General features: G+C 48.8%; 62 protein-coding genes, 1 riboswitch and 1 other annotated feature (1 of these 64 only partly in view). Of the genes, 54 read left to right on the top strand and 8 right to left on the bottom strand.

The window, feature by feature from the left end; translation table 11 throughout:
• Positions 1 to 446 (top strand): group II intron maturase-specific domain-containing protein (locus tag HMPREF0980_RS16465; RefSeq protein WP_304437666.1); only part of this gene is annotated, 446 nt, incomplete at its 5' end.
• Between the two features lie 84 nt (positions 447 to 530).
• Here HMPREF0980_RS16465 and HMPREF0980_RS16470 read toward each other — a convergent pair.
• From HMPREF0980_RS16470 to HMPREF0980_RS16480, 3 genes are all read right to left on the bottom strand, one after another.
• Complete coding sequence (locus HMPREF0980_RS16470; RefSeq protein ID WP_049730159.1) at positions 531 to 1,427, bottom strand: bifunctional enoyl-CoA hydratase/phosphate acetyltransferase; 897 nt, start codon at positions 1,425 to 1,427, stop codon at positions 531 to 533.
• Positions 1,428 to 1,439: 12 nt separating this feature from the next.
• Positions 1,440 to 2,522, bottom strand: a complete 1,083-nt coding sequence (gene buk / locus HMPREF0980_RS16475) for a butyrate kinase (RefSeq protein WP_049730160.1) — start codon at positions 2,520 to 2,522, stop codon at positions 1,440 to 1,442.
• 160 nt (positions 2,523 to 2,682) lie between these two features.
• A complete protein-coding gene (locus HMPREF0980_RS16480; protein WP_049730161.1) occupies positions 2,683 to 3,471 on the bottom strand; it encodes an IclR family transcriptional regulator in 789 nt (262 codons plus the stop codon).
• Between the two features lie 291 nt (positions 3,472 to 3,762).
• Between HMPREF0980_RS16480 and HMPREF0980_RS16485 the strand changes: the two genes are divergently transcribed.
• From HMPREF0980_RS16485 to HMPREF0980_RS16570, 18 genes are all read left to right on the top strand, one after another.
• On the top strand, positions 3,763 to 4,302 hold the full coding sequence (locus HMPREF0980_RS16485; RefSeq protein ID WP_049730162.1) for a 2-oxoacid:acceptor oxidoreductase family protein: 540 nt from the start codon (positions 3,763 to 3,765) through the stop codon (positions 4,300 to 4,302).
• Between the two features lie 11 nt (positions 4,303 to 4,313).
• A complete protein-coding gene (locus HMPREF0980_RS16490) occupies positions 4,314 to 4,583 on the top strand; it encodes a 4Fe-4S binding protein (RefSeq protein WP_084002909.1) in 270 nt (89 codons plus the stop codon).
• On the top strand, positions 4,583 to 5,761 hold the full coding sequence (locus HMPREF0980_RS16495) for a transketolase C-terminal domain-containing protein (protein ID WP_049730163.1): 1,179 nt from the start codon (positions 4,583 to 4,585) through the stop codon (positions 5,759 to 5,761). Before HMPREF0980_RS16490 ends, HMPREF0980_RS16495 begins: the two co-directional genes overlap by 1 nt.
• Before the next feature lie 15 nt (positions 5,762 to 5,776).
• Complete coding sequence (locus HMPREF0980_RS16500; protein WP_049730164.1) at positions 5,777 to 6,688, top strand: thiamine pyrophosphate-dependent enzyme; 912 nt, start codon at positions 5,777 to 5,779, stop codon at positions 6,686 to 6,688.
• A gap of 24 nt (positions 6,689 to 6,712) precedes the next feature.
• On the top strand, positions 6,713 to 7,675 hold the full coding sequence (locus HMPREF0980_RS16505; RefSeq protein ID WP_049730165.1) for a malate dehydrogenase: 963 nt from the start codon (positions 6,713 to 6,715) through the stop codon (positions 7,673 to 7,675).
• A gap of 44 nt (positions 7,676 to 7,719) precedes the next feature.
• On the top strand, positions 7,720 to 8,748 hold the full coding sequence (locus HMPREF0980_RS16510; RefSeq protein ID WP_049730166.1) for a carbon-nitrogen hydrolase family protein: 1,029 nt from the start codon (positions 7,720 to 7,722) through the stop codon (positions 8,746 to 8,748).
• 207 nt (positions 8,749 to 8,955) lie between these two features.
• Positions 8,956 to 9,255, top strand: a complete 300-nt coding sequence (locus HMPREF0980_RS16515) for a YciI family protein (RefSeq protein WP_049730167.1) — start codon at positions 8,956 to 8,958, stop codon at positions 9,253 to 9,255.
• Positions 9,256 to 9,429: 174 nt separating this feature from the next.
• The gene (locus HMPREF0980_RS16520; RefSeq protein WP_049730168.1) at positions 9,430 to 10,158 is read left to right on the top strand and encodes a phosphatase PAP2 family protein; all 729 of its coding nucleotides are present in this window, start codon (positions 9,430 to 9,432) and stop codon (positions 10,156 to 10,158) included.
• Positions 10,142 to 11,176, top strand: a complete 1,035-nt coding sequence (locus HMPREF0980_RS16525) for a lysylphosphatidylglycerol synthase transmembrane domain-containing protein (protein ID WP_049730169.1) — start codon at positions 10,142 to 10,144, stop codon at positions 11,174 to 11,176. Before HMPREF0980_RS16520 ends, HMPREF0980_RS16525 begins: the two co-directional genes overlap by 17 nt.
• A gap of 21 nt (positions 11,177 to 11,197) precedes the next feature.
• Positions 11,198 to 11,869 carry a CDP-alcohol phosphatidyltransferase family protein gene (locus HMPREF0980_RS16530; protein ID WP_049730170.1) on the top strand — a complete coding sequence of 224 codons (672 nt, stop codon included), beginning with the start codon at positions 11,198 to 11,200 and terminating at the stop codon, positions 11,867 to 11,869.
• Positions 11,870 to 11,879: 10 nt separating this feature from the next.
• The gene (locus tag HMPREF0980_RS16535; protein WP_049730171.1) at positions 11,880 to 12,761 is read left to right on the top strand and encodes a phosphatidylserine decarboxylase; all 882 of its coding nucleotides are present in this window, start codon (positions 11,880 to 11,882) and stop codon (positions 12,759 to 12,761) included.
• A 33-nt stretch (positions 12,762 to 12,794) separates the two neighbouring features.
• A riboswitch (TPP riboswitch) is annotated at positions 12,795 to 12,902 on the top strand.
• A 240-nt stretch (positions 12,903 to 13,142) separates the two neighbouring features.
• Positions 13,143 to 13,340, top strand: coding sequence for a sulfur carrier protein ThiS (thiS, locus tag HMPREF0980_RS16540; protein ID WP_049730172.1), 198 nt, complete (start codon positions 13,143 to 13,145; stop codon positions 13,338 to 13,340).
• Between the two features lie 2 nt (positions 13,341 to 13,342).
• Complete coding sequence (thiF, locus tag HMPREF0980_RS16545) at positions 13,343 to 13,975, top strand: sulfur carrier protein ThiS adenylyltransferase ThiF (protein ID WP_198146321.1); 633 nt, start codon at positions 13,343 to 13,345, stop codon at positions 13,973 to 13,975.
• A 12-nt stretch (positions 13,976 to 13,987) separates the two neighbouring features.
• The gene (locus HMPREF0980_RS16550; RefSeq protein ID WP_049730173.1) at positions 13,988 to 14,767 is read left to right on the top strand and encodes a thiazole synthase; all 780 of its coding nucleotides are present in this window, start codon (positions 13,988 to 13,990) and stop codon (positions 14,765 to 14,767) included.
• Positions 14,768 to 14,782: 15 nt separating this feature from the next.
• Entirely contained in the window at positions 14,783 to 16,000 is a 1,218-nt protein-coding gene (thiH, locus tag HMPREF0980_RS16555; RefSeq protein ID WP_049730174.1) for a 2-iminoacetate synthase ThiH, read from the top strand.
• Positions 16,001 to 16,014: 14 nt separating this feature from the next.
• Entirely contained in the window at positions 16,015 to 16,623 is a 609-nt protein-coding gene (locus HMPREF0980_RS16560; protein WP_049730175.1) for a thiamine phosphate synthase, read from the top strand.
• Positions 16,624 to 16,678: 55 nt separating this feature from the next.
• Positions 16,679 to 17,605, top strand: a complete 927-nt coding sequence (gene cysK / locus HMPREF0980_RS16565; RefSeq protein ID WP_049730176.1) for a cysteine synthase A — start codon at positions 16,679 to 16,681, stop codon at positions 17,603 to 17,605.
• Positions 17,606 to 17,635: 30 nt separating this feature from the next.
• A complete protein-coding gene (locus HMPREF0980_RS16570; protein ID WP_084002911.1) occupies positions 17,636 to 17,992 on the top strand; it encodes an arsenate reductase family protein in 357 nt (118 codons plus the stop codon).
• Positions 17,993 to 18,070: 78 nt separating this feature from the next.
• Here the strand turns inward: HMPREF0980_RS16570 and HMPREF0980_RS16575 are convergent, their stop codons facing one another.
• Positions 18,071 to 18,490 (bottom strand): metal-dependent transcriptional regulator, encoded by a 420-nt coding sequence (locus HMPREF0980_RS16575; protein ID WP_049730177.1) that lies wholly within the window; start codon positions 18,488 to 18,490, stop codon positions 18,071 to 18,073.
• A 109-nt stretch (positions 18,491 to 18,599) separates the two neighbouring features.
• Between HMPREF0980_RS16575 and HMPREF0980_RS16580 the strand changes: the two genes are divergently transcribed.
• The 7 genes from HMPREF0980_RS16580 (at position 18,600) to HMPREF0980_RS16610 (ending at position 25,760) form a co-directional block, all read left to right on the top strand.
• A complete protein-coding gene (locus HMPREF0980_RS16580) occupies positions 18,600 to 18,839 on the top strand; it encodes a FeoA family protein (RefSeq protein WP_049730349.1) in 240 nt (79 codons plus the stop codon).
• Positions 18,840 to 18,847: 8 nt separating this feature from the next.
• Positions 18,848 to 21,007: a ferrous iron transport protein B gene (feoB, locus tag HMPREF0980_RS16585; protein WP_049730178.1), complete on the top strand. Its 2,160-nt coding sequence runs from the start codon at positions 18,848 to 18,850 to the stop codon at positions 21,005 to 21,007.
• A 205-nt stretch (positions 21,008 to 21,212) separates the two neighbouring features.
• On the top strand, positions 21,213 to 21,722 hold the full coding sequence (locus HMPREF0980_RS16590) for a CarD family transcriptional regulator (protein WP_049730179.1): 510 nt from the start codon (positions 21,213 to 21,215) through the stop codon (positions 21,720 to 21,722).
• 96 nt (positions 21,723 to 21,818) lie between these two features.
• Positions 21,819 to 22,442, top strand: coding sequence for a cytidylate kinase-like family protein (locus tag HMPREF0980_RS16595; RefSeq protein WP_049730180.1), 624 nt, complete (start codon positions 21,819 to 21,821; stop codon positions 22,440 to 22,442).
• A 139-nt stretch (positions 22,443 to 22,581) separates the two neighbouring features.
• Positions 22,582 to 23,421: an NAD(+) diphosphatase gene (gene nudC / locus HMPREF0980_RS16600; RefSeq protein ID WP_049730181.1), complete on the top strand. Its 840-nt coding sequence runs from the start codon at positions 22,582 to 22,584 to the stop codon at positions 23,419 to 23,421.
• Between the two features lie 48 nt (positions 23,422 to 23,469).
• A complete protein-coding gene (locus HMPREF0980_RS16605) occupies positions 23,470 to 24,747 on the top strand; it encodes an L-cysteine desulfidase family protein (RefSeq protein WP_049730182.1) in 1,278 nt (425 codons plus the stop codon).
• Positions 24,748 to 24,905: 158 nt separating this feature from the next.
• Positions 24,906 to 25,760, top strand: a complete 855-nt coding sequence (locus HMPREF0980_RS16610) for a putative manganese transporter (RefSeq protein ID WP_049730183.1) — start codon at positions 24,906 to 24,908, stop codon at positions 25,758 to 25,760.
• 136 nt (positions 25,761 to 25,896) lie between these two features.
• On the opposite strand, the gene HMPREF0980_RS16615 is transcribed toward HMPREF0980_RS16610, so the two are convergent.
• On the bottom strand, positions 25,897 to 26,400 hold the full coding sequence (locus tag HMPREF0980_RS16615; protein WP_049730184.1) for a hypothetical protein: 504 nt from the start codon (positions 26,398 to 26,400) through the stop codon (positions 25,897 to 25,899).
• 172 nt (positions 26,401 to 26,572) lie between these two features.
• Here HMPREF0980_RS16615 and HMPREF0980_RS16620 point away from each other — a divergent pair, with 172 nt between their 5' ends.
• The 15 genes from HMPREF0980_RS16620 to HMPREF0980_RS16690 all read left to right on the top strand — a co-directional run bounded on the left by HMPREF0980_RS16620 (position 26,573) and on the right by HMPREF0980_RS16690 (position 40,080).
• The gene (locus tag HMPREF0980_RS16620; RefSeq protein WP_049730185.1) at positions 26,573 to 26,989 is read left to right on the top strand and encodes a secondary thiamine-phosphate synthase enzyme YjbQ; all 417 of its coding nucleotides are present in this window, start codon (positions 26,573 to 26,575) and stop codon (positions 26,987 to 26,989) included.
• A 111-nt stretch (positions 26,990 to 27,100) separates the two neighbouring features.
• A complete protein-coding gene (locus HMPREF0980_RS16625) occupies positions 27,101 to 27,706 on the top strand; it encodes a hypothetical protein (RefSeq protein ID WP_049730186.1) in 606 nt (201 codons plus the stop codon).
• 115 nt (positions 27,707 to 27,821) lie between these two features.
• The gene (locus HMPREF0980_RS16630) at positions 27,822 to 28,253 is read left to right on the top strand and encodes a DUF6465 family protein (RefSeq protein ID WP_049730187.1); all 432 of its coding nucleotides are present in this window, start codon (positions 27,822 to 27,824) and stop codon (positions 28,251 to 28,253) included.
• Positions 28,254 to 28,480: 227 nt separating this feature from the next.
• Positions 28,481 to 29,092, top strand: coding sequence for a hypothetical protein (locus tag HMPREF0980_RS16635; protein ID WP_049730188.1), 612 nt, complete (start codon positions 28,481 to 28,483; stop codon positions 29,090 to 29,092).
• Between the two features lie 145 nt (positions 29,093 to 29,237).
• Positions 29,238 to 29,756: a peptidylprolyl isomerase gene (locus tag HMPREF0980_RS16640; protein ID WP_049730189.1), complete on the top strand. Its 519-nt coding sequence runs from the start codon at positions 29,238 to 29,240 to the stop codon at positions 29,754 to 29,756.
• A gap of 11 nt (positions 29,757 to 29,767) precedes the next feature.
• The gene (locus HMPREF0980_RS16645; RefSeq protein WP_049730190.1) at positions 29,768 to 30,706 is read left to right on the top strand and encodes a DMT family transporter; all 939 of its coding nucleotides are present in this window, start codon (positions 29,768 to 29,770) and stop codon (positions 30,704 to 30,706) included.
• Positions 30,707 to 30,834: 128 nt separating this feature from the next.
• A complete protein-coding gene (locus HMPREF0980_RS16650; protein WP_049730191.1) occupies positions 30,835 to 31,686 on the top strand; it encodes an energy-coupling factor transporter ATPase in 852 nt (283 codons plus the stop codon).
• Complete coding sequence (locus HMPREF0980_RS16655; protein ID WP_049730192.1) at positions 31,671 to 32,525, top strand: energy-coupling factor transporter ATPase; 855 nt, start codon at positions 31,671 to 31,673, stop codon at positions 32,523 to 32,525. Before HMPREF0980_RS16650 ends, HMPREF0980_RS16655 begins: the two co-directional genes overlap by 16 nt.
• Positions 32,522 to 33,346, top strand: coding sequence for an energy-coupling factor transporter transmembrane component T family protein (locus tag HMPREF0980_RS16660; RefSeq protein WP_049730193.1), 825 nt, complete (start codon positions 32,522 to 32,524; stop codon positions 33,344 to 33,346). The genes HMPREF0980_RS16655 and HMPREF0980_RS16660 overlap by 4 nt, the downstream gene beginning before the upstream one ends.
• 125 nt (positions 33,347 to 33,471) lie before the next feature.
• On the top strand, positions 33,472 to 34,296 hold the full coding sequence (gene truA / locus HMPREF0980_RS16665) for a tRNA pseudouridine(38-40) synthase TruA (protein WP_084002913.1): 825 nt from the start codon (positions 33,472 to 33,474) through the stop codon (positions 34,294 to 34,296).
• Entirely contained in the window at positions 34,286 to 35,440 is a 1,155-nt protein-coding gene (locus HMPREF0980_RS16670; RefSeq protein ID WP_049730194.1) for an aminotransferase class V-fold PLP-dependent enzyme, read from the top strand. Before truA ends, HMPREF0980_RS16670 begins: the two co-directional genes overlap by 11 nt.
• 163 nt (positions 35,441 to 35,603) lie before the next feature.
• Positions 35,604 to 36,881 carry a double-cubane-cluster-containing anaerobic reductase gene (locus HMPREF0980_RS16675; RefSeq protein WP_049730195.1) on the top strand — a complete coding sequence of 426 codons (1,278 nt, stop codon included), beginning with the start codon at positions 35,604 to 35,606 and terminating at the stop codon, positions 36,879 to 36,881.
• 25 nt (positions 36,882 to 36,906) lie between these two features.
• Positions 36,907 to 37,167 carry a putative Se/S carrier protein gene (locus tag HMPREF0980_RS16680; RefSeq protein WP_049730196.1) on the top strand — a complete coding sequence of 87 codons (261 nt, stop codon included), beginning with the start codon at positions 36,907 to 36,909 and terminating at the stop codon, positions 37,165 to 37,167.
• Between the two features lie 14 nt (positions 37,168 to 37,181).
• Entirely contained in the window at positions 37,182 to 37,943 is a 762-nt protein-coding gene (locus HMPREF0980_RS16685) for an acyl-CoA dehydratase activase (protein ID WP_049730197.1), read from the top strand.
• 154 nt (positions 37,944 to 38,097) lie between these two features.
• Positions 38,098 to 40,080: a sodium-translocating pyrophosphatase gene (locus HMPREF0980_RS16690; RefSeq protein ID WP_049730198.1), complete on the top strand. Its 1,983-nt coding sequence runs from the start codon at positions 38,098 to 38,100 to the stop codon at positions 40,078 to 40,080.
• A gap of 269 nt (positions 40,081 to 40,349) precedes the next feature.
• Here the strand turns inward: HMPREF0980_RS16690 and HMPREF0980_RS16695 are convergent, their stop codons facing one another.
• A complete protein-coding gene (locus tag HMPREF0980_RS16695; RefSeq protein ID WP_049730199.1) occupies positions 40,350 to 40,934 on the bottom strand; it encodes a class I SAM-dependent methyltransferase in 585 nt (194 codons plus the stop codon).
• Between the two features lie 252 nt (positions 40,935 to 41,186).
• The gene (gene nagB / locus HMPREF0980_RS16700) at positions 41,187 to 41,912 is read right to left on the bottom strand and encodes a glucosamine-6-phosphate deaminase (protein WP_049730200.1); all 726 of its coding nucleotides are present in this window, start codon (positions 41,910 to 41,912) and stop codon (positions 41,187 to 41,189) included.
• A gap of 299 nt (positions 41,913 to 42,211) precedes the next feature.
• Between nagB and HMPREF0980_RS16705 the strand changes: the two genes are divergently transcribed.
• The 12 genes from HMPREF0980_RS16705 to HMPREF0980_RS16760 all read left to right on the top strand — a co-directional run bounded on the left by HMPREF0980_RS16705 (position 42,212) and on the right by HMPREF0980_RS16760 (position 53,728).
• Entirely contained in the window at positions 42,212 to 42,898 is a 687-nt protein-coding gene (locus HMPREF0980_RS16705; protein WP_049730201.1) for an N-acetylmannosamine-6-phosphate 2-epimerase, read from the top strand.
• Positions 42,899 to 42,946: 48 nt separating this feature from the next.
• Positions 42,947 to 43,864, top strand: coding sequence for a dihydrodipicolinate synthase family protein (locus HMPREF0980_RS16710; RefSeq protein ID WP_049730202.1), 918 nt, complete (start codon positions 42,947 to 42,949; stop codon positions 43,862 to 43,864).
• Between the two features lie 25 nt (positions 43,865 to 43,889).
• Positions 43,890 to 45,395, top strand: a complete 1,506-nt coding sequence (locus HMPREF0980_RS16715) for a sodium:solute symporter family protein (RefSeq protein WP_049730203.1) — start codon at positions 43,890 to 43,892, stop codon at positions 45,393 to 45,395.
• A gap of 26 nt (positions 45,396 to 45,421) precedes the next feature.
• Positions 45,422 to 45,874 (top strand): NanQ anomerase/TabA/YiaL family protein, encoded by a 453-nt coding sequence (locus HMPREF0980_RS16720; RefSeq protein WP_049730204.1) that lies wholly within the window; start codon positions 45,422 to 45,424, stop codon positions 45,872 to 45,874.
• 166 nt (positions 45,875 to 46,040) lie between these two features.
• On the top strand, positions 46,041 to 46,949 hold the full coding sequence (locus HMPREF0980_RS16725; protein WP_049730205.1) for an ROK family protein: 909 nt from the start codon (positions 46,041 to 46,043) through the stop codon (positions 46,947 to 46,949).
• 22 nt (positions 46,950 to 46,971) lie between these two features.
• Complete coding sequence (locus tag HMPREF0980_RS16730) at positions 46,972 to 47,805, top strand: MurR/RpiR family transcriptional regulator (protein ID WP_049730206.1); 834 nt, start codon at positions 46,972 to 46,974, stop codon at positions 47,803 to 47,805.
• A 35-nt stretch (positions 47,806 to 47,840) separates the two neighbouring features.
• Positions 47,841 to 48,965, top strand: coding sequence for an N-acetylglucosamine-6-phosphate deacetylase (gene nagA, locus HMPREF0980_RS16735; protein ID WP_049730207.1), 1,125 nt, complete (start codon positions 47,841 to 47,843; stop codon positions 48,963 to 48,965).
• A gap of 5 nt (positions 48,966 to 48,970) precedes the next feature.
• A complete protein-coding gene (locus HMPREF0980_RS16740) occupies positions 48,971 to 49,681 on the top strand; it encodes a DUF5714 domain-containing protein (RefSeq protein WP_049730208.1) in 711 nt (236 codons plus the stop codon).
• 74 nt (positions 49,682 to 49,755) lie between these two features.
• Positions 49,756 to 50,015 (top strand) — a binding site (T-box leader).
• Between the two features lie 125 nt (positions 50,016 to 50,140).
• Positions 50,141 to 51,364, top strand: coding sequence for a tyrosine--tRNA ligase (gene tyrS / locus HMPREF0980_RS16745; protein ID WP_049730209.1), 1,224 nt, complete (start codon positions 50,141 to 50,143; stop codon positions 51,362 to 51,364).
• A gap of 38 nt (positions 51,365 to 51,402) precedes the next feature.
• Entirely contained in the window at positions 51,403 to 51,909 is a 507-nt protein-coding gene (locus HMPREF0980_RS16750; protein ID WP_049730210.1) for a flavin reductase family protein, read from the top strand.
• 118 nt (positions 51,910 to 52,027) lie between these two features.
• Positions 52,028 to 52,576: a sigma-70 family RNA polymerase sigma factor gene (locus tag HMPREF0980_RS16755; protein ID WP_049730211.1), complete on the top strand. Its 549-nt coding sequence runs from the start codon at positions 52,028 to 52,030 to the stop codon at positions 52,574 to 52,576.
• A 3-nt stretch (positions 52,577 to 52,579) separates the two neighbouring features.
• Positions 52,580 to 53,728, top strand: a complete 1,149-nt coding sequence (locus tag HMPREF0980_RS16760) for a DUF4179 domain-containing protein (protein ID WP_049730212.1) — start codon at positions 52,580 to 52,582, stop codon at positions 53,726 to 53,728.
• 68 nt (positions 53,729 to 53,796) lie between these two features.
• Here the strand turns inward: HMPREF0980_RS16760 and HMPREF0980_RS16765 are convergent, their stop codons facing one another.
• Positions 53,797 to 55,110, bottom strand: coding sequence for an alpha-amylase family glycosyl hydrolase (locus HMPREF0980_RS16765; protein WP_049730213.1), 1,314 nt, complete (start codon positions 55,108 to 55,110; stop codon positions 53,797 to 53,799).
• Between the two features lie 200 nt (positions 55,111 to 55,310).
• On the opposite strand from HMPREF0980_RS16765, the gene HMPREF0980_RS18770 reads away from it, so the two are divergent.
• Positions 55,311 to 55,590, top strand: the 5' portion of a protein-coding gene (locus tag HMPREF0980_RS18770) for a GNAT family N-acetyltransferase (protein ID WP_084002915.1). 173 nt of this gene lie beyond the right edge of the window; only the first 280 of its 453 coding nucleotides appear in the window; it begins with the start codon at positions 55,311 to 55,313; its stop codon lies off the right edge, out of view.

Genomic DNA, 55,590 nt, shown 5'->3' on the forward strand with positions numbered 1-55,590 from the left:
ATAGTTTCTATAGATATAAAGGCAAGTGTAGATTCAGAGTACATCCTAAATCAGTAATCAAGCGGAAGGATAGGCTCAGAGTGCTAACGGACAGAAATAACGGGATGAGTAATGCGGTCAGAGAAGATAAATACCAACAGTATGTGCGGGGATGGGTGGAATACTTCAAACTAGCAGATATGAAGGGTCTTCTCAAAAGTACAGATGAATGGGCAAGGCGAAGAATCAGAGCAGTCTACTGGAAACAATGGAAGAAAATCAAAACGAGATACCGAATGTTAAAAGCGCTCGGCATAGAACATTGGAAAGCCAAGGAACTAGCTTGTAGCAGAAAAGGATATTGGAGAATGGCACAGGTGCTAAACCAAATCTTTTCAAACAAAATAATAGCCAAGCTGGGATACATATCCTTACTTGGCTATTATCTAACAGTTTGTGAAAATTAAAGAACCGCCGTATACGGAACCGTACGTACGGTGGTGTGGGAGGACGGTAAATAAAATAATTATTTACCTCCTACCCGATTTTCATCACAGCACGCTCAGCCCGATAGCATGCAGCTTGTTCTGTGCGGAATCAGACCGGGAGGTCATGACAATGGGGACGCCCGCTCCGATTACGGCACTTCCTGTATGCAGGCCCGCAAAGTATCGCAGCGCCTTGTCCAGCGCATTTCCGGTGCAGAGGTTGGGCATAAGCAGAATGTCTGCCTTTCCCGCGACAGGGCTTTCGATTCCTTTGCCTGCGGCTGCCGCAGTGGAGACTGCATTATCCAGTGCCAGAGGACCGTCTATATGGCAGCCTGTAATCTGTCCACGTTCATTGGCTTTGCTCAGCATGGCGGCGTCAATCGTCTCGGGCATCTTTTCATTGATTACTTCCACCGGTGCAAGACAGGCCACGTTTGGGCATACGATGCCAAGCCTGTGGGCCAGTGAGACAGCATTTTTGACAATCTGTACTTTATCCTTATAGGTAGGGGTTACGTTGATGGCACAGTCGCTCAGCAGAATCAGCCGCTCCTCCCCGGGAAACTCGCTCACAGTTATCTGGCTGACAAGTGCATCTGGCGGAATCAATCCATGTTCTTTGTGGAACAACGAGCGAAGGAAGACCGAAGTGTGGAGCAGCCCCTTCATAAGTGCATCTGCCTTGCCGGCAGAAGCCAATGATACTGCCAGTTCCGCTGCTTTTGCATCATCCGGCTCGTTGATAATGTGCCATACGCCGGCATCTTCTCCAAGCGCTGACAGTATTTCGCTTATCTTTCGTTCCTGTCCGATAAGGATGAAGTCTGCAATTCCTTCTCTTCTTGCCGCTGCGGAAGACTCGAGCACTTCCCTGTCGTGGGCGGCGGAAACTGCAATGACCTTCTTCACGGCATTCTTTTTAATTCCATCCAGCAATTCGCTAAAATTATGATACATTATCAGGCCTCCTTATATAGTCTGCTCATCGTAATCCTGTATATCCTCTTCCCGGCGCAATACACGAAGTGCGCCGAGCGCCAGGGATTCCAGCTCATTCTCCCCGGGATATATGGCGACGGGGGCAAGAAAGGATACGTGTTCTTTGATAAGTGACACGAAGAAATCCCAGTAGGCCAGCCCGGCAGTAAGGACAATGGCGTCCACATGGCCGCACATGGCTGCTGCGATGCCGCCGATTTCCTTGGACACCTGGTAGGCCATAGCTTTTGTGACAGAGAGGGCGGCAGAATCTCCGGAGCTGATGCGCCTCTGTACTTCTCTGCCGTCAACCGTTCCGAGGTATGCAGCCATTCCGCCCCGGCCGTTGACACGGCGCAGCATTTCATCCAGCTCATATGTGCCGCTGTAACATAATTTGATAAGTTCTCCGACAGGGACGTCCCCGCTCCGTTCCAGTGCAAAGGGACCGTCACCGGCAAGCCCGTTATTGACATCAGTAATCTGCCCCTTTTGATGAGCCGCTACGGTGATACCTCCTCCCATATGAGCAACGATGAGGTTCACATCGCTGTAGCTTACATGATGGTCCTGACAGTATCTGCGTGCGGTGGCTCTGTGGTTCAGTGCCTGAAAAGAGGCGATTCTTTTAATCTCCGGAAGGCCGGAATAGACGGCTTCCTCACACATCTCGTTGCAGACCGGGGGATCTACGGTCAGGGCCGGTATCTTATATTCCTGTGCCAGGTCATAGGCAATCTGCCCTCCGATATTGCAAGGATGATCCCCGTAACGGCCGCACTGGGAATCAGAGAGCATATGGGGCGTGATAGCATAAGTACCTCCGCGGACCGGCCGTATCGTACCTCCACGGCTCACGACAGCGCAGAATTCCTCCATTCGTTCCTTTTTGTCACGGAGCAATTTCAGAATTGCCTGGAGACGAAAGTCGTACTGGTCCATAAAATGAAGGCAGCCGGCAATCTCTTCTCTTGGGTGGGTGACAGTATGGGTCCAGACAGCTGCCGCATCGAGGTAGACGCCGACTTTTGTGGAAGTGGACCCCATGTTGATAATTAACAGACGATAGTTCATAAACGCCTCCTTAATATTATAATCAAAATGTAGCATACAAAAAGTTTGATATACAAAACGGCGTTTCTATATATGAACTTGTTAAGAGGAATATAACATAGATAACTTGGACTGTCAATACCTTAACATGGCAGGATAAGTATAACAGAAAAGGACTGCCCTACTGCAGTCCTTTCTGTATCTGTTCTGCTGCAGAACGCAGTGCCTGCAGATGCTTTTCCTTATTGGCAATCATTCTTGTCGTGGGCCCGGAAGAGCTGATGGCGGCCACGGGCCGTCCGCTGATGGACAGGAGGGGGACCGCATAGCACGTAAGCCCTATTTCTGCCTCCTCGCTGTCACAGGAATAACCTTGCTCTTTTATCTGGCTCAGCAGATGAAGCAGTTCCTTGACATCCTTTATGGAATTGGGTGTCTGGGGTTCGAATTCTGCAGAGCGGATATATTGGTTGATGAACTGGTCTGATTCGTGGGCCAGAATGGCTTTTCCTGTCGCGGTTATGTGTGCATACTGCGTATATCCAAGCATGATGTCCATCTTAAGCCAGAGCGTTCCCACACATTTATCAATGAAAGTGACATGGGTAGGAGTGTCCATGATAACGAGATGAGAGGATTCACCGGTCTCATCGGATATCCTGCACAGGCAAGGGTGTATAAGGCTGATGAGTTCCATCCGGTTGTGGGCAATCTGTCCTAATGTCGATACCTTGGCGCTGAGCCTGTATTTAGCTCCTGGAGTCTTGGAAATGTAACCGCTGCGCTCCAGTGTTACAAGAAAACGGAAAGCGGTGCTGCGGTTGATTCCCAGGTAACGGGTTACATCCGAGGGGCTTAATTCCTCGTATGTAAAAAACAAGTCCAGAATAGACAATGCGTTTTCTACGGAGTGAAGAATATATTTATCATTATTTTTAGAAACGGTATCGTTGGTGCTGCTATTATTCAAATGAGATTCCTCCTTAGACCTTATTCAATATATATTTAGTTTAACATTCCAGTAATTTACCGTCAATGTTGTTTCGTATAGAAAAACGGCGTTTATTAAATATCACTAAAAATACGTTCTGAAATTCTTACAATATGACATAAGTAAAACAATTGACAATCAATTAAACTGGATGTAATATAAAAATACAAAAAGTTTGATATAAGCAACGTAGTTTTGTATAAAGAAACGGAGTGGAAGGTGATTTCAGTAAGATATTTGTAATTAAAACAGGAAAAGGAGAGGTGTCATATGAAAGAAATCCGTTTACATGGCAGAGGCGGGCAGGGGGTAGTCAAAGCATCACAGATTATTGTGAAAGCGGCTGTAGCTGAACAGAAACAGGGGCAGTTTATCCCATTTTTCGGCGTGGAGAGAAAAGGCTCTCCGGTCTTTGGATATCTCAGGATATCCGATGAGCCGATACGGAGAAAAATGCAGGTCTACGAGCCGGATATCGTGATGGTACTGGACGACTCCCTCACAATGATGCCCAGCACCTATGAAGGGCTGAAGGAAGGCGGAACTATCATTATGAATACGGTAAAGCCCCCAAAAGAGCTGAAGATTCCGCAGCAGGCAGGGCAGATCGCGCTGGTGGATGCTGCCGGCATATCGGAAGAATTTCTGGGACGAAACATTCCCAACACGGCAATGCTTGGAGCATTTGCTAAGATTACAGGGCTTGTAGACAGGGAAATCCTGTTCCGGGAGATAGAGGCTTCTTTTGGAGACGAAAACCGTAGGGCGGCTGAAGCAGCTTATGATAAGACAGAAAGTGTCGAAGTATAGGAGGAATTTCAATGGCAGAACATTTACATATAACACCGATCGGTAATGACGGCATGTATACTCTGGATACGGCAAGCTGGCGGATTCTGCGTCCGGTGATGGACAAAGAGAACTGTATCGAATGTGGCATGTGCCTGGCTTACTGTCCGGTAAATTCTATTATAAAATCAGAAAATAACAGCTATGAGATTACGTATGACTATTGCAAGGGGTGTGGAATCTGTGCAAATGAGTGCCCTAAAAAGGCAATTGACATGGTACTGGAAGGAGGAGTGAAATAATGGGTGAAGTAAAGGTGCTTACCGGAAACTATTGTGCGGCAGAAGCCGCTGCACTGTGCCGGCCGGATCTGATTGCCGCATACCCGATTACACCACAGTCATCTGTGGTAGAACATCTGGCAGAACTTGTACATAATGGTAAGATCGATGCCAGCCTCGTTCAAGTAGAGTCCGAGCATTCGGCCATGAGCGTCGTCCAGGGTGCTGCTGCGGGAGGCGGAAGGGTGTTTACGGCGACTTCGGCGCAGGGTCTTGCGCTGATGTATGAACCATATTTCCGCATGTCAACCCTGCGTCTGCCTATGGTCATGGCGCTGGCCACAAGAGAGATGACGTCTCCTGAGACTGTATGGAGCGGCCAGCAGGACGCCATGAGCGTACGGGATGCAGGATGGATACAGATGTTCTGTGACAGCAACCAGGAAATTGCAGATATGGTGATCCAAGGCTACATGATAGCCGAACACCCGGAAGTCCTGCTGCCTGTCAATGTCTGTTATGACGGCTTTTACAGTTCCCATCTCACAGAAGGCGTGGATCTTCCCACGCAGGAGGAGGTGGACGCATTGCTTCCTGCCCCGTCCTTCTGCCACGCGGTTCTGGATCCGGACAATCCCTTTGCCCTGGATCCGCTGACACCAGGACCGATTCTCATGAAGTACAGAAAGACACATCTGGAAGCCATGGAGAAGGCGCTTCAGGTGATGGAAGAGGTTGACAGGAAGTTCAGCGCCGCATTTGGCCGCAGCTATGGAGGCGCTGTATCCGAATACAGGACTGAAGACGCGGATGTTGTCATCGTTACAGTCGGAGGGATGACAGGTACTGGCATGGATGCCGTGGATCAGGCAAGAGAGGAGGGCATCAAGGCCGGCCTCATTAAACTTCGTTTCACGAGACCGTTTCCGGCGAAGCGGCTGGCAGAAGCGCTGCGGGGAAAGAAAGCCTTTGCCGTGATTGACAGAAGCGTATGCTTTGGATGGAGCCAGGGTCCTATGTATATGGAGACAAAAGCGGCATTGATGGATGCGGGAAGTGCATACTGTCATTTTTCGGCAATCGGAGGCCTGGGAGGCACCGATATCTCTATCGACATGATGATGAAATCAATACGCACATTAGAGGAGCACAAGCATGAGCCGGGGGAAATGGAGACGCAGTGGTATATGGTGGGGTAGTTAGGAGGAAGATACATGAATTACATAGATATGTTAAATAATGCAGAAGACCAGGTGACTCCGGGCATGTCTGCCTGTCAGGGATGCGGTGGCGAACTGATATTGAGAACCGTCTTAAAGATAGCTGGGAAACATACGATTGTGGGTATTCCTCCAGGATGTATGGCCGGTGCCGGTGTCGTTGGATGGAATTATTCCAATGGACTTAAAATACCGGTCCATATTCCGCTTCTGGACAATACGGCCTCCTTCTTGACGGGGCTGAGCCAGATGTATGCGAGAAAAGGACGTGAAGATGTGAATATCGTAGCTGTCGCAGGCGATGGCGCCACCGCAGACTGCGGGTTCCAGAGCCTGTCGGCTTCAGCGGAACGAAACGAGAAGATGCTGTATGTATGCTATGATAATGAAGGCTATATGAATACCGGCTATCAGAGGAGCTCCACCACGATGAAAGGGTCACGGACGTCTACGACTCCAATCGGAGCTGCCATCAACGGAAAGCGGCAGCAGCAGAAGTACCTGCCCCTTATCATGTCCATGCACGGCCTTACATACTGTGCAGCAGCTTCTCCGTCCAACATGGCGGACCTGGTGGCAAAAGTGCAGAAAGGGCTAGAGGCGAGCAAGAGAGGGTTTGCCTACCTCCATGTGTTTTCTCCGTGTCCGACCGGATGGAGCTATCCGTCTGAAAAGGCGATTGAGGTCGCCAGAAATGCGGTTAAGGCGAATGTCTTTCCATTATGGGAGATGGAAGACGGAATATATAAGATAAACTATAAGAATAAGAAGCCGCTTCCGGTAGAGGCATTTGTGAATGGCATCGGGAAATTTAAGAATCTCACGCTGGAAGACATGGTAAGTATTCAAGAGGCTGTCGACGACAGATATGCCCTGCTGGAGCGCCTTGCAGGGGAATCGGATTAGCAGAGGCGAAAGGAGAGGGAGAATATGAAACTTGGTGTGATAGGAGGTGCGGGGCGCCTCGGAGCAACGACCGCGTTTTGCGTGGGGCTCAGAAACTGTGTGGAAGAGATTAAGCTGATGGATGTGAAAGAGAATTATGCGGCAGCGAACGTCATGGATATGAGCCAGGCCTTCCTGCCGGTCAGCAGGACAAAAGTATCTCTGGCAAAAAGCTACGCAGACTTTGCTGATTGTGATATCATGCTCAGCGCGGCCGCAAAACCGTTTTCAAAGGATATTAAGGACCGCGCGCAGGAGCTGCAGATGAACGTGGAAATCATCCGCCCTATCTGTGAAAAGCTGAAGAAGCATTGCCGTCCTTCTACGGTTGTCATCGTGTCAGCGAACCCGGTAGATGTGTTCGTATATATCTATCAGAAGCTCCTTGGATGGGACGAGAGGCAGTTTCTTGGGCTTGCGGGCAATGATACGATTCGGCTGAAATGGGCTGCGGCTATGGTGACAGGAAAAGACTATGCCAATATAGGTGCAGTCTGCATCGGAGAACATGGCGGGGGAGCAGTCAGGCTCTATGATTCAATGACATATGGAGATCTGCCTATGAATCTTACCGATGAGCAGAAGAAAAGGATAGAAAGGGAATGCGCGGACTGGTTCGGGCACTGGACGGATCTTGAGACCGGAACGACGACAGGCTATACGTCAGGAGTCACCATGTCTATGATGATTGAGGCCATAGCGATAGACAGCGACCTTGTCCTTCCATGTTCTACTTTGCTCTGTGAACAGATGGGATACCCGGACTGTGCGATGGGACTGCCGGTGCGGCTTGGTAAGGGAGGAGCAAAAGAAGTGATACTGCCTGCCCTTACGGCAGAGCAGAAGACAGAGCTGGATAAAGCGGCTGCAAAGATCAGCGGAATGATATCCCAGACCGGCTGCCTGCCGGATACTGGCAAAGCTCTGGGCATGCCTGCTCTTTCCTGATGGTAGTTTGTAACTGATTAATATATTATTAAGGAGGAAACAATATGGAAGATTTCTATCCAGTAGTAAAAGCAGCTGCGATACAGGCGTCACCGGAGTATCTGGACCGGGATGCGACTGTAGAAAAAGCGTGTAGCCTTATCGACAGAGCGGGGAGCGAGGGGGCAAAGCTCATCGCCTTTCCGGAGGCTTACATACCGGGATACCCATGGTGGATCTGGTTTGACGAGCCTGCAGCAGGCATCCCCTTCTTCATGAAGCTGTATAAAAATGCAGTGACCGTGCCCGGGCCGGCAGTACAGAAGCTTTCCGAAGCCGCAAAGAAAAACGGGGTGTATGTATGTATCTCTGTATCAGAAAAAGACGGCGCGTCCCTATATCTGACGCAGCTCTGGTTCAACCCGAACGGAGACCTTATCGGAAAGCACCGAAAGTTAAAGCCATCAGGGGCGGAGCGTTATATCTGGGGTGAGGGGGACGGCAGCATGATGCCGGTATTCGATACCGAAATCGGACGTCTTGGCGGTCTGGAATGCTGGGAGCATATGGTCCCTGCCAATATGATGGCGATGATGAAGAAGAACGAACAGATTCACGTGCAGTCCTGGCCGTCCTGTTTTCCGCAGCCTGAGCATCTGTTCTCTAACTATCCGCTGGAGACGGGAGCCAAGGCCTACTCTATCATCAACCAGGTCTATTCTGTAATATCTTCCCAGATATATACGGATCAGATGAGGGATATGCTCTGTACGACAGAAAAACAGAGGGAAATCATGCAGCCGGGGTATGGGATGACGATGATCGTGGATCCGGCGGGCCATGTGATTTCCTCAGTCCCAAGAGACGAAGAAGGTATCTGCTATGCAGAGCTGGATTTGTCGCTGCTTATAGCAGGGAAGTTCCTTACCGACCCGGCGGGACATTATTCCAACCAGAGCCTGCGCCTGATTATCGACGAGAATCCGCGTCCTCCGGTGACGATCATCGGCAGGGCGGAAGAACGGACGATGTCTTATGAAGAACTGCAGGACATTTCTGCCGGCGGGACAAGCGGGGCAGTCGCACTAAATTGAACTGCCCCCTGTCAAGTAGACAGATGAAAAATGTTTTTCTATCTCCAGCTGTAGTTGTGCGGTTGGAGATATTTTTATGTCGTTCTGTTTTGCAGGTGGTGTCTGGAAAATCCACTATTTCCATGCCTTCAGAATTATAGTAGAATGTAGGAAAGAGACTTGAAAAGTAGAGAGCGACGAATGAAAATCTGAAAAGGAGACCGTAAAATGGAAAAGTTGATGTACATGATGTTGATTGAGAAGAGCAAGACCTATAATAAGATAACAAAGAAGGTAATTACAGAGCATGTAGAAAACATAAGAAGGTTAGACGACGAGGGAAAGCTGGAAATATGTGGCGTGTTTAAAGGGTATCCTGGGATGGCTGGTATGTATATTTTAAAAACAGAAAGTCGTGAAGAAGCGGAAGATCTTTGTAATAGGGAGCCTTTAGTTGTGGGAGGATACGCAACGTACAAATTAGTTGGCTTTCAGGCTGCAAATCGAGAGAATAACTATCTGTTGTAATCATAGGAGAAAATACGATTCATCGGGAGATGGCAGAGCCAGTCGATCAGTAAGCTGTTTCAAAAGAATTAGGAAAGGAAATATTAGGAATTCCTAAAGAACTGCTAATAAAGGGTGCATTTTTCCGTAAGTCTGCTATAATGTTCTGTAGGCTGTGACAAAGGAGAAGTCATCATGAGAAACAGATGCAGGGCCAAGCCGCCCATATTACCGAAATACGCCATATTTCCTCTGATTGCCTGCCTGCTGGTTAATTTCCTGGCATACAATGGAACGGAGGTTCTGACGAGGTCATGGAAGCATTATGACCTGACGCTTCCGATAGACAGGGCTGTGCCGGTCATACCGTGGTTTGTAACAGTTTATCTTGGATGCTATCTGTTCTGGATTGTAAACTATATAATGATTGTAAGGCAGGGAGAAGAGCATTGCTACCGGTTCGTGACAGCAGATATGATGTCACGGGTCGTCTGTGCGTTTATATTTATCATACTTCCCACGACAAATGTACGCCCAGTGCTGACAGGTGACGGGTTGTGGATAACGCTGCTTCAGATGATATACGAGGTGGATCAGCCGACGAGGCTTCTGCCATCTTTCCACTGTCTCGTAAGCTGGTTCTGTTTTGTCGGCATAAGAGGACAGAAGAATATTTCGAAAGCTTATCGGATTTTCTCCTGCTTTTTTGCTGTTCTCGTATGCATATCCACACAGGTGACGAAACAGCATTATATCGCCGATGCAGTAAGTGGAATCCTGGTGGCGGAGGTTACATACTGGATTGCATTCCACACGCAGATATACCGTTATCCAAAGAAGGTATTTAGCCTGCTGTATGGAAAATGCTTCTGCAGACAGAAGAGATTAGGAAGAGAGAGGGGAAACTGTGGCGAGCAAGAATAAGAAGATTGCAAATATGGTCTTTCTGATTGTCGTATTTGCGCTGACACTCTACAGCGTGTTCAAAGGAGAAGACCTGCACGCTGTGATGAGAGCTATCATCCGTGTCAATCCATGGTATCTGCTCCCCGGAATCGCAGGTGTCGTCATTTTCATCTGGGGAGAGTCGATTATCATATATTATATGTTCGGAACGCTTAAGATACGCACGAAGAGATGGACATGCTTCCAGTATTCCTGCGTGGGATTTTTCTTCAGCGCCATCACTCCGTCAGCAAGCGGAGGGCAGCCGATGCAGATATATTACATGAGAAAGAAGAATATTCCTATTCCGGTCTCGACATTGGTGCTCATGATTGTTACAATAACATATAAGTCGGTTCTTGTCGTAATCGGCCTGTTCGTGGCAATTTTTCAGAGGGGGTTCGTGCACCGGTATCTTGGAGGGATTGTGCCGGTGTTTTACCTTGGTGTGGCTTTGAACGTATTCTGTTGTATCGCTATGTCCATCCTGGCATTTCATCCGGCACTGGCAAAGTGGATTATGATGAAGTGCCTGAAGATACTGGAACGTATCCATATTCTGAAGCACAAGCCGGAGCGGACGCGCAGGCTCGCGTCCTCCATGGACCAGTACAATGCTACGGCACTGTATCTGCGCACCCACGGAAAGGTTATTATAAATGTACTGATTATCACATTTTTACAGCGTTTTGCCTTGTTCTTCGTGACATGGTTCGTTTATAAGGCATTTGGGCTGCACGGCGCGCATATCTATGATGTAGTCATGCTCCAGGCTGTCGTGTCGGTTTCGGTAGATATGCTGCCCCTGCCGGGCGGAATGGGAATCAGCGAGAATCTGTTCCTCGTAATTTTCAAGAGTATCTTTACGGCGGGACTGCTTCTGCCGGGCATGGTGCTGAGCAGAGGAATCGCATATTATGTACAGCTTTTGTTCAGTGCAGGAATGACCTTGTTTACACATCTGACCATAGGACAGAAAGCAACAGATAAATTATAAGCAAAGGAAAGAGAGAGTAAAATGATTGGATACTATAACTATACGGTGGTACTGACTTATGTCAGTCTTGCATCTTCCGTATTCGGAATGACACAGGCAATTCACGGGAGATTCAAGACGGCTATCTTATGCCTTGCCATCTCAGGGCTGTGCGATATGTTTGACGGGAAGATTGCCCGTACGAAGAAGGACCGCACGGAGGATGAGAAAGCCTTCGGCATACAGATTGATTCGCTCTGCGATGTCGTCTGCTTCGGCGCTTTTCCCGCATTGATCTGTTATCTTCTCGGAGTGAGAGGGCCGCTTGGAATTGCCATTATCATACTGTATTGTGTGAACTCGGTTATCCGCCTGGCATATTTTAATGTCATGGAGGCCAGGAATGCCCAGGTGACGGAGAGCGGGGAAAAGTATTACCAGGGCCTGCCGATTACTTCTATGGCTATTGTGCTGCCGCTCGTGTTCATGATACAGTTCTTCGTGCCGGACTGGGCGTTCCGCGTATGCCTGCACCTGGCGCTGCTGATCGTAGGGATACTGTTTGTAGGAAGGTTCAAGCTCAAGAAGCCTAATAACGCCACCCTGGCGGCTCTCGTGGCCGTAGTAGGGGCAGCGGTTCTGATTATGATTATTTTCACAAATTACCGTATCAATTTCCATGCAGGCTGGCCGTGGTTCTGCAGAAGGTGGTAGAGGCAGGGTTATGAAATACATAGACAGAGAAGGCAGGGTGACAACAGAAGATTCTGGGCAGGACAGGCTGCTTCGGTGGATGTACACGCATACGATGGGAAGAGGCTTGATAAAGCTGCTTATACGGCCATCTGTTTCAAGAGCCGGAGGCTGGTTGCTGGACAGGAGCTGGTCCAGATGCCTGATCAGGCCGTTTGTCAGACATAATGATATTGATTTGTCGTGCTGCCGGAAGCAGAAGTTCTCTTCATACAATGATTTTTTTACAAGGCAGATAAAGCCGGAATGCCGCTCCCTGGAGGGAGATGAGCAGACGCTGGTCAGTCCGTGCGATGGCAAGCTGAGCGTCTATCCTATCCTGCAGGGCGAGGACGGGACGGGCCGGTTCCGTATCAAGGATACATTGTATACGGTGGAATCCCTTCTGCGTTCGGCAAAGCTCGCGAAGCGTTACGAGGGAGGAGATGCCTGCATCTTCAGGCTTACGGTGGATGATTATCACAGATATTGTTACATAGATGACGGAATAAAATCTAGAAACGTCAGGATTCCCGGCGTATTCCATACCGTCAACCCTGCGGCTAACGATGTATTGCCGATATATAAGGAGAATACGAGGGAATATTCCCTTTTGAAAAGCTGCCATTTCATGACGGTCCTCATGATGGAAGTAGGTGCGCTTATGGTAGGCCGTATCACGAATTATGATGGTGCCTGCGAGGTAAGAAAGGGAGAGGAAAAGGGACGTTTCGAGTTCGGAGGGTCCACGATCATACTGCTGTTCCAGAAGGGGGCGGTCAATCTGGATGCATCGCTTATCTCTAACACGGAAAAGGGATATGAGACGAGAGTGAAGATGGGAGAGCGTATCGGAGAGGCGGCAGGGGATTGACAGGAAATCCGTTATGCTGTATATTATTAAATGCGAACTGAATAGGGGAGCTTATTGGATAGGCTGAGAGGAAGTTGAGAACTTCGACCCATAAACCTGATTTGGATAATGCCAACGTAGGAACGTATAATAAGATTATTACGGGAAATGCTCGGGCATTTCCCGTTTTTTATTCCAAACCATCGAGAGTGGACGAGAGTTCATGAAGGGGTGCACCACCGCGGGTGTATTTCTTTCATGAACTCTTTTTTATACATAGGAAACTACGTTTGCGCATTCGCGCGTAGATGCAGTATGTCGCAAGCGGCCGCGCTCGGCGCGGGAATGTGCCAAGGCACATGCTTTATTTTAACAGCATTAATGTAGAAAGGAGGTGGCCGGATGCTGAAAGTGAATGGGAAGGACATAGGGTATGTTCCTCATATGACCATAGCTCTTCTGCTGCGGAATCTAAAGTATGAGGAGTCTTGCGTGGCAGTCGAGAAAAATGGATGTATCGTTCCCCGCAGGGAGTATAAAGATACTGTACTCGAAGACCATGATACGATAGAAGTCGTAAGCTTCGTAGGAGGAGGTTAGCAGTGATTACGGAAGAAATGATACGGCAGGCGCTCATCGAGCGCCACACGGCGGGAGTGCAGAGGAAACTTGCGGGTGCCCGCGTGGCGATAGCGGGACTGGGCGGCCTTGGTTCAAATGTAGCTTTCGTTCTTGCCAGGGCGGGGGTGGGGCATCTGCATCTTCTGGATTTTGACAAGGTAGATATTACCAATTTGAACCGGCAGCAGTATTTTATCCGCCATATCGGTATGTACAAGACAGATGCTCTTACAGAAGAGCTGCAGCAAATCAACCCGTATCTGCATATCAGGGCCGATTGCGTCAAGGTCACGGAAGGAAACCTGGCAGATTTATTTGGGCAGGACGAGATCGTATGCGAGGCGTTCGACCGACCGGAGGCGAAGGCCATGCTTGTCAACGGCATACGGGAATACTATCCGGACAAGCTGCTTGTGGCGGCCTCCGGCATGGCGGGATATGGCGGAAGTGACACGATACGGACGCGGCAGATTGCAGAACATTTCTACGTGTGCGGGGACGGCGGGAGCTCACCAGAACACGGGAACGGGCTGATGGCGCCGCGGGTTGCATTGTGTGCGGCCCATCAGGCGAATCTTATTACACAATATATCATAGACAGACATATCAACTAGGAGGGATTTATTATGGAACAGAAAGCACAGGATACATTTATACTGGGTGGACATGCATTTACGTCCCGGTTTATCCTTGGTTCAGGGAAATATTCTCTTGACCTTATCAAAGCCGCGGTCGAACACGCAGGCGCGCAGATAATTACGCTGGCAGTGCGGCGGGCCAATGAGGGAGGCATGGCTAATATTCTGGATTACATACCGGAACATGTCACATTGCTTCCGAATACTTCCGGTGCCAGGAATGCAGAGGAGGCCGTGCGGATTGCACGTCTGTCGAGAGAACTGGGCTGCGGGGATTTTGTGAAGGTGGAAGTGATTCATGATTCCAGATATCTGCTGCCTGACAACTATGAGACGGTGAAGGCGACGGAGATGCTGGCAAGGGAAGGGTTTGTCGTCATGCCTTATATGTACCCGGACCTGAATGCTGCACGGGATATGTCCAATGCAGGCGCCGCATGCATCATGCCGCTGGGCGCCCCGATCGGCTCCAACAAGGGAATCTGTACAAAGGATTTTATCCGCATCCTTATCGATGAGATCGATCTGCCAATTATCATCGACGCTGGTATCGGAAAGCCGTCCCAGGCTTGCGAGGCTATGGAAATGGGTGCGGCTGCTGTCATGGCGAATACGGCCATCGCTACCGCCGGGGACATTCCTGCCATGGCCGGGGCATTCCGCAGCGCGATTGAGGCGGGACGGACAGCATATGTGACTGGGATGGGAAGAGTCATCGATAAGGGGGGCAGCGCCTCATCGCCGCTTACCGGATTCCTGCAGGATTAGAAGGAGGCATACATTGTGGTTAACAAGACCTATATAAATGAAAGCATATTAAACGACGATATCAAGGAGTGGCAGAAGAAAAACAGGACGAACCACATGGCATATCTTCCGGGCATGGAAGCGCTGGAATCCGAAGTGCAGGGGCAGGTGATACGGGCCATGGAGTCTTACGACTACACTGCATGTACCATCAAGGACGTATCCCGCGCGCTGGCACATGAGAGCCGTACGCCTGAGGATTTTGCCGCACTTTTATCGCCTGCGGCACTTCCGTATCTGGAAGAGATGGCGCAGCGTGCGAGGGCAGAGACGAGAAGATATTTTGGCAACGGCGTCCAAATGTTCACTCCGGTCTATATCGCGAATTATTGTGAGAACTTCTGCATCTACTGCGGCTTCAACTGCCATAATAAGATTAGGCGTGCCATGCTGGGCGGGGAAGAGATTGAAAAAGAGATGAGAGCAGTTGCCGGGACAGGCCTTCAGGAGGTGCTGATCCTTACCGGTGAGAGCCGGAGCCGGTCAGATGTGGAATATATCGGCCGGGCATGTAAGATTGCGGGCAAATATTTCAAAGTCGTGGGACTGGAAGTGTATCCTATGAATACGGATGAATATGCCTATCTTCATAAATGCGGGGCCGATTATGTTACAGTCTTTCAGGAGACATATAACTCCGAAAAGTATGAGAGCCTTCACCTGGCCGGTCATAAGCGTATCTTCCCTTACCGGCTGAATGCACAGGAGCGCGCACTGAAGGGAGGGATGAGAGGAGTAGGGTTCGCCGCACTTCTCGGGCTGGATGACTTCCGCACAGATGCGTTCGCCACGGGTATGCACGCGTATCTGCTCCAGAGGAAATATCCGCATGCTGAGATTGCATTTTCCTGCCCCCGGCTTCGGCCTATCATCCATAACGAGAAGATCAATCCGATGGATGTCCACGAGCCTCAGCTTCTTCAGGTCGTGACGGCCTACCGTCTGTTTCTGCCTTTTGCCAGTATCACCGTGTCTACGAGGGAATGTGCCCGTGTGAGAGATAATCTTGTAAATATCGCGGCCACGAAGATATCAGCGGGAGTGAGTACGGCTATCGGAGAGCATGTAGACGAGATAGAAGAGACAGGGGACGGCCAGTTCGAGATATCGGACGCACGCTCTGTGAGAGAGGTGTATGCGGACCTTCTACGTCTGGGCCTGCAGCCTGTGATGAGTGATTATATCTATGTATAGGGGAGGCAGAAGCTATGAATGAGAATAGGGAGGGTATGTACAGCCGGGTGATAGCCGTGACGAACCGGCATCTGTGCCACGGGCCTTTTCTTGAGCAGATAGCGCATATCTGCTCAAGACATCCGCGGTGCGTGCTTCTGCGCGAGAAAGACATGCCGGAAGAAGAATACGGACACCTGCTTGCACAAGTGAGGGACATCTGTGACGCGCACCATGTATTTTGTATTCCGCATACGTTTTCCGGCGTGGCTTCCGCTCAGAGGGCATCTGCAATCCATCTGCCTCTTCCAGTGCTGAAGGGGCATGGGGGTATTCCGGGTCATTTTCGCTGGCTGGGCACGTCTGTCCACTCCGTCTCAGAAGCAGTAGAAGCAGAGCGCCTTGGAGCATCGTATGTGACGGCAGGACATATCTTCGCCACGGACTGCAAGCGGGGAGCAGTTCCACGGGGCATCCGTTTTCTTCGGGAAGTATGTGATGCGGTGAGTATACCCGTGTATGCTATCGGAGGGATGCAGGGCACATCCGCATGCATAGAGAAGATGTGCGCCGCGGGTGCCGCCGGTATCTGTGTCATGTCAGAGTGTATGCGCTGGCAGGACAGCCTCCCTCTTGTAACATAATCTGTTTTAGTCTATAGTGTATATATAAGAAGTATACGAAGAGAGGACAAAAGAGATGATTTATGACAATGTGTTAGAGGCAGTCGGCAATACTCCGCTCATCCGCCTGAACCGGATGACCGGACCGGAAGACGCGGAGATTCTCGTAAAGTTCGAGGCAGTGAATATAGGTGGTTCCGTCAAGACGAGGACTGCTCTTAATATGATTGAGACGGCGGAAAAACGGGGACTGATCCATAAGGATACTATCATCGTAGAGCCGACGAGCGGCAACCAGGGAATCGGCCTGGCGCTGATAGGGGCAGTGAAAGGATATAAGACGGTTATCATCATGCCCGATTCTGTCAGCGAGGAGAGAAGGAAGCTGGTGTGCAATTACGGGGCAGAAGTCAGACTTGTCCACGATGCAGGTAACATCGGAGACTGCATCGACGAATGTCTGCGGACTGCGCTGCAGATGGCGGAAGAAGATTCCAACGTATATGTTCCGCAGCAGTTTGAAAATGAGGCCAACAGCGCGGCCCACAGGGAACAGACGGGGCAGGAGATTCTGAGGCAGGCAGGGAAGCCGATTCACGGATTTTGTTCCGGGATAGGTACCGGAGGCACGATAACCGGTATCGGCGAGGCGCTCAAGGCTGAGAATCCTGACATAGAGATATGGGCCATAGAGCCGGAAAATGCTGCCATACTGTCTGGAAGAAAAGTAGGTACCCACTTGCAGATGGGCATCGGCGACGGTGTCATCCCCGAGATACTAAACCAGAAGATCTATGATGATATCGTGATAGTGACAGACGAGGAAGCGCTCGCTGCTGCAAAGGAACTTGCCGGCAAGGAAGGGCTCATGTGCGGAATCAGCAGCGGTACGAATGTGGCGGCGGCTGTCCGTATGGCGAAGAAGCTTGGCAGAGGAAAGACGGTGGTAACCGTGCTGGCCGATACGGCAGAGCGTTACTTTTCTACGCCGCTGTTCCAGTAATAGAATAAGACGATAAAAGGAGGTAAGGCAATGCATGTACTATTTTTAGAATATCCGAAGTGAACTACGTGTAAACGGGCCAGGAAATGGCTGGAGGACAATGGCATAGCATTTGAAGCCAGACATATCATCGAGGAGAATCCTGCTGCTGCGGAATTGGAAGAATGGCATAAAAGAAGCAATCTTCCGCTGAAGCGTTTTTTCAACACGAGCGGGATGAAATATAGAGAGCTTGGATTAAAAGAGAGGCTTCCGAAGATGAGCGAGAAAGAGCAGTATGAGCTCCTGTCTACAGACGGGATGCTCGTAAAGCGTCCGCTGCTCATCGGCACGGACTTTGCTGTTGCCGGCTTTAAAGAGCAGGAGTGGCAGAAAGTTTTGATGTAGAAGCGCCCGCCATGCATACGGTAAGAGAAAGGTGTAGAAAGTCCCGGAACCGGATTTGTGTAACTGGTTTCGGGACTTTTATAATTGTGGAAGCCGGTCCATAAGCCGTGCCAGATTTCCAATCGTTTTTTTATCTATGTAATGCTCAATCTTCTCCACTTGCTCCAGCTCATTTTCCGTGCCGTTCAAAAGGCAGAGGAAGCGATGGAGCACTTCATGGCGGTAAAGCAGATAATTACCGGCTTCCCGTCCTTTTTCTGTTGCGGTAAGATACCCGTATTTTTCAAACTTGAGGTATCCTTTTTCCTTCAGTGTCCCGACCATCTTGGAGGCGGAGGACGGCTTTACGTGCAATTGCCCGGAGAGCTCCTGTATACGGACGACATCTTTTTCCAGCAGCATCCGGCATATCATTTCCAGATAGTCCTCCATAGATGCAGTCAAATCTTCATGGCAATTCAGCTCATACCCTTTCTGCGTGTAGAAATTATCTTCCATTCTCTATCTCCTGTCATAAAGTTTGTAACAAAATATAAATTTTTCAATACTCTGGTAGTAGGAAAGAAAGTTTCCTTAGACTAAATTGTATGAGATGGTGGTGAATTTTATGAACAGGGAAGTATGTCTGAATGAGATAGAACCGGGTCAGACCGCGGTTATAAAACAGCTCCTGTCAGATGGAAGTATCCGCAGGCGGCTTCTGGACATCGGCCTGGTAGAAGGGACTCTCGTAGAATGTGTCGGACGCAGTCCGGGCGGAGATCCTTCCGCATATCTGATACGGGGAGCCGTGATAGCTATCCGTTCGGAAGACAGCACTCGTATAACAATCCATGAGCAGAGGTGACGGTGTAGATGGGACTTACAAATAAATCGACAGGAAAAGGGGCGGCCGGCAGAGCGCTTCTTATCAGAAAGCCGTCCCAGGATACAAAGGTGGTTGCTCTGGCCGGTAATCCTAATGTGGGGAAAAGTACGGTGTTCAACGGTCTTACGGGGATGAACCAGCATACGGGAAACTGGCCTGGAAAGACGGTGACAAATGCCCAGGGCCTGTGCAGTTCGCAACGACATTCTTATGTGCTCGTAGATATTCCCGGCACCTATTCCCTCATGGCCCATTCGGCGGAAGAGGAAGTTGCACGGAACTTTATCTGTTTTGGGGGCGCCGATGAAGTGGTCGTCGTCTGTGACGCCACATGCCTGGAGCGGAACCTGAACCTTGTGCTTCAGACGATTGAGATATGCGACAGTGTCATCGTCTGTGTAAATCTACTGGATGAAGCGGAGAGAAAACAGATTCGGGTAAACCTCGATGTATTGGAAAAGAGACTGGGTGTTCCGGTCGTGGGTGCAGTGGCGCGTGAGAAAAAAAGTCTGGATTCCCTTCTTGCCAAGATGGATGATGTGGCAGACGGGAATGAAAGAACCCGCACTCCGGTCGAAATCAGCTATCCTGATGAGATAGAGCAGGCGGCGGCCATCGTCATGCCGGCCGCCGCGGACGTGATAAAAAGAAGCGGGCGCAAAAGCCCGTCGTCTAAGTGGCTGGCCCTGAAGCTGCTGGAAGGTGACGACTCCCTTTTGAAGGAATTAGAGACAGCATTCGGAACAGACATTACAAAAGAGAGAGAGACAGCCGAAGCGCTGGATAAAGCATATGCATTGCTGGAAGAGAAGGGGATTGACAGGAATGGGCTGAAAGATATGATTGTATCGGCCATCGTAAAGCAGGCAGAGGACATCAGCAGGGCGGCGGTACAGTGTGGGGGGAGAGGCTACAGCGGCATGGATAAAAAGCTGGATACCGTTCTGACCAGCCGCAGAACAGGTTACCCTGTCATGATTGCGCTTCTGGCATTCGTCCTCTGGCTGACGATAACAGGTGCCAATTATCCTTCACAGCTTCTGTCTGAGGGGCTGTTCTGGATACAGGATAGGCTGATGGAGCTGTGTATACATATGAGGGTGCCGGGCTGGATAGCCGGTATGCTTATACAAGGCGTGTACCGGGTGCTGGCGTGGGTCGTATCTGTCATGCTTCCGCCGATGGCCATCTTTTTCCCCCTTTTCACACTGCTTGAGGATGCAGGATATCTGCCAAGGGTAGCGTACAATCTTGACAAACCGTTTAAAAGATGCTGCGCCTGCGGCAAGCAGGCCTTGAGTATGTGCATGGGATTTGGGTGCAACGCGGCAGGCATCGTCGGCTGCCGCATCATCGATTCTCCAAGGGAACGGCTGATTGCGATGCTCACGAACAACTTCGTTCCGTGCAACGGAAGGTTTCCTACGCTGATAGCACTGATAACAATGTTCTTTATCGGGACAAATGGCGGACCGGGTTCCACTTTACTGGCAGCGTTAATGCTGACCGCTGTCATTGTGCTCGGAGTGTTGATGACATTCCTCGTCTCGGGGATGTTATCCAAGACGCTGTTGAAAGGCGTCCCATCTTCCTTTACATTAGAGCTGCCTCCTTACAGACGGCCGCAGATAGGAAAGGTCATCGTCCGCTCTATATTTGACAGGACGCTGTTTGTCCTTGGCCGGGCGGTTGTCGTGGCAGCACCGGCGGGACTCATCATATGGCTGCTGGCAAATGTTGATGCAGGTGGTATAAGCCTGCTGACACGCTGCTGTGGCTTTCTCGATCCGTTTGCCAGGCTGCTCGGGCTCGATGGGGTAATCCTCATGGCATTCATACTTGGATTTCCGGCCAATGAGATCGTAATACCGATTATCATCATGGCGTATACGGCACAGGGAAGCATTTTGGAGATGGATAGCCTTACGCAGATGCACCAGCTCTTTGTTGACAATGGCTGGACGTGGGTCACAGCCGTCTGCACGATGCTGTTTTCCCTCATGCACTGGCCGTGTTCTACAACGCTGCTTACGATAAGAAAAGAGACAGGGGGAATCAAATGGATGGCGGCGGCGTTCCTTATTCCGACGGTGACAGGGATGCTGTTCTGCTTTCTCGTGTCCCGGGCTGCGCTGCTCGTGATGTGACAGTTTGGTGAAATGTAACAAAAGGCGAAGGCCTGAAAGTTGTGCATTTTACTGAAAAAAAGAATACCTGAAAAAAATAGTTAGAAAATTCGGGCGCAAGGTAGTAAAATAAAAGTGAACAATGAAAAGGAAATGCCAGAAGAAGCTGCATGTTCTTCTGGCATTTTTGTAAGCCTGGTGTTATCTGAGTGATTGGAGTGATAGGATGTTCCAGATAGGAGACCACATCATCTGTGGAAAATATGGCGTGTGCACTGTAGAGGCTGTAGGGCCGATTGATATCAGCGGTGCTGCAAAAAAGAGGCTTTATTATACGCTCGTGCCTGTATATGACAGCAACAGCAGGACCTATGTGCCTGTGGATAATGACAAGATTATCATGCGTCCTGTCATATCGAGAGAGCATGCCAATGAACTGGTGGACAATATAAAGGATATCGACGCGCTGTGGATTCAGGATGAGAAGAAGAGGGAACTGTCGTTTAAGGAGGCCCTCTATAAGTATGACTGCCGTGAATGGGTTAAGATAATCAAGACAATCTATCACCGCAGGCAGGCCAGGATTGCACAAGGCAAGAAAGTTACGGCGGGAGACGAGCGCTTTCTGCACATGGCGGAAGATAACCTGTATGGGGAACTGGCAGTTGCCCTCAGGATGAAGAAGGAGGACGTGGAGGAGTTTATCATCAACAGGATAAGGGTGCTTGAGAAGTAATCAGCTATTGGAATTCCTTCCGTGAAGAGGTATAATATAGATAAGAAAACGGGACGGATGTGTATTGTTGCAGGCTGAAAGGAAGGAGTGGGCAGTATGACGGATAATGTTATTATTACAATCGGGCGTCAATGTGGAAGCGGGGGGCGTGAGATCGGAATGCGTCTCGCCAAGAGGCTGGATATACCGCTTTATGACCACAATCTGGTGGAGATGGCGGCCAGGGAACTGGATATCAGCGAGGAGGCCGCAAGAGAAGTAGATGAGACAGCACTCAGCAGCTTTCTGGCATCTTATATCACAGGTCCTGGTGATTACGTTGCTTACATGAACGCTGAGGATTATATGCGGCCTCTCAGCGAGCGGGTATATAAAGCGCAGTCCGAGATTATCCGCAGGCTGGCAAAGAGGAGCCCCTGTGTTGTTGTAGGCAGATGCGCGGACTATGTCCTTCAGGACTGTCCGAACTGTATCAGCGTGTTTATCTGTGCGGATAAGGAGGACCGGGTCAAGAGGATATCGCAGCTGCAGGAGATACCAGAGCGGAAGGCAGCTGAAAAGATTAAGAAGATAGACCGGGAGAGAAAATACTATTACGAGACGAATACAGGCGAGGACTGGGGGAAAGCATCTTCCTATCAGCTTGTCCTCAATGTGAGCCGTCTCGGGCTTGGCAAGACGGTTGATATTCTCGCCTCTCTGTTTGAAGGCATCGGATAGCCAAATGAATACATGAGGGCCGGATTCCTGTGTAAAGGGGTCTGGCCCCTTTTTCGATATGGGAGATACGTATTGAACATTCGCCGGATGTTAAGGTATAATGTATTAGGAAATATAATTTAGAAGGAGAGCAAGGATCATGATACAGGACATTGAGCCATGCCGGTTTTCCAATGAGTACAAGCCAGAGGCGCCGGACGGCGCGAGCTTTCTATTATGTTACAGTGGAAGAAAAGTGCTTGTGAGGAAGACCGGTCAGAATGAGATAGCCTTTCCTGCCTTTCAGGAGATGGAACCGTATACGGAAGGGCTGTATGAGGACTATACGTATCTGTTTTCTATAGATGGGCAGCGCTTTTACCTCGGGGAAGGAATCGGCTTCTATGAATCAGAGGAGTTTACGATGGAGGATACGGAGATATTCCGCACCGCGATGCCTCGGCATTTAGCGTTTGCCGGCATAACCGGGGCTCAGCTGTACCGTTGGTACAGCGGACACAGGTTCTGCGGAAGATGCGGCAGCAGAACGGAACGCGATGCGAAGGAGCGTATGCTTAAGTGCCCGTCATGCGGCAATGTGGAATATCCGAAGATCATGCCCGCTGTCATCATCGGCCTGACACACGGGAACCGTCTTCTGATGTCTAAGTATGCGAACCGGGAGTTCAAAAAATATACATTGCTGGCCGGTTTTGCCGAGATTGGGGAGACGATAGAAGACACGGTGAGGCGTGAGGTTATGGAAGAAGTGGGACTGAAGGTGAAGAACATTACATATTATAAAAGCCAGCCGTGGTCCTTTTCGGATACGCTTCTTTTGGGCTTTTACGCCGAGCTGGACGGGGCTGAGGATATTACGCTTGACGAAGATGAGCTGGCTTTGGCAGAGTGGTTCGAGCGGGAGGATATCCCTGTGGCGGCTACAGGGTTAAGCCTGACGAACGAGATGATTATGAGGTTTAAAAACAGAGAGATGTAGTGGGGGTAAGATACAGAAACGGTAAGATATGGAAACGGAGGAAGAGGTATGAAAAGAGAGGATAAGATTTACGAATCGTATGTGCAGATACTGAAAGAGGAGCTTGTTCCGGCAATGGGGTGCACGGAACCGATTGCGCTTGCATACGCTGCTGCCAGGGCGAGAGAGGTACTTGGGGAAGTGCCTGATAAAGTGCTTGTCGAGGCGAGCGGGAGCATCATCAAGAATGTAAAGAGTGTGATAGTGCCGAACACGAATCACCTGAAAGGGATTCCTGCGGCAGCGGCAGCAGGAATCATAGGCGGCAAGGCGGAACGGGAGCTGGAAGTCATCTCTGAGGTGTCAGAGGAAGAGATTCGCGAGATGCGGGCGTTTCTGGAGAGGACGGAGATGAAGGTGGTACATGTGGACAATGGAATCACATTTGACATCATCGTCACTGAGTATAAAGGGAACGACTATGCCAAAGTCCGTATCGCGAACTACCACACGAATATCGTCCTCATAGAAAAGAACGGGGAAAAGCGGTTGGAAACTCCTGTAGAAAGTGAGAAAGAGGAGGGGCTGACGGACAGGAGCATACTGAACATGGAGGACATCTGGGACTTCATCCAGTCGCTTGACATAGAAGATGTGCGGGAAGTGCTGGATCAGCAGGTGACATATAATACCGCCATATCTGAAGAAGGGCTGAAAGGGGACTATGGCGCCAACATAGGCAGCGTGCTTCTGAGCACGTACGGCAGCGACATCAAGACGAGGGCGAAGGCGAAAGCAGCGGCCGGTTCGGATGCCCGTATGAACGGCTGTGAACTTCCGGTAGTCATCAATTCAGGAAGCGGCAACCAGGGAATCACATGTTCCATTCCTGTCGTAGAATATGCGAAGGAACTTGAGGTAAGTGAAGAGAAGATGTACCGTGCGCTTGCTCTTTCTAATCTCGTGGCCATACATCAGAAGACCGGAATCGGGCGTCTGTCCGCCTACTGCGGGGCAGTCAGCGCCGGCGCGGCCGCGGGAGCCGGGATTGCCTATCTGTGCAGCGGCGGGTATGAGGAAGTGATTCATACGGTGGTGAATGCGCTTGCAATCGTGTCCGGCATCGTATGTGACGGCGCCAAGGCATCGTGTGCGGCCAAGATTGCCTCCTCTGTGGATGCCGGCATACTTGGGTACTATATGTATACGAACGGACAGCAGTTCTATGGCGGAGACGGCATAGTGACAAAAGGAGTGGAGGCTACGATAAAGAATGTCGGCCGCCTCGGTAAAGAAGGCATGCGGGAGACGAACGAAGAGATTATCAAGATAATGGTAGAAGAGTGAATGTACTGCGGCATGCAGGCTTGCGGATGAGGCTTCTAAGTACCTGGATTATGTCGATACGGGCAACTGCTGACAGAAAGTCGAATTTCTGCCCTTGCAAAAAAGCGGAAAAGAATATAAAATGAATACTTAACTTGGATGCGGGAGTGGAATGTAAGATGATGTTATTAAAAGATGTATTATTAGATACGGCCTTGGACTGTCTGAAGATGCTGCCCTTTTTGTTCGCCGCTTTTGTCCTCATTGAGGCGCTGGAGTATTATTCCAGCGATTTTACAGCCAGGCTCCTTGCAGGAGTGGGAAAGGCAGGACCGGTAGTCGGAGCGGCAGCCGGCTGCGTCCCACAGTGTGGATTTTCTGTCCTTGCCTCCAACCTCTATGCAGGCGGGATAATCTCAGTCGGTACACTATTATCTGTATTCATTGCCACGTCAGATGAGGCGGTTCTCATTATCCTGAGCAATCCGGGACGGGGGAAAGATGTATTGTTTCTGCTTCTCACGAAGGTGGTCATCGCAGTGATTGCCGGTTATGTGACGGATGCGTTTCTTTCACGGGGCATCGCAGTGCAGAAAAAAAGCGGAGAGCTGTGCAGCGGCTGCGGATGCGAAGGAGAAGGCGGTATCCTCAGACCGGCGCTGAACCATACGGTGAAGATATTTATATATCTGTTTATCTTTACCGGGCTTCTTAATTTCTGCATAGAAGTGTTTGGAATAGATGAACTTTCAAAGGTACTGCTTGGCAATACAATCTTTCAGCCGGTCATTGCAGCTGTCATCGGTCTGATTCCAAACTGCGCGGCATCGGTCATACTCACTCAGCTCTATCTGAACGGTGCCATATCATTTGCATCGGTAATCGCGGGATTGTGTACCGGGGCAGGAGTCGGTCTCGTAGTCCTGTTCAAGGTGAACCGGCACAGAAGAGAGAATATGAAGATACTAGCCGTGCTGACGGCAGTAGGCATTATATCGGGCATCGTGCTTGAACTGGCGGGCTTTTTCCGGTAAAGGCTTCTGCAGCCGGCCGGCAGCTGCCGGAAGACAGTGTCCCTGTCTGCTGCCGGTATGTTCTGGAAATAGAAAAAGGGAGAAGCTTATGCCTTTACCGGCATGTGCTTCTCCTGTCATTTTTAAGGCAGTCCGCCTATTCATCCTTGTTGTGCGGGTATTTCCAGATCCACAGTGCAATCAGTCCGCCGATGATATAGAGGATATTGACGAGTATTGCCTGGCTATCCTTGAGGAACCATACGATCATGATGATACAGACGAGGATTGCTATCAGTTTCAGAGCCGACAGCAAGCGCTTGTCACGGCGTTCTTTATATTCCTGGTGCTTTTCTTGGCGGCTGCCCTCCAGATATTCTGTGATATGTTCTTCCGTAATACGGTATGCGATTTCGTCAGAAGGGGAGAAGCTGCGCAGATGCTCCAGGATATCTTTATATATGCGCTGATAAGCTTCTTCATATTCCATAGTCGGTTTGCCGGCCTCTGTTTCCGGTTTCTCAGAAGCGTTGCCGGTGCCCTCTGTAGTGTTCGGTTTTTCAGCGCTGCCGGTGTCGTCTGCAGCTATATCTACGGCACTTTCGATTTTTTCTGCTGTCTCTTTCCCGGTGAGTTCTTCGGATTTTATCTCTTCGCTCATCTTTAGTACCTCCTGTAAGTAATAGAATATGCGTATATCATAACAGGTTTGGGCCTTTAATTCAAACTTTCTGTCGAAATTGTTCCTTTTATTATTATGCTATTTGTGGGTTTGACAATTTGGCGCAGAGTTTATATGATGGAACAGAAGTTTGATAACAGGAGGATGGCATATGAAATCTTATAGGAAAGAGCTGCATTTTCACCTTCCGTCAAGAAGGGGCCTAGTGAATATTACGCACGATGTGCAGGATGCAGTCAATGAGAGCGGTATAAAAGAAGGGATGGTGCTCGTCAATGCGATGAATATCACTGCGAGCGTATTCATCAATGATGATGAGAGCGGTCTCCATCAGGACTATGAAAAGTGGCTGGAGGGGCTTGCGCCGGAAAAGCCATACAGCCAGTACAGGCATAATGGCTATGAGGACAATGCGGACGCACATCTGAAGCGTACCATCATGGGACGGGAGACGGTTGTCGCCATCACAGACGGGAAGCTTGATTTCGGGACTTGGGAGCAGATATTCTATTTTGAGTTTGACGGAAAGCGTGACAAACGGGTACTGATTAAGATTATCGGAGATTAATGCAGCCGAAAGGCCAGAATTTGACAAATCGGATGTTTTCTGCAAAACTGGTATCTGTATGCCGGACAGAATTTCGGCAGTGAAAGAGAGCAAATTATGAGGAGGAAGATTATGAGAAGGAAAGTTTTATTAATCTGCATGGCGGCGCTGATGGTATTTTCGCTGACAGCTTGCGGGGGAAACAGCAAGAAGCAAGAGAAGAAGGAAGACAAAAAAGAGGAGACGGTTAAGAAAGAGGAGAAGGATATCGAGCTTACGCTGCCAGCATCATTTTTTGATGAAGAAGGAATGGCGGACATTAATGAAGAGGCAAAGGCGGAAGGCGTCAAGGAAGTGACGGTCAACGATGACGGATCTGTGACATATAAGATGGACAAGTCCACGCATGAAAAGCTTTTGAAGGAGATGAAAAAGGGGATTGACGAATCTATCACGGAACTTCTGGAGGACAAAGAGAATTATTCCTCTTTTACGGAGATTACTTACAATGATGATGTGACGGAGTTTAAGATTATGGTAGATTCTGCAACTTACGGCGGGCTGCAGTCTTTCGGCGCGCTTGTGATGTATGCGGCGGGAAACATGTACCAGGGCATGAACCTTGTCCCAGAGGAAGAGATTAACACGACAGTACAGTTCATCAACAAGGATACGCAGGAAGTTATCGAGAGCGGAGATTCCAAATCTATGGCTGAGGAATACGAAGGGGAAGAGTAGGACGTGCATAATTAGTCGTCATACGTCGAAGATTAAGAATTGCATTTCTCATTAGGTGTGATATAATATTCACAACTGAAGAGGATGAGGCTTAAGAAATATAGGAGGAATAAATATGGCTACAAAAACAGTAACTAAGAAACAGGAAACCGCTGCCAAAACAGAGCCTGCGGATGTAAAAGCAGAACCTGTGAAAGCGGAAGCGGAAACAGTAAAGAAGGCAGAGGCCGTGAAAGCAGAGCCTGTGAAAAAGGCCGAGGCAGCAAAGGCAGAGCCGGAAAAGAAAACGCCAGCCAGGAAGACCGCAGCTAAGAAGACTACAGCAAAGAAACCTGCAGTGAAAAAAGAGATTAAGGTGAATACTGTTGTGGAATATTACGGCAAGCAGGTGGAAGAAAAAGATATGGTTGCAGCAGTTAAGAAAGCATGGACGAAATCAGGCAGGAAAGTAGGGGACATCAAGACCATGGAGCTTTACATAAAGCCGGAAGAAGGCGCTGTGTATTATGTGATTAACGGCGTTGATACTGGAGCGGTTGCATTTTAACGAACAGGCAATAGAAAGAGGGAGATGCTTTTATCATTAAGGGCACCTCCTTTTTTTATGGAACCACCTCTGCGTTTGTTTTTCCGGAAAAAGAGCTGCCGATGTGACATTTTGCAATAAATTGCATATAATAACTACAGCACATTGCGGATTTGTTATTGGATATGTTATTCTATTCCACGCAGGTATATACGGGAAACCGGCATTATAGGAGAAAAGGTGAGGACATGAAAAGAGAACTGGATTATTTTACAATAGAAGGCGCCTTTGGCGGCAATCAGGAATGGTTTACCAACGTGGTGATGAATATAGGCGGATGCGGGGCAGCGACGGCCTGTGACAGCTGTATCTATTTTGCCAGCCGGGCCGGTATGAAAGAGTTGTATCCTTTTGACTATGACAGGCTGACGGTCGGAGACTACAAGAAGTTCAGCCAGATTATGAAACCTTATATCAGGCCGAGAGCGGGCGGGGTGAAAAAGCCGGAATGGTATGTAGACGGGTTGGGCCGCTATATACATGATGTAAATATGAAGAAAGGATGCGATATAAAGCTTGAGATGGACGTTCTGCCCGGGAACAGCTCTTTCGTAGAGGCGGCACAGGTAATCAGACATCAGATAGACGCCGGGTATCCGGTGCCATACCTAATGCTGAGACACAAGAACCAGAAGTTCAAAGACTTTATCTGGCACTGGTTCCTCGTAGTCGGTTATGAAGAAAAAGAAGATGACCTTGAGATCGTGACAGCGACATACGGGGAGGCGACGCGAATATCCCTCCGGGAACTGTGGGACACCGGCTATGAGGAAAAGGGCGGATTGATTGTATACAAATAAAGCAGGGACACCCCAAATTCAATTGGGGACATGGAAAAATGAATTGGGGACGGAGGAAAATGAAAAAACCTCCGTCCCCAATTGAATCTGGCCAGTCCCTGTGATACAATGGGCTGGTAAGTTTAGGAAAAGGAGAGGTATGAATATGGCAAACCCAATCGTTACTATTGAAATGGAAAACGGCGACGTGATGAAAGCGGAATTATACCCGGATATTGCGCCGAATACTGTAAATAATTTTATCTCACTTGTAAGCAAGGGCTATTATGACGGCCTTATCTTTCACCGTGTAATCAGTGGATTTATGATTCAGGGCGGCTGCCCCGACGGGACTGGCACAGGCGGACCGGGATATAATATCAAAGGAGAATTTAGCCAGAACGGTTTCACGAATGATTTAAAACATGGAGAAGGCGTTCTCTCTATGGCCAGAGCGATGCACCCTGACTCTGCTGGCTCCCAGTTTTTTATCATGCACAAGAATTCTCCGCACCTTGATGGTGCCTACGCTGCTTTTGGAAAGATTATCGATGGAATGGATGTGGTGAATAGAATTGCAGCTACAGATACGGACTACAGCGACAGGCCGCTTGAAGAGCAGAAGATGAAAAAGGTCACTGTAGACACGGATGGTATTGATTATGCAGAGCCGGAGCGGGCATAGGAAGGCATAAAATGGAACGGACGTTACAAAAACCGGCAGTGCGGGGGCTCCTCGCGCTGCTTTGCTGTGCTTTATGGGGAAGCGCGTTCCCCTGCGTTAAGACAGGCTATGAATGGCTGCACATCGAGACGACGGGGAGCCAGATACTATTTGCCGGATACCGCTTTTTTCTGGCAGGGGTTCTAACCTTTATCATGGGCTGCATCATGGAAAGACGTTTCCTTCTCATGAAAAAGTCTTCGGTGCCATACGTGCTGAGGCAGGGACTGACGCAGACGACATTACAATATGTATTTTTTTATATTGGAATGGCTTATACGACTGGGACGAAAGGTTCTGTCATAAATGCGGCCAACGCGTTTGTATCTATTTTGGCTGCTCCTCTTCTAATTAAAGGAGAAAAGCTGACGTGGAAACAGGGAGCAGGCTGCGTCATAGGGTTTCTTGGGGTAGTAATCATCAATCTTGAGCCCGGTGCCTGGGGAAATGGATTTTCGCTTAAAGGGGAAGGCATGGTCTTGATTTGTACTGTAATTTACGGAATCAGTACTGTTATCATGAAAAAAATATCCCATATGGAGAGTGCGATGACTATCACGGCCTATCAGCTTTTGTTCGGCGGCTTTATCATTATGGCTGCAGGCTTTGTGGCAGGAGGACATATCGAAGGTTTTGACGGCAAGTCGCTGGCACTTCTCATATATATGGCTATGCTGTCGGCCGTCGCTTTCAGCGTGTGGACGATATTGCTGAAATATAATACGGTCGGCAAGGTTGCAATATTTGGATTCAGCATCCCGATATTCGGCGTATTCCTGTCGGCAGTTATTCTGAAAGAACAGATTGTCTCATTGAAAAATCTTGCGGCTCTCGTATGTGTCAGTATCGGCATCTTAATCGTAAATGGAATGGAAATGCCCAATATTAAGGAGAAGAAGCAGGTTTCTTAGGGAGCCTGTTTTTTTTATACTCGTAGTGGCATGATGCATTTGGATGAAACTGTACCTTGCAAAAAGCCACTTCTTGACGTACAATTAAGAACAGTAATTGTGTATACAAGATGGAGGGCCTGTGCCTTATGGATATGATTCAGACCGAAAAACTAGTATTTGAATATGAAAAGCGGGATGAGGAAGGCAACGTTATCGGAAAATCCCGGGCTATAGACGAGGTGGACATAGATGTGAAAGAAGGGCAGTTTATCGCGGTCTTAGGCCATAACGGTTCCGGCAAGTCTACATTTGCCAAGCACATCAATGCCATACTGGTACCGACGGAAGGAACAATGTGGGTAAATGGAAAGGATACGAGAGATCCGGAAAAGCTATGGGACGTACGCCAGTCAGCGGGAATGGTTTTTCAAAATCCGGATAATCAGATTATTGGGACTGTCGTTGAGGAAGATGTGGGCTTTGGTCCTGAAAATCTCGGCGTGCCCACACAGGAGATATGGAAACGGGTAGAAGAGAGCCTGAAGGCGGTCGGGATGATCGAGTACCGCAGCCATTCGCCGAACAAGCTGTCAGGGGGACAGAAGCAGCGCGTTGCCATAGCTGGTGTCGTTGCCATGGAGCCGAAATGTATCGTGCTCGATGAGCCGACAGCTATGCTGGATCCGGTTGGAAGAAAAGAAGTATTGAAGACAGTGCAGGAACTGAGGCGGAAAAAGCATGTCACAGTCATCCTGATTACCCACTATATGGATGAGGTTGTGGATGCAGACAAGATATTTGTGATGGACCACGGCCGTGTCGTGATGGAAGGAACGCCGAGGAAAATATTTACCCAGGTGGACGAACTGAAGAAATACCGCCTTGATGTGCCTCAGGCGGCCATATTAGCCGATGAACTGAAGAAACGGGGAGTTCCGCTTCCTGGCGGCATCTTAAGGAAAGAAGAATTGGTGGAGGCATTATGTCAATTAGGTTAGAACACTTGAATTATGTATACAGTCCGGGAACTGCTTATGAGAAGCAGGCGCTTAAGGATATATGTCTTGAAATATCCGATGGAGAGTTTGTCGGCATAATCGGCCATACCGGTTCCGGCAAGTCAACACTTATACAGCATCTGAACGGACTGATCAAAGCGACAGACGGGGCGCTTTATTATAATGATGAAAATATATATGCGGAAGGATATGATATGCGTGCCCTTCGGAGCCAGGTCGGTCTTGTGTTCCAGTATCCGGAGCATCAGCTCTTTGAGGTGGATGTCATGGCAGATGTATGCTTCGGCCCTAAGAATCAGGGGCTTCTTCCGGAGGAATGTAAGAAGAGGGCTCTGGAAGCGTTACAGCTCACCGGGCTGAAAGAAAAGTATTACAAATCATCCCCTTTCGAGCTGTCCGGCGGACAGAAAAGGCGTGTTGCAATTGCGGGGGTTCTGGCTATGAGACCTAAAGTGCTCGTACTGGATGAGCCGACAGCGGGGCTTGACCCCAAGGGCAGAGACGATATTTTGGATCAGATTGCTTATCTGCACAGACAGACGGATATGACGGTCATCCTGGTCTCCCACAGTATGGAGGATATAGCAAGATATGCAGACCGCATCATCGTGCTGAATAAAGGTGCTGTGATGTATAACGATGAGCCGAAGAAAGTTTTTTCACACTATCTTGAACTTGAGAAGGTAGGTCTGGCGGCGCCGCAGGTGACCTATATCATGCATGACCTTCAGAAGAAAGGGCTTGATGTGAGAGCAGATGTAACGACAGTGGCGGAGGCTGCGGATGAAATTATGAAGGCATTGGAGAGCAGACGATGATTCGAGACATTACGATAGGACAATATTATCCTGCAAAAAGTATACTGCACCGGCTGGATCCGAGGGTCAAACTGGTGTCTACCTTGCTGTACCTTATTTCTTTATTTTTATTTAAGAGCATACCTGGATATATTGTTGCTACTTTATTTCTTATAACAGTGATAAAGTTGTCCAGGGTTCCGATATCCTTTATTGTAAAAGGGTTAAAACCAATAATAATGCTTCTGCTCATAACGGTGCTGTTCAACCTGTTTCTTACGAGAGACGGGGATGTACTCTTTCATGCGTGGATTTTTACTATAACAGAAGGAGGACTCCGAACCGCGGTCTATATGGCCATACGGCTTATCTATCTGATTATCGGATCTTCACTTATGACATTTACCACGACACCAAATGAGCTGACGGACGGAATCGAAAGCCTGCTTCATCCGTTGAACAAAATACATGTACCTGTGCATGAGGTAGCGATGATGATGTCTATAGCGCTCCGCTTCATACCGATACTGCTGGAGGAGACAGATAAGATTATGAAAGCTCAGATCGCAAGAGGGGCAGATTTTGAGAACGGCAATATCATACAGCGGGCGAAGAATATGATACCGATACTCGTCCCCTTGTTCGTATCAGCATTCCGCCGTGCAAATGACCTCGCTATGGCGATGGAAGCAAGATGCTACCGTGGGGGCGAAGGCAGGACGAAGATGAAGCCGCTTCAATACAAAAGCAGAGATTACATCGCATACGCGGCGGTTGTCATCTACGTTGCAGCTGTGTTCGTGATAGGAAGATACGTGCCACTGCACGTGTGGATATTTTAAACTAATTGGGGACGGAGGTTTTTTAGAAAAACCCCGTCCCCAATTAAAATCAGGGTGTCCCCAATGGATTTTTGTGGATAACCCGCCGATGATTGTGGAAAATGGGGACAAAGGACGGTATAAGAATGGAAAAAGGGACAGGGCAAATTCATTTGGGGACGGAGGAAATTCGAAAAATCTCCGTCCCCAACAACCCGGCCGCCGGTGCTAGGCGTATCAGGCTGGTTATTGCTTATGACGGAACGGATTACTGTGGCTGGCAGATTCAGCCTAACGGTATTACAATTGAAGAGGTGCTGAATAAGGCTCTTAAGAGGCTGACAGGGGAGGATATCCATGTTATAGGTGCGAGCAGGACGGATTCAGGGGTTCATGCGCTCGGAAATGTGGCTGTTTTTGACACGACATCTTCCATACCGCCGGAACGGATGTCGTATGCACTCAACCAGAAGCTTCCAGAAGACATTGTTATTATCCGCTCGGAGGAGGTTCCATCCGGCTGGCATCCGCGATATAGGGACGTAGTTGTTAAGACATATGAATATCATATCTACAATGCCCCGGTGAAGAATCCGCTCAGAAGAAGGACAAGCACGCATATTTCATTTCCCCTTGATGTGCAGAAGATGCAAAAAGGAGCTGAGTATCTCATGGGAGAGCACGACTTTGCCAGTTTTTGCAATGTGCGCACTGATGTGCAGGACACGGTACGGACGGTGACAGAGCTGCAGATTATTTGTGACGGACCTGAGATCGTTATACGGATTACGGGAAATGGATTTCTTTACAATATGGTTCGAATCATTGCCGGGACATTGATACGGGTAGGGCGGGGATTTTACGAACCTGAGAAGGTCAGAGAGATACTAGAGGCAAGAGAAAGGACCGAGGCGGGAGTGACGGCTCCCCCAAATGGCCTTGTATTGGTGGGGATTGACTATGGAGAATAAGATTTATTTTGACAATGGAAGCACATCTTTTCCTAAAGCACCGGGTGTTTCGCAGGCTGTAGCTGCACTTTTGGAACAAGGTGCGTTCAACATTAACAGAGGGAGCTACGAGGGGGCATATGAAGTCGCGGATAAGGTTCTGGATACGCGGATGAGGCTGGCCAGGCTCTTTCATGCGAAAAGTTCGAGGCAGGTGGTATTTACACCGGGAATTACGTATTCGCTGAATTATTTTATAAAAGGATTTTTAAAATCTGGCGACCATGTACTTGTTAGCGGTATGGAGCATAATGCGGTCATGCGTCCGTTAAGGCAGATGGAAGTACAGGGAGTTACTTATACGGTGGTACACACGGACGAAGAAGGCAACGTACTGCCCGAGGATGTGGAAAAAGCTGTTAAAAACAACACCCGGGCGGTCATCATGCTGCATGCTTCCAATGTTTGTGGAACAATCCTTCCAATCAGGGACATCGGTGAAATATGTAAGAGACACCACCTTTATTATGTGGTGGATACCGCACAGAGTGCGGGAACGATTGATGTGGATATGCAGCAGATGAACATCGATTTTCTTACATTTACAGGACATAAAGGTCTTCTTGGACCACAGGGAATCGGAGGGTTCCTTATATCGGATGAACTGGACGAATACATGGTTCCGTACATAGCAGGGGGGACTGGCAGCCAGTCGGACGTGCTCGATATGCCGGGGCGGCTTCCGGATAAATATGAAAGCGGCACGATGAATCTTCCTGGAATCATAGGACTGCATGCAGCGCTGGCCTTCATAGAAAAAGAAGGGATTCAAAAGATACACAAGAAAAAGATGGAGCTGGCTGGTTATTTTCTGGAACAGGTAAAACAGCTTCCGGACGTGAGTATCAAAGGAAAGCAAGGAATGCAAGACCGAGTAGCTGTAATATCTCTGGATTTTACAGGGCGGGACAATAGCATCATTACCTTCCGCCTGGAACAAGAGTATGGCATTATGACGAGAGTTGGACTTCACTGCGCTCCAATGGCCCACAAGTCATTGCATACATATCCACAGGGAACCGTAAGATTTGCGTTCGGTACGGACAATAAAATAGAAGAAATAGATTGCTGCGTCTCCGCATTTAGAGAATTATTATCAATATAGAAAAGACAAATAATTAAATATTCATATTAAAAAAACAATAAGCTATAATTTCAGATTATATTGCTGTGATACGGGGAAAGTGTTACGGTTATATTAAATTGTCAAAGGGGTCAGACCCCTATGGTGCATAGGGGTCTGACCCCTTTCGAAAAAGGAGGAAATTATGGCTGATTATCATGAAATGTGGAAAGATCTGGGGATGGATGTAGAGACGCATGACCAGCTGTGTGAGGTACTGCCGCAGGCATTTGGTGACGTATACCTGTCACAGGAGAACAGGCCGGAGGGGATGGATTATTTCAACTTTGTCGTAGCCGAGATTCACGGCGTCCGTCCGGCAGAACTGATGGAACATCAGAAAAAGGGGGGCAAGGTATTCGGCACGTTCTGTGTGTATGTCCCGGATGAGATTGTGTTTGCAGCAGACGCTATCGCCACGGGCCTGTGCGGCGGCTCGCAGTTCTGGGTTCCAGGCGGGGAGAAGGTGCTGCCGACCAACACTTGTCCGCTGATAAAAGCGTCCGTGGGTGCAAGGCTGGACCGTACTTGTCCGTTTTTCAGGATTGCTGACATGTATGTGGGTGAGACGACATGTGACGGTAAGAAAAAGGCATGGGAGATTCTGTCCGAGGATGTCCCGGTACATGTGATGAACCTTCCACAGATGAAACGTGCCAAAGATGTGAGGGCATGGGCGGAAGAGATTGAGGAATTTAAAGAAAAGGTGGAAGCGTTCACCGGCAATAAGGTGACAGCAGAGAAGCTTGCCGCCGGCATACGTCTGATTAATGGGAAGAGGAAAGCGCTGCAGCGCCTCTATGATTTCAGGAAGAATGAAAAGCTTCCTGTCAGCGGGTGTGATGCCCTGCTCATATCTCAGATTGCATTCTACGACGATCCGGCCCGGTTTGCAGAAATGACGAATCAGCTCTGCGATGAACTAGACAAGCGTGTAGAGAAAGGCGTCAGCGTGGTGGCAGACGGGACAAAACGGATTATGCTGACCGGTACGCCGCTGGCAATTCCAAATTGGAAGCTGCATAATATCGTGGAGACAAGCGGCGGTGCCGTAGTCTGTGAAGAAATGTGTACTGGTACCCGCTATTTTGAAAATCTGGTGGACGAGTCCCAGATGACGGTGGAAGGCCAGATCCAGGCATTGGCAGAGCGTTACATGAACATCAACTGTGCCTGCTTCACGCCGAACGAAGGCCGCATAAAAGATATACTCCGTCTTGCAAAGGAATACAATGTGGATGGCATCATCGATGTCAACCTGAAGTTCTGCAGCCTGTATGACACAGAAGGCTATTTTGTTGAGCGGGCTATGAAAGAAGCAGGAATCCCGGTCCTTGGCATTGAGACGGACTATACAGACAGCGATGCGCAGCAGCTCCGCACAAGGGTGAGTGCATTTATTGAAATGTTGAACAACGCTTAGGCAGAAGAGAAAGGTAAGTGGTTTGATGAATAAGACACAGCATTACGTATTATTTCCGAATCACGACAATGGCATGAGATTACATAAGGAGCTTAAGGCAGAGGGGGTCAGGGCAGTCATCGCACCGACTCCCCGGTCCGCGAGCAAATGCTGCGGCATATCTCTGCTGATTGAAAAGGATGATATAGAAACGGTGAAAAGCTGTATCGCGGTACACGATATAGATATACTGGATATCGTGGAAATCGTAAGGGATATAAATCCCAACAGGGACAAATATTGTTAAATGGAGTTCGGATTATGGATTATGTAGGGATTGATATCGGTTCAACTGCCTCTAAGGTGGTGGTGAGAGGCGGTGCGGATAATTGCTTTGTCCTCCCGACCGGATGGAGCAGCAAAGAGACCTCGCTGGCAATTAAGGATAAGCTGAAAGAAGACGGGATTGATGTCCTGTCGGAGGAGACAAAGGTCGTAGCTACGGGCTATGGGCGTGTGGCTGTAGAATTTGCAGATTATGTCATCACAGAGATAACATGCCATGCAAGGGGCGGACGCGAGATTGCAGGAAATGACTGTGCCGTCATAGACGTGGGGGGACAGGATACGAAGGTAATTATCGTCCGGAACGGGATGGTACAGGACTTCCTCATGAATGACAAATGTTCTGCAGGGACAGGGAAGTTTCTAGAAATTATGGCCAACAGGCTCGGCATCGCTTTGCAGGAATTATTTGATCTGGCGGAGACCGGAGAAGTTCTTTCCATAAGCTCTCTCTGCACCGTATTTGCAGAGTCCGAGGTCATCAACTATATCGGGGAGGGCCGTAAAAGGGAAGATATAGCGGCAGGAGTCGTAGATTCGGTAGCAGCTAAGGTGGCCCAGCTGTGCAGAAAGAAGGACCTCCCGACAAGAGCCATATTGACAGGAGGCCTAAGCGGCAGCAGCTATTTTACAAAGATTCTGTCCGATAAGGTAGGACAGACGGTGGAACCGACAGAATATGGAAGATATGCCGGAGCACTCGGAGCGGCATTTTTAGCAGAGGAGAAGTCAAGATAATTGACTTCTTTTCAATTGTATAAAATGCAATAATTTCTTCAAATCGGCAAAAATATTTTGAGGAAAACCGCTTAAATCCGAAAAAAGGCTATACAAGAAGTGTATTTGTGATAATATATAATTACTTATCAAATCTGTGGGAGGATTGAAAATTATGGAAATGTTGTTGAAGCTGGTTCCTGTTTTTGGGGTTCTTGCTTTGCTTTTTGCCGCATATCTCGCGGCCAAAGTAAGCAGACAGGAAGAAGGAACCGACAAGATGAAAGAAATTGCCGGCGCAATCAGTGACGGTGCCAAAGCGTTTCTGACGGCAGAATACAAGATACTTGTATTCTTCGTGGCTGTTCTGTTCGTGCTGATTGGTGTTGGAATCGGCAACTGGATAACGGCGGTGTGCTTCGTGGTGGGGGCATTATTCTCTACGCTGGCAGGGTATTTTGGTATGCAGGTTGCGACGAAGGCAAATGTAAGGACAGCCAATGCGGCTAAGACAAGCGGCATGAACAAAGCACTTTCCATCGCATTTTCCGGAGGAGCAGTCATGGGAATGTGCGTGGCAGGGCTCGGAGTGCTCGGAGTGAGCGTAATATACCTGATTACCGGCAATGTGGAAGTGCTGTCCGGATTCAGCCTTGGTGCATCTAGCATCGCACTTTTCGCACGTGTCGGAGGAGGAATCTATACGAAGGCGGCCGATGTAGGAGCAGATCTCGTAGGTAAGGTGGAAGCCGGGATTCCGGAAGATGACCCGCGTAATCCCGCGGTTATCGCTGATAATGTAGGTGATAATGTGGGTGATGTGGCGGGTATGGGTGCCGACTTGTTCGAATCTTATGTCGGAGCACTGATATCAGCGCTCACACTTGGAATCGTCTATTTTAAGGCTCCGGGAGCCATATTTCCGCTTATCATAGCCGGTCTTGGTCTTGTGGGATCTATTCTGGGTACATTTTTTGTCAGAGGAGATGAGAAGTCTAATCCACATAAAGCATTGAAGATGGGAACATACGCCACAAGTGTAATTGTCGTTGTGGTGGCATTTATATTCAGTAATTACTTTTTTGGAGATTTTAAAGCTGCTATCGCCATCGTGGCAGGACTTGTCGTAGGTCTGCTCATCGGCATCATCACGGAAGTATATACTTCCGGTGATTACAAGTCGGTGAAGGAGATAAGTGAGCAGTCCGAGACCGGGGCGGCTACGACAATCATAAGCGGTCTGGCAGTCGGCATGAAATCTACGGCAGTCCCGATTCTGTTCATCTGTGTCGGCATCTTCGTCGCATACCAGGTGTGCGGTCTCTATGGCATCGCGCTTGCAGCGGTAGGCATGCTTTCCACTACAGCGATTACGGTTGCCGTGGATGCATACGGTCCGATAGCAGACAACGCGGGCGGTATCGCAGAGATGTCCGGCCTGGATCCGGATGTGCGTAAAATTACAGATAAGCTGGATGCGGTCGGCAATACGACGGCAGCCATAGGCAAAGGCTTCGCCATCGGTTCAGCGGCCCTTACGGCACTTGCGCTGTTCGTATCATATGCGGAGGCAGTGAACCTTAAGACGATAGATATACTGAACAACCGGGTAATCATAGGCCTGTTTATCGGAGGCATGCTTCCGTTCCTGTTTTCCTCTATGACGATGCAGTCTGTCTCCAAGGCGGCCTATCAGATGATTGAGGAAGTAAGGCGGCAGTTCAAGTCCATGCCCGGTATTATGGAAGGAACGACAAAGCCAGACTATAAATCATGCGTTGCCATATCAACGACAGCAGCTTTGAAAGAGATGCTCGTACCTGGCATCATGGCGGTGGCGGCTCCGCTTATCATTGGAATCGTGCTCGGGCCTGCGGCGCTTGGAGGTCTGCTTACGGGTGCTCTTGTAACAGGCGTGCTCATGGCAATCTTTATGTCCAATGCCGGAGGTGCATGGGATAATGCAAAGAAATATATCGAAGACGGCAACCACGGAGGAAAGGGCAGCGAGGCCCATAAAGCGGCAGTTGTCGGCGATACGGTCGGCGATCCGTTTAAGGATACGTCTGGTCCGTCTATCAATATACTGATTAAGCTGATGACAATCGTGTCGCTTGTATTTGCGCCACTGTTCTTGTCAATAGGCGGAATATTATAAGAAGATAAAAGGCACAGGGCAGCGGAATAAGCTGCCCTGTGCCTTTTTTAGTAATCGTAATCATTTATACAAATAGTAATGGCCTTAACTGTTTATAAATTTAGTGATTATTTCTGCAGTTAGTTCAGCGTTTGACGCAATCGCTGGGTGTCCCCGTGTTTTGAAAGAATGTATGACATATTTTTGCGTCCTAATCTTTGCTCGACATCCGATTGGCATGGCGTAACGTAATAACAAAAATACATCATATAGAAATCACATTACTTCTTTTATCCCTGTGCGACAACAATGAGTCGTCTGCTTTCTTCGCTATAAGGGCTTCTGTCATAGTCGCCATATATCTGTATATTACCAAATCCGGCTTCTGACAGAAGCCGCCTGTAATCGTCATCCAGTATAATCTTATAGACGATATCATATCGGCTGCTTTCCAGCCGTTCTTTTGAATGATACAGATCGATAACGTGTATCGTCTGAAACTGATTGTCATGTTCCTTCACAAATATCCGGGAAAAATCCTCTCTGTTCACAACGACTTCTATGGGTGGAAGTGACAATGTATAAGGTGTCGTACCCTGGGTCAACACGAGCAGGCCATTCGTTCTTAACCGGTCCTTCATGGACTGGAGTGCCGTGACAAGGTCTTCATCGGTATGCAGATGGGGCAGTGATGTCGTAAGGCAGACGACAGCGTCAAACTGTTCTGCAAATGCCCGCTCCAGATACCTGAAATCACATTCAACATTGTATTCGGTAAATAACTGCTGGAAAAATGACCTTTCACGCCCAAGGTAATTCTCAATGCTTCCAAATTCATCGTAGTCATAGGCGAACTCCTCGTAGAGATCTTTCAACCGTACACCTCCCAGATCATTAAGAATATTGTTTCTTGTAGACAGCTTGATTGTATCACATGTAGTTCTATATTGCGATGTTAATATTTCCGTACGGGCCTGATATATTTCCAGAACCGCTCCGGATTAAAATAAAAGTAAATCATTCTTCCACGGGTCGTATCGAAGCAGTATTCTGTTTTTTTTATGCAGAATCCAATTTGGGACGTAACCTTTTTCAAAAAGGCTACGTCCCAAATGAATGTTATATGACTACATTTTACTCAGTGCTGCTTCGTCGGCTACGACAATCACATCATTGTGCATCTGCAGGATTGACGCCGGCACGGCCGGCGTCACGGGGCCGTTCACAACTTTGGCAAGGATATCGGCCTTGTCGCTTCCGCTTACGACTACGAGAACTTTCCGAGCCTGCATGATGGTTTTGATTCCCATCGTGTATGCCTGCCTTGGTACATCCGCTTCTGAGGCGAAGAAGCGTTTGTTAGCTTCTATCGTGCTCTCTGTCAGGTCTACGCAGTGCGTCTCTTTTTCAAATTCGTCGGCCGGTTCGTTAAAACCGATATGTCCGTTATGACCGAGGCCGAGCAGCTGCAGGTCGATGCCTCCGCAGCCTGCGATAATGTCATTGTATGCCTGGCAAGCCTTGCCGGAATCAGCTTCCAGCCCATCGGGCACGAAAGTACGTGTCTTGTCGATGTTGATATGGTCAAACAGGTTATGGTTCATAAAGTAACGGTAGCTCTGGTCATGGTCAGGACCGAGCCCCTTGTATTCATCCAGGTTGACGCTTGTAACGTCAGAGAAATCCAGATCTCCGTTTTCATAAGATTGAATCAGGTGCTTGTACGTACCGATTGGCGTGGATCCTGTAGCAAGACCGAGCACGCAGTCCGGCTTCAGTATCACCTCGGAAGAGATGATATTGGCGGCCTTGCGGCTCATGTCCTCATAGTCTTTTGCTCTGTAAATTTTCATAGTTTTCTCCATTTCCTTTCTTTTTTGATATAAGTACAGCCTGAAACGGCCAGCTGCAAGGAGCTATTCCTCTACTAATTAGTATAGCAACAAGTGAGCAGATTTCAACAAATAAATATGGAATCGAAAGAAGGTACGTGTCATTGTGCAATTTTAACAAAAGAATGCATAAAATAACGTTCATAGAGACATGTTAAAAGGAAAAAGATGAAAGAACTTTCAGAACATCTGTGATGTATTGAAAATAAAAACATGTAGGCCTATACTTTATATCAGACAGAGCAAGGAGGAAGAGGAACATGGATGAAAGAGTGAAACAATTAGAGGGAAAACTGATAGTATCCTGCCAGGCACTTCCGCATGAACCGCTGCATTCTTCATTTATCATGGGAAGAATGGCGCTGGCTGCCAGAGAAGGAGGGGCTTCCGGAATTCGTGCGAATACAAAAGAGGATATTGCTGAGATAAAGTCACAGGTAGAGCTTCCGGTCATCGGAATCGTGAAGAGAGATTATGAGGGCTGCGGGGTATACATCACGCCCACCATGAAAGAGATGGAAGAGCTGATGGAAGTGAAGCCCGAGATTATCGCCATGGACGCGACAAAGGACATGAGACCGGGCGGCGTAACGCTGGATGAATTTTTTGCACAGGTAAAGGAACGATATCCTGACCAGCTGCTCATGGCAGACTGCTCCACCGTGGAAGAGGCTGTTCACGCGGATGAGCTCGGATTTGACTTTATCGGGACGACGATGGTCGGCTATACAAAACAGAGCAGACATCTGAAAATAGAGGAAAATGATTTTGAGGTTTTGAGAGAAATCATAGCAAAAGTAAAGCACCCTGTTATCGCAGAGGGCAATATCAACACACCTGAAAAGGCAAAGAGAGTGATTGAACTCGGCGCTTTTGCCGTAGTAGTTGGTTCCATCATTACAAGGCCCCAGCTGATTACGAAATCATTTGCGGATGTATTGGAATAGACAGGTAACAATATAACTGAGATATTTAAGTAAAAGGAGAAATGTATTATGAGAAATCTGGACAAGTACAAAGGAGTTATACCAGCATTTTATGCCTGTTATGATGAGGCCGGCAACATCAGCCCGGAAGGTGTACAGGCGCTGACACGTTATTTTGTGAGCAAGGGTGTCAAAGGCGTATACGTGAACGGCTCATCAGGAGAATGCATCTACCAGAGCGTAGAAGACAAGAAGACTGTCCTGGAAAATGTGATGGAGGCCGCACAGGGGAAGCTGACCGTCATTGCACATGTTGCCTGTAACAATACGGAAGACAGCAAGGTGCTGGCAGCCCATGCGGAAAGCCTTGGCGTAGATGCCATAGCCGCGATTCCGCCGATTTATTTCCGCCTGCCTGAGTATGCCATAGCTGAATATTGGAACGATATCAGTGCTGCCGCCCCGAATACAGATTTTGTCATCTATAACATACCTCAGCTCGCTGGCGTGGTTCTTACGATGAACCTGTTTGCAGAGATGAGAAAGAATCCCAGAGTCATCGGCGTGAAGAACTCATCTATGCCGGTACAGGATATCCAGATGTTCAAAGCTGCTGCGGGAGAGGATTATATCATCTTCAACGGGCCGGACGAACAGTTCATGAGCGGGCGCGTCATCGGTGCAGAAGGGGGTATCGGCGGAACGTACGGAGCGATGCCGGAGCTGTTCCTTAAGCTGGATGAACTTGTGCGTGCAGGCAAGATGGAAGAGGCGGGGGTATTGCAGTATGACATCAATTCTATCATCTACAAGATGTGTTCTGCACACGGCAATATGTACGGCGTCATCAAAGAAATCCTTAAGCTAAATGAAGGCCTTGTGCTCGGCGGAGTGCGTAAGCCGCTGCCTTCTCTTGCCAGAGAGGATATGGCCGTCGTAAAAGAGGCGGCCCAGATGATTACAGATGCGAAAGCGAAATATCTATAGGATTATACTTTAGGAGGAAGAGAAGATGCAGGGTTTTACAGTCATTGATTTGGTTATTCTGATTGTATATTTGGCAGCGGTATTATTCGCCGGCCTTCATTTTGCCAAAAGAGAGATGAAGGGGAAAGAATATTTTAAAGGGGACGGGACTGTGCCGTGGTGGGTGACTTCCGTATCTATCTTTGCAACTTTGTTAAGCCCCATATCCTTCCTGTCTCTTGCAGGTAACTCATATGCAGGGACATGGATCATGTGGTTCGCCCAGCTCGGTATGCTGCTGGCAATCCCGCTTACGATCAGATATTTCCTTCCGATATACAGCAGACTGGATATCGATACGGCGTACCATTATCTGGAGCTGCGGTTTGGGAGCAAAGGGCTGCGCGTGCTAGGTGCGGTCATGTTCATCATCTACCAGGTCGGACGTATGTCCATCATCATGTATCTGCCGTGCATGGTACTTGGAAGCCTGACGGGAATCAGCGTAAACGTGCTCATCATCATCATGGGTGTCATAGCCATCATCTACTCATACACAGGAGGGCTCAAGTCCGTGCTCTGGACCGATTTCATCCAGGGTTCAGTCCTTCTGATAGGCGTAACCTTTGCCCTTATATTCCTGCTCGCCAATATCGACGGTGGAATCGGTGCTATCTTCCATTCCTTCTCGGCGGAGCACAAGTTCCTCGCAGTGGACCAGCCTATATTTGACATAAATATATTAAAAGACAGCGTGTTTATCATGATTGTAGGAGCCGGGCTCAATACGATGGGTTCCTACGTATCCAGCCAGGATATCGTACAACGTTTTACGACAACGACCGATACGAAAAAGCTGAATAAGATGATGCTCACGAATGGAGCACTTTCCATCTTCATCGCGACAGTATTCTACCTTATCGGTACAGGACTGTACGTGTTCTATCAGCAGAACGCGCTTCCTCCGGCAGCGGCACAGGATCAGATATTTGCGTCCTATATCGCATTCGAGCTTCCGGTAGGTATCACGGGACTTCTGCTGGCGGCCATCTATGCGGCATCACAGTCCACGCTGTCTACCGGACTCAACTCCGTGGCATCCAGCTGGACTTTGGACATCCAGGCAAGGCTTACGAAGAAGGAATTAAGCTTTGAGAAGCAGACGAAGATCGGACAGTACGTGTCACTCATCGTCGGTATATTTGCCATCGCCGTTGCCATGGTGCTGGCAAACGGCGGCGTGAAGTCCGCATATGAATGGTTCAACGGTTTTATGGGACTTGTACTCGGTATTCTCGTCGGGACATTTATTCTTGGAGCATTTACGAAGAAGGCCAACACATTTGGGGCGGTTGCAGCGTTCATAGCAGCGTCTGCCGTCATGGTAGGTATCAAATATTTTGCGCCTGCAGGAAGCGTATCTATCTGGTCTTATTCCCTCATCTCCATTGCGGTATCACTTGTGGTGGGTATACCGGCAAGCCTTATCTGGAGAAAAGTAAAGGGTGACGACAGCACTCCTGCGCCGGATACGACCGTATTTAAAAATTAGTGAGAGAAAAGGAGGAGTCCGCAGACATGATTTTTGGAAATATCCGTAATATAGAGGAATATACGTTCCTGGAGAGCCAGGTAAAAGAATGTTTTGCCTATGCCAGAGAACATGATTTAAAAGCATTTGAAAAGGGGAGTCATGAGATAGATGGAGACAGGCTGTTCGTCAATATCGCAGAGTATACGACGACAGAAGCCGCGGACCGGTTCTGGGAAGCGCACAGGGACTATCTGGATATACACGTTATGCTGACAGGTCCGGAACAGATAGATGTAAACTTTATCGAAAATATGGATCAGAAAGATTATGTGCCTGCGGATGATTTCCTTCCTATGGATGGGGACAAGAATGGCCATGTAGTGCTTGACGAGGGCGATTTCCTTATCTGCTATCCACACGATGCACACCGTACGGCAGTTAAGGCAGGTGAGCCTGCGGCAATCAAAAAGGCCATATTCAAAGTACGCATTCATTAAAGAAGAGGAGGGTCAGGCTTCTGCGCCAGCGGGGGCCTGGCCCCTTCGGACATGGAGGAGAAGTCCGTGGCAGCGTCGGGGCGGCGGATATGCAGGGGCAGGAGATTGCAGAAAATATTGTCTTATATTATAATGATAACAGTGGCAAAGAGGCTTAGGAGATTATATGAAAAAATATGTAAGCATAGATATAGGCGGTACGGCTATCAAATATGGAGTCATTGATGAAAGCGGCCATATATGCACGAAGCGCGAGAAGAAGACGGAGGCCTGGAAAGGCGGTCCTTCTATACTGGGCAAAGCGTCAGACATCGTTGGGGAATTTGTGAATCAGGAAGAAATGGACGGCATATGCATATCTACCGCCGGAATGGTAGATACAAAGAAGGGAGAAATCTTCCATGCCGCCCCGCTCATACCGGATTACGCTGGTACGCGGTTCAAAGAGGTACTGGAAGAGCGGTTCGGGATTCCGTGTGAAGTGGAAAATGACGTGAACTGTGCGGGTCTTGCAGAGTCCGTGTCCGGTGCGGCCGTGGGCAGCAGAAGCACGCTTATGCTTACGATCGGAACCGGAATCGGCGGCTGTATCATATTGGACGGCAAAGTATACCATGGTTTTAGCAACAGCGCCTGTGAAGTCGGATATATGCATATGTGGGGCAGTGATTTCCAGACACTCGGCGCGGCCAGCATACTGACGAAAAAAGTGGCAGACAGAAAAGGGGAGCCTGTGGAACACTGGAACGGCTACCGCATTTTCGAGGGTGCCGAAAAGGGGGATGAAGTGTGCGCCGGGGCGATAGATGAGATGGTAGATATTCTTGGCATGGGAATCGCCAATATCTGCTATGTGCTGAATCCCCAGACCGTAGTGCTCGGGGGAGGCATCATGGCGCAGGAGGATTATCTGAAAGAGAAGATAGAGGCCGCCGCTGCCCGGTATCTTATTCCGAGCGTGGCGGACCATACGACGATATGCTTTGCGAAGCACAGGAATGAAGCCGGGATGCTTGGAGCCTTTTACCACTTCAGGGGGAAGCAGTCCGAAAAGGTACAGAAAGTGGGAGATTAGGCAGAGATAAGGCTGGTGGGTCATGGAATATTATGTGAAGTCTGTAGTACCGTTAATCGAATCTAACTATGATAATTTTACGACCGTGGAAAAGAACATTGCAGACTTTTTCATCCAGAACAGGAAGAAGATGGACTTTTCTGCCCGGGCGGTCGCCGAGCTGCTCTTTGTATCCGAGGCTTCCCTTTCCAGATTTGCCAAGAAGTGCGGTTATCGGGGGTATCGGGAGTTCGTCTATCAGTATGAAGAGACATTTGTAGAGAAGAAGGAATCTATCACTGGCAATACGAGAATGGTACTGAACGTATACCAGGAGCTGCTGAATAAGACGTACAGTCTTGTGGATGAAGTGCAGGTTGCCAGAATCAGCCGTTACCTGAACCGGGCGGCCAGAGTGTTCGTCTGCGGTATGGGGAGCTCCGGGCTGGCCGCGAGGGAGATGAAGCTCAGGTTTATGCGTATCGGTGTTGACATCGATTCCATACAGGACAGCGACCTGATGCGCATGCAGGCAGTATTTCAGAATGAAACATGTCTCGTATTCGGCATCAGCATAAGCGGTGAGAAAGAAGAAGTGCTGTATCTGCTGAGGGAGGCCCATGGAAGAGGAGCGAAGACCGTGCTGGTGACGGCCAAGAACAACGAGGCGTTCGACAAGTTCTGTGACGAGGTGCTGCTCATCCCGTCTCTTAAGCATCTGAACCACGGAAATGTTATCTCACCCCAGTTTCCGATACTCGTGATGCTGGACATTATCTATTCCTATTATCTGGAACAGGACAAGTACGAGAAAGAGACGCTGCATGACAATACGCTGCGGGCGCTGCAGAAGGATAAGCCTGAGAAATATATATAAAAGAGAGGAACATTCACATAGAGAGGAGAAAAGGTATGTTAATTAAGAATGTAAAAGTGTTTACAGAGGAAAAGACATTTGAAGACGGTGAGATTATTATCAGGGACGGCCTCATATCCGAGGGAGAAGGGGAGGCAGGGGAGGTCATAGACGGAGAAGGCTGCTATGCCATACCTGGTCTTATCGATATTCATTTTCACGGGTGCAAAGGCTATGATTTCTGCGATGGCACGAAGGAAGCGATTCGTGAGATTGCAAAGTATGAAGCCTCTGTCGGCGTGACGGCCATGTCCCCGGCTACGATGACGCTTCCGGTGGAGACGCTTGAGGAGATTCTCGCTACTGCCGCCGCATACAAAAAGGAGGCAGTAGACGGTGCGGACCTCATTGGAGTAAATATGGAAGGGCCGTTTATCAGCAAGGTGAAAAAGGGGGCCCAGGATGCGACATATATCATCCCGTGCAGCAAGGATATATTCCGACGTTTCCAGGCCGCGGCGCAGGGGCTCATCAAGTACGTCGGCGTGGCGCCGGAGGAAGAGGGGGCGCTGGAATTTGTCGAGCAGGTGAAGGATGAAGTGAACGTATCCCTGGCGCATACGAATGCGGGATATGATGATGCAAAGGCGGCCTATGATAAAGGCGCATGCCATGCCGTACACCTCTACAATGCGATGCCGCCGTTTACACACCGGGCACCGGGCGTCATCGGAGCCGTATCGGACAGCGGGCACGTCATGGCAGAGCTGATCTGTGACGGCGTGCATATCCATCCGTCTGTCGTGCGCGCCACGTTCAAGATGCTCGGCGCTGACCGGATTATCTTAATCAGCGACAGTATGCGTGCAACAGGCATGCCGGACGGAGAATACACGCTCGGCGGCCTTGCGGTAGATGTGACAGGCAACCGGGCGACACTGGTATCAGACGGCGCTCTGGCAGGTTCGGCTACGAATCTTATGGACTGCCTGCGTACGGTGGTAAAAGAGATGGGGATACCGCTCGAGACCGCTGTTGCGTGCGCGACGATGAATCCGGCAAAAAGCCTTGGAGAGTACGGCAAGTATGGTTCTATCACACCGGGCAAGAAGGGCAATGTGGTATTGCTTGACAAGGACCTGAACCTGAAGGCTGTCATCAAAGATGGGAAAAGGATATAGAAGAAATGTACAGAAGAGAAGGGGCCTGCCTCGTCTGCGGAAGAGATCTTGAATACTATGACAAAGCGATAAAGCTGGAATGTGCTCTGTGCGGGCAATGCTTTGAAAGCCGTTCTGCCTGTACAGACGGACACTATGTCTGCGACCGCTGCCATGCTGAAAAAGGGATTGAAGTGATATCAGATACGTGCAAAAGGACGGCTTCACGCAATCCGATAGCCATCATGCAGGAGATGATGCAGAACCCGTTCATATACATGCACGGGCCGGAGCACCATGTGATGGCAGGCGCTGCTCTTCTGGCAGCCTATCATAACTGCGGCGGGAATATTGACTTATCAGCGGCCCTTGAGGAGATGAGGGCGAGAGGTGAGGAAGTGCCTGGCGGGGTGTGCGGTATGTGGGGCTGCTGCGGCGCGGCAGTCAGTACAGGGATATTCATGAGCATCGTCACAAAGGCGACACCCCTGACGGGCAGATCCTGGCAGCTGTCCAACCGGATGACGGCAAGGGCGCTTGAGGCGATTGCCGTGCTTGGCGGTCCGCGTTGCTGCAAACGGGACTGCTTTACTGCCGTAAAAGAAGCAGCTGCAATGGTGAAGGAGGCATTTGACACAGAGATGGAGCTTCCGCAGAAGATAGAATGTGGATTTTTCATGGAAAACAAACAGTGCCTGGGGCAGAGCTGCCCGTACCATCCCTCTGCACAGAAATAGCTCGGTTTGAAATTACTTCTTGACAAAAAAACAGAAATACGTTACCATTTCAGACAAGCAAGATAAGATAATGAACAAAGGCTTTGAAAAGAAGAAGTAGCGGTCCGCACACCCATACAGAAAGCAGCCGGAAGATGAGAGGCGCATGAAAGAGCAGACGGTGAATACATCTTGGAGCCGCACACCGAAACCTCGTTATCGGGAGGAGAGTAGGCTGTGACGCAAGGCATGCGTTAACGTGCATAAGCTGTATGAAGTGCAGCTTTCAGAGACCGGAAGCGTAAGCTTCAGGTGAATCAAGGTGGTATCACGGGAATTAGACCTCGTCCTTTCTATAGGGACGAGGTTTTTTGTCGGAATTAGCAAAGGGGTCAGACCCCTATGGCCATAGGGGTCTGACCCCTTTGCTAATTCACGATATTATCTGACAATTTTAAATTTTATAAGGAGAGATAAGCGATGGGAATTTATGAGGAATTGCAGGCGAGAGGTCTGATTGCACAGGTTACGGATGAGGAAGAGATCAGAGAACTGATTAACAATGGGAAGGCGACGTTTTATATCGGGTTTGACCCGACGGCGGACAGCCTTCATGTAGGGCACTTTATGGCGCTCTGCCTGATGAAGAGGCTGCAGGATGCCGGCAATAAGCCGATTGCCCTTATCGGCGGAGGGACTGGCTATATCGGGGACCCGTCCGGGAGGACGGACATGCGTTCCATGATGACGCCGGAGACGATACAGCACAACTGTGACTGTTTCAAAAGGCAGATGAGCAAGTTTATTGACTTTTCAGAAGGCAAGGCGCTCATGGTGAACAATGCAGACTGGCTGCTGGATCTGAACTATATCGATATGCTCCGCGAGATTGGCCCGCACTTTTCTGTCAACCGGATGCTGGCTGCGGAATGCTACAAGCAGAGGATGGAGAAGGGACTTACTTTCCTTGAGTTCAACTATATGATTATGCAGAGCTTTGATTTCTACATGCTGTACCAGAATTATGGGTGCAACATGCAGTTTGGCGGTGATGATCAGTGGGCCAACATGCTTGGAGGAACTGAACTTATCCGCCGGAAGCTTGGAAAGAACGCATGTGCGATGACCATCACGCTGCTTCTGAACTCAGAGGGAAAGAAGATGGGCAAGACGCAGAACGGCGCGGTATGGCTTGATCCGGAAAAGACTTCTCCGTTTGACTTCTACCAGTATTGGAGAAATGTTGGGGATACGGATGTGCTGAAATGTATTCGTATGCTGACGTTCCTGCCGCTGGAAGAGATTGACAAGATGGATTCCTGGGAAGGCGCACAGTTGAACACTGCCAAAGAAATTCTTGCCTACGAACTGACAAAGCTCGTTCATGGCGAAGAAGAGGCGGACAAAGCGCAGGAGTCTGCAAAAGCGCTGTTCAGCCAGGGAGCCGCCGCACAGATGCCCACGGCAGAGATAACAGCCGCTGATTTTGATGATGGATGCATCGATATCCTTACACTTCTGCTAAAGAGTGGCCTCGTGCCGTCCAAATCAGAAGCGAGACGTGCGGTACAGCAGGGGGGCGTGGCTGTGGACGGAGAGAAGGTCACGGACATCCAGGAAGTATTTGCTTCAGATGCATTTGCGGGAGAAGGCATGATATTAAAAAAAGGCAAGAAACATTTCCGCAAGATTGTGTTAAAATAGTTTTAACGGCAGATGGCCGCTAGAAGGAGGAATGTATGATGGCGTTTAAAGAAACTGCAATCGAAGATCTGAGCTTTAATCCGTTCGAGAAGATATCAAAGCAGTGGATGCTTATCACTGCGGGAGATGAACTCAAATCCAACACGATGACCGCAAGCTGGGGCGGTGTCGGAATCATGTGGGGAAAGCCGGTAGTGACTGCGTATATACGGCCCCAGAGATATACGAAGGAATTTGTGGATATGAATGACACATTTACCATATCTTTCCTTCCCCAGGAGCAGCGTAAAGCGCTGAACGTATGTGGAGCCGTGTCGGGACGCGACGTGGAGGATAAGTGGAAGGAAGCCGGCCTTCATCCGTACTATGTAGATGATTCTGCGGCAGTGGAAGAGGCGGAGATGATATTCGTCTGTAAAAAGCTGTATGCACAGGAAATGTATCCCGAATGTTTCATAGAAACGGAATGTGATACAAAATGGTATCCGGAGGCGGACTATCATACGATGTATATTGCAGAGATTACAAAAGTTTTAGTAAAATAATGGAAAAGGATGTTGATTCGAGTGTAATATTCAAATCAACATCCTTTTTTGATAGATTTCCCTGCTTTTGTGCGAAGTAATAAGTGTAGGGACGATACACCTGCGCGGGGTAGAAACTATGAAGATAACGGAAAGCAATTATGTAGAGCAGCTGAAAAAGCACGATGAGAAGGCGCTCATGTATGTGATAAGTGAATATGGCGGTATGCTGAATGCTATAGTATGTACACGTCTCAGACTTTTGAAAGACTATCAGGAAGAGTGCCTCAACGATGTATTTCTCGGAATCTGGAGGAATATCGGCAGTTTCAACATGGAAAAAAGCAGTTTCAGAAACTGGTGCGCTGGGATTGCCAGATATAAGGCATTGGATTTCCTCAGAAAATACTACCGGGAAATTACATTTGAGAATATTGACGATATGGATATTCCGAAGGCCGACGAGGAGCTGGAACATATTGCGGAGCAGGAGATATCCGAGGAGCTGGAGCAGATGCTTGATTGCCTGAACGAGACGGACAGAGCAATTTTTATCAAGCTTTATATGGAAGAGAAGGATTTGGATGAAGTAAGTGCGGAGACCGGACTGAAAAAAGATGTCATCTACAACCGTCTGTCCAGGGGAAAGAAACGTATCCGTTCCATGTACGGAAGCAGGGAGGTGTAGGAGATGAAAAATATTTACGATTATATGAATGATATCAAGACTGATACCGGCCAATATACGTCTGAAACATTTTCACAATTGGAATCAAAAAGATGGCAGAAGAAGATGCGAAGGGAAATACGCGGACCGAAAAGGCGGATATATGCTGCATGTGCTGCCTGCGCGGTCCTATGCATAACGGCACTGGCAGCAGGCCCGTTCAGAGGGCAGGTGAACGCCGCCATGAAATCCGCGTCTGAGAGTATCAGCAGATGGCTTTCATCCGGCAACTGGGAAAAAGACGTATCCCCGTATGAAACTGTGGTCAATACGAAGACAGAGAGCGATGGCATAGAAGTGAAGCTGGAATCAGTAATTTTAGATGACCGTCAGCTAATGATAACCCTGACCCAGAAATATCCGGACAAAATAGTAAAGCAGGCAGGAGAAGAGCTGGAAAGCATTAAATACAATGTAAATAGCGGGTATGCCGTCAATGTAAATAAGAACCGAACATTTGATGATATGCGTAAAGAGTTAAAGAAGACAATGGAAAAAGAAGATATGGAGAAAATGAAACTCCCGATTCTTGTGGCAGAGATCTATATGAATGATGAAAAGCTCAGCGGCATGGAGCTGATCCATCCGGTTGAGGCGGAAAACGGCAAAGTCAGGGTCGTCTATGAGTGTGAACTGGAGAGCGGAAAGCTTGATATGAGCAAGGAGATTGCCACAAGGATAGAACTCCAGGACGCCACCGGAATCAGCGATGGAAAATGGACATATGCATTCAAAGCGGACGGGCACGAGCTCCTGGCAGATACGACAAGCGTTACCCTGGATAAGGAAGTAAGTCTGCCAGATGGAAAAAAGATAACGCTGACAGAATATAAGCATAATGAAATAGGAACATATATCTATTATACAGGTGATACAAAAGGCCTCAGGCTGGAATTGCGCGGCAAAAATGACCGGGGTGAAATCGTATGGTTCCAGGACTACGGAGCATTCGAAGACGGCTGCGGTAGATTCAAATTGTACCAGGTCAACGAAGTGAGGGCAGAAGGAGCGGAAAACATGGCATTGTCCGTCTACTCCCCGCAAAAAGACGAAGGTGAAACAGCTGCAGTCTACCGCCAGTATGGTGAAGAATTCACCATACCGACGAAATAGGGTACAGGGCATATCACATTTAGGTACACCACAAAGTCCAATTTGGGACGTAACAAAACTCAAAAGGGTTACGTCCCCAATTTGATATATTGTACGCTGTAGGGCGGCAGATTTATCTGTCCTTCTAACTTTACCTCTTGACCGGACAGTAATTCCACGGCATCGCCTTCAAAACTGTTGTGGGCAGCTATATATGGCTGGTCTGCCGCATTTATGACAACTATCATCCGTTCGGATCCGGAGCTGCGTTCGAAGATGAGCTGATGGTTCTGGATAACTATATTTTTATAATCTCCGCTGCAAAGTGCTTCGCTCTTCTGGCGGATTTGAATCAGTTTTTTGATGTATCCGGTCAGTTCGTTCGGCTTTGGCTGCTCGAAGCATGGCCGCAGGGCATAGTCATTATCCGGCTGTTTTTCACCCGGTTCCCCCCATTCGCTGCCGTAATAGATGCATGGGATTCCCGGCATGCCAAGAAGCAGGCCGTACGCCAGCGGAATATGGTTCTTATTTGTAAGGATGCTTGCAATCCTCGCCACATCGTGATTGTCTACAAAAGTAATGAGGTGCTTCCCTCTATACAGGCACCACTGATCAGAGCCGTACTGCCTGTGGAGGGAATGTGCAATCTCAAACATGTTCATAGAATTGAAGCTGGAAAATATTCCTTTGTAGCATTCGTAGTTCGTACAGCTGTGAAGCATCTCATCGTTGACAATCTGATTATAATCCCCGAACAAGACTTCACCTATAAGAGCAAATCCAGGTTTCATCTCTGTCGTATATGACCGAAGCCTTCTCATAAAATTATGGTCCAGGCTGTATGCCACATCGAGACGCAGCCCGTCGATGCCGAATTCATCTACCCATCCACGTATGCAGCCAAGCAGATAGTCCGTGACAGCCGGATTCTGAAGATTCAGCTTGACGAGTTCAAAATGGCCTTCCCATCCCTCGTACCAGAATCCGTCATCGTATCCGCTGTTTCCGTCAAAACTGATATGGAACCAGTCCTTGTAAGGGGACTCCCATTTCTTTTCCTGAACATCTTTGAATGCCCAGAATCCGCGTCCCACATGGTTGAATACCCCGTCCAGTACAACTTTTATCCCGTGTGCATGGAGGGAGGCGCACACTTCTTTGAAGTCGTCATTCGTGCCGAGACGGCAGTCTATTTTAGTATAATCTCTCGTATCATATCCGTGGTTGTCAGACTCGAATATCGGATTCAATATAATCGAGTCCACTCCGAGATCCTCGAGATAACCGGCCCATTCCTTCAGCTTAAGGATACGCGGCACGCAGATTCCGTCGTTAGATACCGGAGCCCCGCAGAAGCCGATAGGGTAGATTTGATAGAACACACTGTTGTAAGCCCACATAAATAATACCTGCTTTCTTTAAAATATGTACAAGGCGCCAGTCTGTACAATACATGAAGCATGTTACAGACGCCATAATAAGTATAACATATAAAAGGGATGGGAAAAAGGAGGCAAAAGTATTGTAAAAGCACAAAGCCTGTACTATATTTGGTGGTAGATACTTCGTTATATGAGGGAGTAATGAAAGGAAGATCGATATGTCTGAGAAGATGATTTGTACGATGGATTATGCTTCACTTGTAGGCCTCTTTGTAAGAGCAGGGCTGGAAATCCGCCCGGAAGATCCTGCGCCCGAGGGTCTGCTCACTTGCTTTGAACTGCTGGAGGAAGAAACGGGCAGAAGAATCGGCGCTGCGGGCCTCGTATATGACAAAGGGGCATATATTCTCAGATGCGTGGCGGTCGAGGAAGAATACAGGGGCAAAGGATACGGCAAGAGGCTTGTCCGCGCGGTTATGGATGAGGCAGAAAAACGGC

This window comes from Dorea sp. D27 (assembly GCF_001185345.1).
Lineage (GTDB): Bacteria > Bacillota > Clostridia > Lachnospirales > Lachnospiraceae > Extibacter.

What these genes read in the sequence shown, in the direction of transcription:
- HMPREF0980_RS16470 (WP_049730159.1), bottom strand. Translation starts at nt 1,427, where the DNA reads ATGTATCATAATTTTAGCGAATTGCTGGATGGAATTAAAAAGAATGCC.
- buk (WP_049730160.1), bottom strand. Translation starts at nt 2,522, where the DNA reads ATGAACTATCGTCTGTTAATTATCAACATGGGGTCCACTTCCACAAAA.
- HMPREF0980_RS16485 (WP_049730162.1), top strand. Translation starts at nt 3,763, where the DNA reads ATGAAAGAAATCCGTTTACATGGCAGAGGCGGGCAGGGGGTAGTCAAA.
- HMPREF0980_RS16490 (WP_084002909.1), top strand. Translation starts at nt 4,314, where the DNA reads ATGGCAGAACATTTACATATAACACCGATCGGTAATGACGGCATGTAT.
- HMPREF0980_RS16495 (WP_049730163.1), top strand. Translation starts at nt 4,583, where the DNA reads ATGGGTGAAGTAAAGGTGCTTACCGGAAACTATTGTGCGGCAGAAGCC.
- HMPREF0980_RS16500 (WP_049730164.1), top strand. Translation starts at nt 5,777, where the DNA reads ATGAATTACATAGATATGTTAAATAATGCAGAAGACCAGGTGACTCCG.
- HMPREF0980_RS16505 (WP_049730165.1), top strand. Translation starts at nt 6,713, where the DNA reads ATGAAACTTGGTGTGATAGGAGGTGCGGGGCGCCTCGGAGCAACGACC.
- HMPREF0980_RS16510 (WP_049730166.1), top strand. Translation starts at nt 7,720, where the DNA reads ATGGAAGATTTCTATCCAGTAGTAAAAGCAGCTGCGATACAGGCGTCA.
- HMPREF0980_RS16515 (WP_049730167.1), top strand. Translation starts at nt 8,956, where the DNA reads ATGGAAAAGTTGATGTACATGATGTTGATTGAGAAGAGCAAGACCTAT.
- HMPREF0980_RS16520 (WP_049730168.1), top strand. Translation starts at nt 9,430, where the DNA reads ATGAGAAACAGATGCAGGGCCAAGCCGCCCATATTACCGAAATACGCC.
- HMPREF0980_RS16530 (WP_049730170.1), top strand. Translation starts at nt 11,198, where the DNA reads ATGATTGGATACTATAACTATACGGTGGTACTGACTTATGTCAGTCTT.
- HMPREF0980_RS16535 (WP_049730171.1), top strand. Translation starts at nt 11,880, where the DNA reads ATGAAATACATAGACAGAGAAGGCAGGGTGACAACAGAAGATTCTGGG.
- thiS (WP_049730172.1), top strand. Translation starts at nt 13,143, where the DNA reads ATGCTGAAAGTGAATGGGAAGGACATAGGGTATGTTCCTCATATGACC.
- HMPREF0980_RS16550 (WP_049730173.1), top strand. Translation starts at nt 13,988, where the DNA reads ATGGAACAGAAAGCACAGGATACATTTATACTGGGTGGACATGCATTT.
- HMPREF0980_RS16560 (WP_049730175.1), top strand. Translation starts at nt 16,015, where the DNA reads ATGAATGAGAATAGGGAGGGTATGTACAGCCGGGTGATAGCCGTGACG.
- cysK (WP_049730176.1), top strand. Translation starts at nt 16,679, where the DNA reads ATGATTTATGACAATGTGTTAGAGGCAGTCGGCAATACTCCGCTCATC.
- HMPREF0980_RS16575 (WP_049730177.1), bottom strand. Translation starts at nt 18,490, where the DNA reads ATGGAAGATAATTTCTACACGCAGAAAGGGTATGAGCTGAATTGCCAT.
- HMPREF0980_RS16580 (WP_049730349.1), top strand. Translation starts at nt 18,600, where the DNA reads ATGAACAGGGAAGTATGTCTGAATGAGATAGAACCGGGTCAGACCGCG.
- feoB (WP_049730178.1), top strand. Translation starts at nt 18,848, where the DNA reads ATGGGACTTACAAATAAATCGACAGGAAAAGGGGCGGCCGGCAGAGCG.
- HMPREF0980_RS16590 (WP_049730179.1), top strand. Translation starts at nt 21,213, where the DNA reads ATGTTCCAGATAGGAGACCACATCATCTGTGGAAAATATGGCGTGTGC.
- HMPREF0980_RS16595 (WP_049730180.1), top strand. Translation starts at nt 21,819, where the DNA reads ATGACGGATAATGTTATTATTACAATCGGGCGTCAATGTGGAAGCGGG.
- nudC (WP_049730181.1), top strand. Translation starts at nt 22,582, where the DNA reads ATGATACAGGACATTGAGCCATGCCGGTTTTCCAATGAGTACAAGCCA.
- HMPREF0980_RS16605 (WP_049730182.1), top strand. Translation starts at nt 23,470, where the DNA reads ATGAAAAGAGAGGATAAGATTTACGAATCGTATGTGCAGATACTGAAA.
- HMPREF0980_RS16610 (WP_049730183.1), top strand. Translation starts at nt 24,906, where the DNA reads ATGATGTTATTAAAAGATGTATTATTAGATACGGCCTTGGACTGTCTG.
- HMPREF0980_RS16615 (WP_049730184.1), bottom strand. Translation starts at nt 26,400, where the DNA reads ATGAGCGAAGAGATAAAATCCGAAGAACTCACCGGGAAAGAGACAGCA.
- HMPREF0980_RS16620 (WP_049730185.1), top strand. Translation starts at nt 26,573, where the DNA reads ATGAAATCTTATAGGAAAGAGCTGCATTTTCACCTTCCGTCAAGAAGG.
- HMPREF0980_RS16625 (WP_049730186.1), top strand. Translation starts at nt 27,101, where the DNA reads ATGAGAAGGAAAGTTTTATTAATCTGCATGGCGGCGCTGATGGTATTT.
- HMPREF0980_RS16630 (WP_049730187.1), top strand. Translation starts at nt 27,822, where the DNA reads ATGGCTACAAAAACAGTAACTAAGAAACAGGAAACCGCTGCCAAAACA.
- HMPREF0980_RS16635 (WP_049730188.1), top strand. Translation starts at nt 28,481, where the DNA reads ATGAAAAGAGAACTGGATTATTTTACAATAGAAGGCGCCTTTGGCGGC.
- HMPREF0980_RS16640 (WP_049730189.1), top strand. Translation starts at nt 29,238, where the DNA reads ATGGCAAACCCAATCGTTACTATTGAAATGGAAAACGGCGACGTGATG.
- HMPREF0980_RS16645 (WP_049730190.1), top strand. Translation starts at nt 29,768, where the DNA reads ATGGAACGGACGTTACAAAAACCGGCAGTGCGGGGGCTCCTCGCGCTG.
- HMPREF0980_RS16650 (WP_049730191.1), top strand. Translation starts at nt 30,835, where the DNA reads ATGGATATGATTCAGACCGAAAAACTAGTATTTGAATATGAAAAGCGG.
- HMPREF0980_RS16655 (WP_049730192.1), top strand. Translation starts at nt 31,671, where the DNA reads ATGTCAATTAGGTTAGAACACTTGAATTATGTATACAGTCCGGGAACT.
- HMPREF0980_RS16660 (WP_049730193.1), top strand. Translation starts at nt 32,522, where the DNA reads ATGATTCGAGACATTACGATAGGACAATATTATCCTGCAAAAAGTATA.
- truA (WP_084002913.1), top strand. Translation starts at nt 33,472, where the DNA reads ATGGAAAAAGGGACAGGGCAAATTCATTTGGGGACGGAGGAAATTCGA.
- HMPREF0980_RS16670 (WP_049730194.1), top strand. Translation starts at nt 34,286, where the DNA reads ATGGAGAATAAGATTTATTTTGACAATGGAAGCACATCTTTTCCTAAA.
- HMPREF0980_RS16675 (WP_049730195.1), top strand. Translation starts at nt 35,604, where the DNA reads ATGGCTGATTATCATGAAATGTGGAAAGATCTGGGGATGGATGTAGAG.
- HMPREF0980_RS16680 (WP_049730196.1), top strand. Translation starts at nt 36,907, where the DNA reads ATGAATAAGACACAGCATTACGTATTATTTCCGAATCACGACAATGGC.
- HMPREF0980_RS16685 (WP_049730197.1), top strand. Translation starts at nt 37,182, where the DNA reads ATGGATTATGTAGGGATTGATATCGGTTCAACTGCCTCTAAGGTGGTG.
- HMPREF0980_RS16690 (WP_049730198.1), top strand. Translation starts at nt 38,098, where the DNA reads ATGGAAATGTTGTTGAAGCTGGTTCCTGTTTTTGGGGTTCTTGCTTTG.
- nagB (WP_049730200.1), bottom strand. Translation starts at nt 41,912, where the DNA reads ATGAAAATTTACAGAGCAAAAGACTATGAGGACATGAGCCGCAAGGCC.
- HMPREF0980_RS16705 (WP_049730201.1), top strand. Translation starts at nt 42,212, where the DNA reads ATGGATGAAAGAGTGAAACAATTAGAGGGAAAACTGATAGTATCCTGC.
- HMPREF0980_RS16710 (WP_049730202.1), top strand. Translation starts at nt 42,947, where the DNA reads ATGAGAAATCTGGACAAGTACAAAGGAGTTATACCAGCATTTTATGCC.
- HMPREF0980_RS16715 (WP_049730203.1), top strand. Translation starts at nt 43,890, where the DNA reads ATGCAGGGTTTTACAGTCATTGATTTGGTTATTCTGATTGTATATTTG.
- HMPREF0980_RS16720 (WP_049730204.1), top strand. Translation starts at nt 45,422, where the DNA reads ATGATTTTTGGAAATATCCGTAATATAGAGGAATATACGTTCCTGGAG.
- HMPREF0980_RS16725 (WP_049730205.1), top strand. Translation starts at nt 46,041, where the DNA reads ATGAAAAAATATGTAAGCATAGATATAGGCGGTACGGCTATCAAATAT.
- HMPREF0980_RS16730 (WP_049730206.1), top strand. Translation starts at nt 46,972, where the DNA reads ATGGAATATTATGTGAAGTCTGTAGTACCGTTAATCGAATCTAACTAT.
- nagA (WP_049730207.1), top strand. Translation starts at nt 47,841, where the DNA reads ATGTTAATTAAGAATGTAAAAGTGTTTACAGAGGAAAAGACATTTGAA.
- HMPREF0980_RS16740 (WP_049730208.1), top strand. Translation starts at nt 48,971, where the DNA reads ATGTACAGAAGAGAAGGGGCCTGCCTCGTCTGCGGAAGAGATCTTGAA.
- tyrS (WP_049730209.1), top strand. Translation starts at nt 50,141, where the DNA reads ATGGGAATTTATGAGGAATTGCAGGCGAGAGGTCTGATTGCACAGGTT.
- HMPREF0980_RS16750 (WP_049730210.1), top strand. Translation starts at nt 51,403, where the DNA reads ATGGCGTTTAAAGAAACTGCAATCGAAGATCTGAGCTTTAATCCGTTC.
- HMPREF0980_RS16755 (WP_049730211.1), top strand. Translation starts at nt 52,028, where the DNA reads ATGAAGATAACGGAAAGCAATTATGTAGAGCAGCTGAAAAAGCACGAT.
- HMPREF0980_RS16760 (WP_049730212.1), top strand. Translation starts at nt 52,580, where the DNA reads ATGAAAAATATTTACGATTATATGAATGATATCAAGACTGATACCGGC.
- HMPREF0980_RS16765 (WP_049730213.1), bottom strand. Translation starts at nt 55,110, where the DNA reads ATGTGGGCTTACAACAGTGTGTTCTATCAAATCTACCCTATCGGCTTC.